This is a genomic window from Glycomyces sp. MUSA5-2 (assembly GCF_037034145.1).
GTDB lineage: Bacteria > Actinomycetota > Actinomycetes > Mycobacteriales > Micromonosporaceae > Glycomyces > Glycomyces artemisiae.
The window spans coordinates 170092-225799 of record NZ_JBAGKG010000001.1 but is presented as its reverse complement, the minus strand read 5'-3'; the positions used below and the strand labels follow the sequence as shown (position 1 = coordinate 225799).

Here is a 55708-nt window from a genome sequence, read left to right as displayed (position 1 = left end):
TCGGATTCGGCGGCTACGTCGCCGTCCCCGCCTACCTCGCCGCGTGGCGCCGCAAGACCCCGATGGTGATCTTCGAGTTCAACGACCCGCCCGGGGTCGCCAACAAGATGGCCCTGAAGTTCAGCGACAACCTCGCGCTGGGCTTCCCGCACCTCTCGCAGGCCTCGCCGATCCTCGCCGACGGCGAGTTCACCGGCGTGCCGCTGCGCCCGGCGATCAGCCATCTCGACCGCAACGCGCTGCGCGCCCAGGCCTGCCAGTACTTCGGGCTCGACCCGCGGCGGCCCGTGCTGTTCGTGTACGGCGGCTCTCAGGGCGCGGCCTCGATCAACAACGCTGTCTCGGGTGCGGCGCAGATGCTCTCGCACCGCGGCGTGCAGGTCCTGCACATCACCGGCGCCCGCCGCGACGAGCCCGTCCACATCCCCGAGGGCCTGCCCGTCCCGTACCGCACGCTCCCGTACCTCGACCGCATGGACCTCGGCTACGCCGCCGCGGACATGGTCCTCGCGCGCGGCGGCTCGATGACCGTCGCCGAGGTCTCGGCGCTCGGCATCCCGACGGTGTTCGTCCCCATGCCGTGGGGCAACAAGGAGCAGTACCGCAACGCCGGGCCGGTCGTCGCCGCGGGCGGCGCGATGTTCTGCGACGACGAGAACCTCAGCCCCGGCTGGATCGCCGAGAACCTCATCCCGGTCATCACCGACCGGAACCGCGTCCTCCAGATGTCGCAGGCCGCGGCGGCCTTCGGGTCCCGCACCGGCGACGAGGCGCTCCGCAACTACACGCTGAAGGTGGTCTCCCAGGCATGAGCGATCCCAACGACCTGACCAGCCCGATCGACGAGGGCGTCACCGCCGAGGACCTCGGGCATGTGCTCTTCATCGGGGTCGGCGGGGTCGGCATGAACGGCCTCACGCGCCTGTACGCCACCCGCGGCCTCCCCGTGTCCGGCTCCGAGCTGAAGGACTGGCCCTCGCTGCCGGAGCTGGAGCGCCTCGGCGTGACGATCCACCGCGAGCACGTCGCCTCCAACCTCGACGGCGTCGACACCGTCGTGCGCTCGACCGCGCACAACGACGAGCACCTCGAAGTCGCCGAGGCCCGCCGCCGCGGCATCCGCGTCTACCACCGCTCCGAGGCTCTCGCCGCCGCGATGACCGGGCGCCGCTCGATCGTCGTCACCGGCACCCACGGCAAGACCACGACCACCGCGATCATCACGCAGATGCTCGAACACGCCGGGCTCGCGCCCTCGTACGTCAACGGCGGCGAGAACATCGGCGCGTTCACCGGCGCCCACGGGTCCGGCGACCTGTTCGTCGCCGAGGCCGACGAGTCCGACCGCTCGTTCCTGCGCTACCGGCCCGAGGTCGGCATCGTCACCAACATCGACGTGGACCACCTGAACACCTACGGGGACATGGAGTCCCTGACCGAGGCGTTCGAGCGGTTCTGCCGCAACACGGACAAGGACGGCCTGCTCGTCCTGTGCGCCGACAACCCCGGCACGCTCGGGCTGGCGAAGAAGCTCCGCGCGGAGGGCCGCACCGTCGCGACCTACGGGTTCAGCGACGGCGCGGACGTGCAGCTCGGCGACGTCGAGTCCAGTGTGGACGGCGTGGACTACACGGTCCTCTACGAGCAGCAGGTCCTCGGCCGATTCCACCTGCCGATGCCCGGCCGCCACATCGCCCTCAACTCGACCGCCGCCATCGCCGTGGGCCTGTACCTCGGCCTCGAACCGGAGGACATCGCCGCCGGGATCGCCGCCTTCGGAGGGGTCAAGCGCCGCTTCGAGAAGCGCGGCGAGAAGGACGGCTACGCGGTCTTCGACGAGTACGCGTACCACCCCACCGCGATGACCGAGGCCGTGAAGACCCTCAAGGAGGTCGCCGGGGACGGCCGCCTCATCGTGGTCTTCCAGCCCTACCGCGCCTACCGCACCATCGCGATGCGCGAGGAGATCGCCGCCGCGCTCTCCCTCGCCGACAAGGTCGTCGTCATGGAGATCTTCGGCCCCGGCGAGGAGATCCCCGAAGGCGAAGGGGGACAAGCGCTCCTGGACGCCATCGCCCTCCACGCCGACGACAAGGTCTTCGTCCCCGAATGGGACGACGTCCCCGCCGCCGTGGCGGCCCTCGCCGCCGAAGGCGACGTGGTCGTCACCATGGGCGCCCCGCCCGTCTCCCTCATGCCCGACGACCTCCTCCGCTGACGACTCGACGACGGGGCGGTGCCGGACCGGCACCGCCCCGTCGTCGTGCTCCCGCTTGTAACCGAGAGGTCGCCTTCGGTGGGTACCATGTTGCCCCCGAACGCCATCCCACCCCCCGGCAGGTGACCGCACCATGTCCGTCAAGAGGCTCATCGCGGACGCGAAACGCTCCGGCCGCACCCGGCTCGACCTCTCCCGCAGGAACCTCACCGCAGTCCCCGAAGCCGTTCGGGGCCTGACGAACCTCACCGAACTCGACCTCTCCGTCAACGGCCTGACCCGCCTCCCCGACTGGATCGGGGAGCTCACCGCGCTCACCAGCCTCAACCTGTACGGCAACCGCCTCGCCGCCCTCCCCGAGTCCGTCGGCGGGCTCGACCGGCTCGCGTGGCTCAACGCCGGCGACAACCAGCTCACCGCGCTCCCCGCGTCCATCGGGCGCCTCGCCGCCCTCACCCGGCTCGATCTCGACCTCAACCGGATCACCGCGCTCCCGGGCTCCATCGGCCGCCTCACGCGCCTCGCACGGCTCGACCTGTTCCGCAACCGCCTCACCGACCTCCCCGTCGCCCTCGAACGGCTCCAGGCCCTCACATGGCTCGACGCGGGCGACAACCGGTTCGGGACCCTCCCCGCGCCCATCACCGCGCTCACCGGCCTCACCTGGCTCGAACTGTCCCGCATCGGCCTCACCGAACTGCCCGACGCGATCGGCCGCCTCGTCAACCTCATCCACCTGGGCCTGGGCGACAACCGGCTCACCACCCTGCCCCGCTCGATCGCCTCGCTCACCGCCCTCGACCGCCTCAACCTCAACGGCAACCAGTTCAAGGAGCTGCCCGAGCACATCGGCGCCCTCACCGAGCTCAGCCGCCTCGACGTCGAGGGCAACGGCCTGCGCGCCCTGCCCCGCTCCCTGTTCCGCCTCGACAAGCTCGCCGTGCTCCACCTCGACGGGAACCTCCTGCCCGCCGAGCAGCGCGGCGCCGCCGAGACCGGCCTGCCCGAACTGCGCAAGCTCATCGAGCGCACCGACGTCGAAGGCGCCGACTTCCGCGAGTCGAAGCTCGTCCTCGTCGGCGAAGGCGAGGTCGGCAAGAGCTCCCTCCTCGCCGCCATGCGCGGCGAGCCCTTCGACCCCGACCGCGGCTCCACCCACGGCATCGAGGTGAAGACCCTCGAACTCGCCGGGCCCGGCGCCGACCCCGCCGACGCGATCTCCTTGAACGCCTGGGACTTCGGCGGCCAGAAGGCCTACCGCCCCACGCACCAGCTGTTCTTCACCGCGCCCGCCGTCTACGTCGTCGTGTGGAAGGCCCGCCAAGGCCCCATGCAGGGCTTCGTCGACTACTGGATCGACCTGATCCGCCGCCGCACCAGCGACGCGAACGTGAAGATCCACATCGTCGCCACCCACGTCGACGCCGAGGGCCAGCACCCCAAGATCGACCAGGCCGGCATCAGGGAGCGCCACGGCGACCTCGTCGGCGGCTTCCACTTCATCGACTCCGCCACCGGCACCGGCATCCCCGCGCTCAAAGCGGCCCTGTGGGAGTCCGCCGCCGCGATGCCCCAGATCGAGCGCGAGGTCCCCGCCAGCTGGAGGAACCTGCGCCGCAACCTCATCGAAAGCGGCGAGTCCTACCTCGAATACGACGCCTACGAGCGGCGCGCCGACGCGTTCGGCCTCGACGCCGACGCCGCCCGCGCCCTCGCCCGCATCGCCACCCAGCTCGGCTACTGGATCCATTACCCCGAGATCCCCGGCCTCGACGACATCGTGGTCCTCAAGGGCGACTGGCTCTCCACCGCCGTCAGCCTCGTCCTCGACGACCCCGCCACCGCGGCCGCCAACGGCCTCGTCGCGCACCCGCGCCTCGGCGACCTGTGGGACGACCCCGCCCGCGGCCGCCGCTACCGCTACGACCCGAAGTTCCACCCGGCCCTGGTGCAGCTCATGGAGAAGTACGACATCTCCTACCGCATCGCCCGCGAACCGGGCCGCCCCGAGTCGAGCCTCATCGCGCAGCTCCTCGACGAGGCCCCGCCCCCGCTCGACGACGTGTGGCACGCGTTCGGCCCGCGCCTCGCCCGCGACGCGCAGCTGTGCGAGTTCCTCGACGCCAACGGCGCCAAGGCCGTCCCCGAGGGCCTCATGCACCAGCTCATCGTGCGCTGGCACCGCCGCTCCCTCGGCCGCGAGCGCTTCGAGGACTCCGTCCACTGGCACAGCGGCTTCGTCATCGAACCGGACCCGTTCTCGCGGGCCCTGGTCCGCCTTGAGGGCCAGCGCCTGCGCATCGAAGTGAAGGCCGTCTACCCCGAGCAGTTCCTCCACGAGTTCGTGCGGGACCTGGAGGCGTACGCGGGCGAGCTGTGGCCCGGCCTGCGGCTCAAGCGCCTCGTGCCGTGCGCGGGCGTGTGCATCGACCCCGAGGACTCGGAAGCGGGCCTGTTCGGCATGGAGCGGCTGCTGTCGCGGCGCCGCCTCGGCAAGAAGACCGCGGAGTGCCGCCGCTGCTGGCAGGACGTGCCGATCGACGCGCTCCTGCACCGCCGACCCGCCGACGACGAGCCTGACGAGGCCCCCGGCGCGCCGCAGGGGCTCGACGCGATCGAGCAGTGGACGCGGACCCAGGAAGAGCTGCGGAAGATCATCGGCCTGCTCTCCGACGAGGCGGTCCAGGGGCCGCGGTTCTACACGGTCGAGTTGCGGGACAAGGGGTCCTGGGCGAAGCGGCTGACGCACGTCGGCATCCGGGTGGTCCTGTGGTGCGAGCACTCGCAGCTGCCGCTGTACGTCCTCGACGGCGACCCGTCGAGCGGCGTGTTCGACATCGACGTGCCGCGCGAGTGGCTGCTGAAGTCGGCGCCGCTGATCCGCCGCACCCTGAAGGTCCTGTGGTCGACGGTGCTGCCGGGCGGGTCGGTGGCGCTGGACCTGCTCATGCCGTCGTTCGACCCGGCCGCGATCGAGAACCACCTGGAGCTCGCGGAGGAGTCGTTCAAGGTGATCGCCGAGGTCGGGGAGGACGCGCTGGCGGCCGAGCAGCCGTGGGCCGCGGGTTCGGGGAGCGCCCGTTCGGGCGCGGAGCTGCGGCGCCTGCACGCGTTCCTCAACAAGGCCGACCCGGGCTACGGGGGCCTCGAACGGGTCCAGGACCGGGGGCGGTTCCTGTGGGTGCACCGGCGGTTCGCGGGGGAGTACGAGCCGGGCGTGCCGACCTTCGACGCCACATGACGAAGGGGCGGGCGCTCAGCGCCCGCCCCTGCTTCAACGTCGTTCAGTCCCAGGGCATCCCGTTGCGCCAGTAGCCCATGAACGCGCCGGACTCCTTCGGCAGGCCCAGCTCCTTGCGGATGGTGAAGCGGAGGGTCTTGACGACGCCGGTCTCGGCGGCGATCCAGACGTACGCGCCCGCGGTGACGGGTTCCTGGGGGGCGTCCCAGATCATCTCTTCGCCGGTCTCCTCGAACTCGCCGCGGGCGCCGAAGTCCATGGCGCGGGCGGCGTCGGTGACGGCGGGGACGAGCTTGTCGCCCCAGACGGCGCCTTCGCGGGGCAGCCAGTGGACCTCGACCTCTTCGGGGGCGTCGAGTTCGAGGACGTCGGCGGCGGTGGGTATTTCGATGAAGACCTTGCCGCGGGCGGTGACCGGGAGGTCCTCCAGGATCGCGGCGATGGCGGGGGCGGCGGTCTCGTCGCCTGCAATAAGGAGGTCCGCACCGTCGGGGGCGTGGAAGTCGACGCCGCCGTGGGGGCCGTCGTAGCGGGCGTCGGGGCCGAGGAGCAGGAGCTCGTCGCCGACCTGGACGGTCTGGAGCCAGCGCAGGGCCGGGCCGCAGTGCTCGTTCGCGCCGGCCTCGTGGACGACCATGTCGACGTCGACTTCGCCGAGTTCGGGGCGGACGGCGCGCACGGTGTAGGTGCGCACTCCGCACTGCTCCTGCTCGGGGAGGGCGCGCAGTTCGGAGTACCAGCGCTCGGAGCGGGGCATCTTGTCGAAGCCGCATGCGGGGGCGGGGAAGATGAGCTTGAACCGCTGGTCGTTCCCGTTGTCCGCGAAGTGGGCAAGGGACTCGCCGGCGAACGTCACCCGAAGGAAGGAGGGGCTGAGGCGCCGCAGCGCCCGTACTTCCCCGGGGAAGATGTCGAACGCCCGGACGGTCTGCTCCGGTGCCGCTTCGGCCTGTGTCTGCGTCGCCACGCGCTGCCCCTCCTTGAGGTTTAGGATTGCCTAACCTTATCCGAAGGCGCGGCGTGCCGCCACCGTCAGGTGGCCCGCCCGTGCCATGATCGGTGCATGCGCGGCTCCGAAGATCCGGCCGGGCCCGGTCCCTGGCGACTGGTCCACGTGGTGCGCCGCGGCCTGCCCAACAAGAGATTGAGGTACACGGTCCTCGGCCTGCTGGCCCTGTTCCTGGCCTCACTGCTCGTGCTGTGGACCGTGCCGTGGTTCCAGGTGCAGCGCATCGAGGTCGAGGGCACCTCGGTGCTCGACCCGGCGGAGGTCCAGGCGCTCGGCCAAGGGGCCCTTGGCGATCCGCTGCTCGGCGCCGACCTGGACTCGCTCGCGTCGGCGGTCGCGGGGCTCGCGCCGGTGAAGTCGGTGGACGTCACCCGGTCGTGGCCGGACGCGCTGCGCGTGGACGTCACGGAACGCGAGCCGTATATGGCCGTTCCGTCGGGCGACGAGACTTTTCTCATGGTCGATTCCGAAGGTGTGGCATTCGACGAGACCGATTCGCCTTCCGGTTCTGTATGGATAGTCGAACTCGACGATCCGTCACCGGACGACCTCGCCACGGTGGAGACCCTGAAGGTCCTCGAATCGCTCCCCGCGAGCCTGGCCGACGAGGTCGAACACGTCGAATCGCCGTCCCCCGCGGGGGTGACGCTGTTCCTCGAAGGTGGACGGACGCTCACGTGGGGCGACGGTTCCGAGGGGGAGCAGAAGGCCGAGGTCGCCGATCGATTGCTCGCGGTCGGGTACGAACATGTCGATGTCAGCGCACCAGATGCCCCCACTGTGAGTTAGCGTTAAGGGGGAGCGGGTGTGCGTGCGTGCTTGGGCGCATCCCGTTTGTCGCACCCAGGGCCGCGCGAAGGGGAAGGAAGGCAGCCGCGATGACACCACCGCACAACTACCTCGCCGTCATCAAAGTCGTTGGAGTCGGAGGCGGCGGCGTCAATGCTGTCAACCGGATGATCGAGGCGGGCCTCAAGGGCGTCGAGTTCATCGCCATCAACACCGACGCCCAGGCGCTCCTGATGAGCGACGCCGACGTCAAGCTCGACGTCGGCCGCGAGCTGACCCGCGGCCTCGGCGCGGGCGCGAATCCCGAAGTGGGCGCGAAGGCCTGCGAGGACCACCGCGACGAGATCGAGGAAGTCCTCAAGGGAGCCGACATGGTCTTCGTGACCTGCGGCGAGGGCGGCGGCACCGGAACCGGTGGCGCACCGGTCATCGCGAACATCGCCCGCAAGCTCGGCGCGCTCACGATCGGCGTGGTCACCCGGCCGTTCGCCTTCGAGGGCAAGCGCCGCCAGACCCAGGCGGTCTCGGGGATAGAGGATCTGCGGAACGAGTGCGACACGCTGATCGTCATCCCGAACGACCGCCTGCTCCACCTCGGCGACCGCTCCATCTCCATGATGGACGCCTTCCGCCTCGCCGACCAGGTGCTGCTCTCCGGTGTCCAGGGCATCACCGACCTCATCACCACGCCCGGCCTCATCAACCTCGACTTCGCCGACGTCAAGAGCGTCATGTCCGGCGCCGGGTCGGCGCTCATGGGCATCGGCTCGGCGCGCGGCGAGAACCGCGCGGTCGAGGCGGCGCGCGCGGCGATCGAGTCGCCGCTGCTGGAGCAGTCCATGGAGGGCGCGCGCGGCGTGCTCCTGTCGATCGCGGGCGGCTCGGACCTCGGCCTGTTCGAGATCAACGACGCGGCCGAGCTCGTCTCGGACTGCGCGCACACCGACGCGAACATCATCTTCGGCGCCGTCATCGACGACGCCCTGGGCGAAGAGGCGCGCGTGACCGTGATCGCCGCGGGCTTCGACACCGACGACTCGGAGTTCGAACTGGCGCAGCCGCCGCGGATCTCGGCCCTGCCCGAGCAGAAGCCCGAGCCGGTCCGCGAGGCCCGGCCCGAGCCCGAGCGCGAGTCCGGCGCGGGCAAGGTCCTGTTCGACGACGTCGACGTCCCCTCCTTCCTCAAAGAGGGCTTCTAGCGGCGGCGCTCCGTCGAGTCCCTGAAGCGACTCGGCGGACCGCCGCCCGCCGCCCCGCACGCACCACCCACGAGGTCCGCCTTGAGCACTGAAGCCCGCCGAGTCCAGTTGCAGGACAGCCTGAACCGGACGCGCGAGGCCATCGCCGACGCCTGCGAGCGCGCGGGCCGCCCCCGCGACGCGGTCCGGCTCGTGGTCGTCACCAAGACCTTTCCCGCGCTCGACGCCGCCACGCTCGTGGAGCTGGGCCAGGCCGACCTGGGGGAGAACCGCGACCAGGAGGCCGCGCCGAAGGCCGCCGAGCTCGCCCGCCGCGGCCTGGAACCGGTGTGGCACTTCGTGGGGCAGCTCCAGCGAAACAAGGCCCGCTCGGTCGCCGCGTACGCCGACTGGGTGCATTCGGTCGACCGCGCGAGCCTCGCCGACGCCCTCGACAAGGCCGCCGCGGCGCACGGCCGCCGCCTCAGCGCACTCGTCCAGGTGAGCCTCGACGGGGACACCGCCCGCGGCGGCGTCGCCGCCGCGGACGTCGAGCCGCTCGCCGCGCACCTCGCCTCGCTCGACTCGATCGACCTCAAGGGAGTCATGGCCGTCGCCCCCATCGGCTGGGACCCCGCGAAAGCCTTTGCGCTGCTGGCGGAGTCCTCCGCGGCCGTGCGCCGCGTCGACCCGGCCGCGACCGAGGTCTCGGCGGGCATGAGCGGCGACTTCCGCGAGGCCGTCGCGGGCGGGGCCACAATGGTCAGACTGGGGAGAAACGTCCTCGGCGAACGTGAACCGATGGCGTAAGGTATACGGCAGTAAAGGGATCTTTGCCGCGGCCGTTCATTCACGTCCGCGGAAAAACACATCCGTGTAAGGAGTCGGCGCTAGGATGAGTCCGCGTACCTGACTCAACAGGGGCGGCCCGAGGAGGGAGCAGGATCGATGGGCGCGATGCGGAAGGCAGGCATCTGGCTCGGCCTCATCGAGGACGAGGAGGAGCGCGGCTACAACGGCTATGAGCAGAACGACGAGTTCGCCGAGGAGCCGGCCCCGGCCGCGGCGACCCGCGCGCGGGGGTCCCAGCGGACCACCGGCCGCGTCGGCCGCCCCGCCGAGGAGCGCCGCATCGAGGAGCGCCGTCTCGACGACCGCAGCCCCGTCCGCCAGCTCAACCGCGGCTCCGGCTCGGTCACCCCGCTGACGCGCGACAACCTCGCGCTCGCCGAGCCCTCCACGATCCGGCCCGTGCCGGCCGAGGAGGAGTCGCCCGCGAACTACCGGATCACCACGCTCCACCCGACGACGTACAACGAGGCGCGCACCATCGGCGAGCGCTACCGCGACGGCACGCCGGTCATCATGAACCTCTCGGAGATGGAGGAGGCCGACGCCAAGCGCCTGGTCGACTTCGCCGCCGGGTTGATCTTCGGCACCCGCGGCTCGTTCGAGCGGGTGACGAACCGTGTGTTCCTCCTCTCGCCGCCTCACGTTCAGGTGACGGCGGAGGACAAGGCGAAGATCGCCGAGGGCGGGTTCTTCAACCAGTCGTGACCGGGCGGATAGACTCCGTACCGTGAACCTGGCACTCCAGCTCGTCTACTTGGCGCTCTTCGCGTTCTACCTGTTCCTACTGGCTCGCCTGGTGTGCAGCGTGGTGGTCCAGTTCTCCCGCCGCTGGGAGCCCGGCCCCCGGGCCGCGGCCCTGCTGGAGACGGTCTACAGCGTGACCGACCCTCCCCTGAAGGGGTTGAGGAAGGTGATACCCCCTCTCAGGCTTGGTACTGTATCGATTGATCTGGCGTTCCTGGCGCTGCTCCTGATCGTGTGGATCCTGATGGACTTCGTGATCGCGGGATTCATCTCCTAGCAGTTCCGGGCGGGGGTGCACGGCACGGTTATCGTGTCGGGTGGCCTTGTGCGCCAGGCGAACAGCTGAGAAGGAGTTTCGAATGCCGCTGACCCCAGCCGACGTTCACAACGTCACGTTCAAGAAACCCATGCTCGGAAAGCGCGGATACGACGAGGACGAGGTCGACGGTTTCCTCGACGAGGTCGAGCGCGAACTCGCTCGCCTCAGCGATGAGAACGGCGAGCTTCGCGCCCAGCTCGACAGCCTCCGCGCCGGTGCTCCCCCCGGAGCCGCCGACCACGCCGAGATGGCCGCCGCACTCGACCGGGTGCAGCGGGAGAAGCACGCCATGGAGCAGCAGCTCCAGGAGCTCGACGGCGAGCTGCACGAGATGCACCAGCAGATGGTCGCCGCGCAGCAGCAGGCCCAGCAGCTCCAGCAGGAACTGGCCCAGCGCGGCCCCCAGCAGGAGGCGTCCGCCCCCGCCGGGGCCGGCGGCGAGCAGGAGGCCCTGCGCCTTCTCATGGTCGCCCAGCGCACCGCCGACGAGCACCTGGAGGACTCCCGCCGGGAGGCCGACACGCTCCTGAGCGAGGCCCAGCGCGAGTCGCAGACGATGGTCGCCGAGGCGCAGCGCGAGGCGCAGACGATGGTCGACCAGGCCAAGCGCGAGTCCACCACCATGGTCGCCCAGGCCCAGCGCGAGTCGAAGACCATGGTCACCGAGGCCCAGCGCGACGCCGACACGATGGTCACCGAGGCCCGCACGCAGGCCGAGGACCTCGTGGGCCAGGCCCGCGACCGGGCCGAGCGCATGGAGATGGAAGCCGAGGAGGAGCGCCAGAAGGTCATCGGCCAGCTGGAGGAGTCCCGCACGTCCCTGCTCCACAACATCGAGGAGCTCAAGACCTTCGAGCGCGAGTACCGCACCCGCCTCAAGCTCTACCTCGAAAGCCAGCTGCGCGACCTGAACGGCCAGCAGGGCCGCACCCAGGAGGAGGCCTTCGAGGAGGCCCAGCGCGAGACCGGCGGGAACGAGCGCACCGGCGCCCGCTCCGCGTTCGTCATGCAGGGCGGCCGCGGCTGACCCCACTCCCGCCTCCCCGGGAGCCGCGCGTGCCGAGGCAGGGTCGCTGCGCGACATTGGCACGCCTGCGGGCATAACCTGAACGGGGATCGCCTCGTTATCCATGGGTGAGCGGGTGAGGGCGCCGGTGTCCCGAGTACGGGACGCCCGGGCCGCCCTCACCGCCGCCACCACCATGCGTTAGCGATCCGCGGTCCCCTCGGGGCCCGCGGTAGGACCGCGCGAGGGCTCCGCCGCCCCGCGCAGGGGAGGACACGACGTGATCGTCAGCAGCCTGCTGATCCTCGTCATAGCCGCGGTCTTGCTGGTCACTGGCATGATCACCGGGAACGACCAGTTGCTGGTCTCGTCGATCACCGCGAGCCTCGCCGCGGGGATCGCGCTCTACGTCGGCATCCGCGGGAGGGGCGCCAAGCGCCCGCGCATCGCCTCCCAGCGGACCGCCCGGCCCGCCGCCGACGACGACACGCAGCAGTTCCGGCGCATCGGCGCCGACGACAGCCCCACCACGGAGCTGCCGCTCATCGAAGGCAAGGTCTTCGAGTCCACCGACTACGCCGTCGACCGCGACCCGGAGCTGCGCTTCGAGGAGCCGCCGCGGCAGGCGACCAGCCACCGGGCCCCCGAGTCCCTCGCGGACGAGCCCACCGAGCAGCGCATGTCCAGCATCGAGGCCGCGGGCCTCATGCGCCTGGACACCGAGGTCGCCGTGATCGACGGGCGGCCCCGCTTCCACCACTCCTCGTGCGCGCACCTCACCGGCCGCGACCACGAGCCGCTCCCCGTCTCCGAGGCCCTCGAACTCGGGTTCACGCCGTGCGCGATGTGCGAGCCCGCCTCGCGCCTCCTCATGGTCCCTGTCGCGGGGCGCTGAACGCTGACGCACAGTCCGGGGTCAAGTTCTCGAAGTAATTGACCTAGTTGCAGGTCTTGCGTATCCTGTGTGCTTAATTGCGCGGCAGGCTCCCGCCTCGGCGGGGCCTGGCGCGCATTGTCCTCGTTTCGGCGAGGTCGTCAGGAGTACGCGAACTCGGGAGCCGCGATGCCGAACGCCCGACGCAGGGCACTGCCGAGGCCCCGGCGTGTCCCGACGACACCGGAACCCGAGCCGACATACCCCTCCAGAGGCGCGTCATGAGTCCAGCCAAGAAGACCCAGAAGCAGGCCGCGAAGCAGACGGTCGCCAAGAGCGCCAAGAAGAGCGCGGTGAAGAAGGCGCCCGTGAAGAAGGCGGCCGCCAAGAAGGCGCCGGTGAAGCAGGCGGCGGTGAAGAAGACCGCCGCCGCGGGCCGTGCGACGCCCGCGAAGAAGACCGTCAAGAAATCGGTCAAGAAGGCCCCGGCGAAGCCCGCGGCCAAGGCCGCCGCGCCTCCCCCGGCGGCACCCGAGGCCGACCACGCGCCGCGCACCGAGAGCGAGCAGGCGGAGCTGCGCGCCGCGCTCAAGGAGCGGCTCGACGAGCTCGTCGCCGAGCAGCGCCGCTACTCCGACTCCATCGCCGTCGCCCAGCGCGAGCGCCTGAGCGACACCGCCGGGGACGACCAGATCGACTCCGGCTCCAAGACCGTCGAGCACGAGCACGAAGTGGCCGTGGCCGGTTCGCTCTCCGAGCGCATCCGCCAGGTCAGCCACGCCCTCGAACGCATCGACGAGGGCGGCTACGGCTTCTGTGAGAAGTGCGGCAAGCCCATCCCGGCGGCGCGTCTGGCCGCCTTCCCGTCCGCTACCCTCTGCGTCAGTTGCAAACAGCTTGAGGAGCGACGCTGAGCGAGGACACCCAGCCCGGGGCCGACGACGGCCCCGGCCCCGACGACACCACCCCCGACCACGCCGTTGCAGACCCTGAGCCCCAGGCGCCCGCCCGGCGCCGGCGGCCCGGCCTGACCCTGGCCGCGCTGCTCATCGCCGCGGTCGCCGTCGGCCTTGACCAGTGGACGAAGTACCTGGCCGAGGCCAACCTCGACCCGCAGGAACCCGTGCGCATCCTCGGCGGCCTGGTCTACCTGAGCCTCACCTGGAACTCCGGGGCCGCGTTCAGCCTCGGCACCGGCTACACGTGGATCTTCACGATCGTCGCCTCGGCGGTCGTCGTGTTCCTCGTCTTCCTGTCCCGGAAGATCGTGTACCCGGGCTGGGCGATCGCGATCGGCCTGGTCCTCGGCGGCGCCGCAGGGAACCTCGTCGACCGGTACTTCCGCGAGCCCGGGTTCGCGCACGGCCACGTCGTCGACTTCATCAGCGTCTTCAAGCCCTTCGCCGAGGCGTTCCCCATCTTCAACCTCGCCGACTCGGCGCTGTGCTGCGGCGTCGTCCTCATCGTGCTCCTCGAACTCACCGGCCACGGCTTCTCGCCCGAGGCCCGCAAGAAGCCCGCCCCCGACGGCGCGAAGGCGGACGCATGAGCGCCGACGGGCGCCAGACCCGGTCGCTGCCGGTCCCCGAGGGCTTCGAGGGCCAGCGGATCGACCAGGTCGTGTCCCGGCTCCTGGGGCTCTCGCGCACCGTCGCCGCCGAGCTCGTCACCGCCGGGGACGTCACCCTCGACGGCTCGCCGTGCGCCACCAAGTCCGAGCGCGTCTCCGCGGGCGCCTGGCTGGAGGTCGTCCTCCCGCCGCCGCCCGAGGACGTGCGCGCCCGCGTCGAAGAGCCCGTCGCCGGGCTCGACGTGGTCTTCGACGACGAGGACATCGTCGTCGTCGCCAAGCCCGTCGGCGTCGCCGCCCACCCCAGCCCCGGCTGGACCGGCCCCACCGTCACCGGCGGCCTCGCCGCCGCCGGGTACCGGCTCTCCTCCTACGGCGCCGACGAGCGCCAGGGCATCGTCCACCGCCTCGACGTGGGCACCTCCGGGCTCATGGTCGTCGCCAAGAGCGAGCGCGCCTACTCGGAACTCAAGCGCGCCTTCAAGGAGCGCCGCGTCTCCAAGCGCTACCGGGCCGTCGCCCAGGGCCACCCCGACCCGCTGTCGGGCACCATCGACGCGCCCATCGGGCGCCACCCGCGCCACGACTACAAGTGGGCCGTGGTCGCCGACGGCAAGCCCAGCGTCACCCACTACGACACGATCGAGGTCTTCCCCGGCGCGTCCCTCATGGACCTCGGCCTGGAGACCGGCCGCACCCACCAGATCCGCGTCCACTTCTCCGCGCTCGGCCACCCGCTCGCGGGCGACCTCACCTACGGCGCCGACCCCGTCCTCGCCGAGCGGCTCGGCCTGACCAGGCAGTGGCTCCACGCCTACCGCCTGGAGTTCGTCCACCCCGGAACCGGCCGCGCGGTCACCTTCACGAGTGATTACCCGGACGACCTGGAGACGGCGCTGGCGCGGTTGCGAGCGGACCAATAGGAAGCCACTAGACTGGTTCCAGGCGCCCGCCGCATCGCCGGGGCGGACGTAACGCACGCCTCACCCCCGGGCCGGAACGGCCCGCGATTCGCAACGGGCCTTGAGGAATCGTTGTGTTCTAATAGTCGCGGGTGGTAACGGCGCCCGGTCGGGGCGACGCGGGACCGCGAGCCGCCCTGCCCGCGGACCGGTCCACCGCAACGGTCGAGAGGAGGTCGCACGTGAACACGCCCGAGGCTTGGAGCAACGACCGCAGCAACGACGGCTCACGCTGGCAGAAACTGCTCGGTCGCGGCCGCGGCGGTCGCGCCGGCGGCGCCCAGCAGACCCCCACGCCCCCGCCCCGCGAGTCCTACCCGCCCTCGCCGCCCGTCGGCCCGCCGCCGGGCCAGGCGCACTACTCGGTGCCGACCGCGGGCCGCCGCCCGCCGGTGGCGACGCAGACCCCGCCGAGTGCCGCGCAGATGACCCAGCCGATCCGCCCCCAGCAGGGCCTGCCGCCGCAGCCGCGCCAGCCGCAGCCCGCGGCCGAGCCCAGCCCGGTCGCGCTCCAGCGGCTCCGCCGCGACCTCGGCCGCAGCCGCGTCATCGCGTTCATCAACCCTAAGGGCGGCGTCCACAAGACCACCGCCACGGTCCTGTCCGCCGCGGCCATGGGCACCGCCCGCGGCGGCGGCGTGATCGCCTGGGACGACAACGAACTGCGCGGGACCCTGGGCCTGCGCGCCGGGTCCGCCCGGCACGGGCGCACCATCCGCCACCTCGTGGAGCACCTCGACCAGGTCGAGGCCGCGGGCGTGCACCTGCCCGAGCACCTCGACGAGTTCCTGCGCCACTCCTCCGACGGCTCGTTCGACGTGCTCGCCGGGGACGAGGACCCGAAGCTCCAGCGCCGCCTCGACCCGACCACGGTCCTGCGCGTGCTCGACATCCTCACGCGCACCCACAACATCGTGTGCATCGACACCGGCAACAACGTCGAGTCCCCGAACTGGCGCACCGTCGTCTCCTCGGTGGACCGGCTCGTGGTCACCACGGTGCCCCGCGAGGACGCCGCGTTCTCCGCGGACTGGATGCTCGACCACCTCGAAGAGGGCGGCTACGGCAACCTCGTCAAGAACGCGGTGACGCTCCTGTCGATGCCCACCCCGAACCCGGGCCCGCTCCTGCACGACCTCCAGCGGCACTTCTCGCAGCGGACCCGCGCGTGCGCGGTCGTCCCCTACGACCCGTCCCTGGAACCGGGAGCGAAGATCGAGTTCTCGGCCCTGCGGCCGGAGACCCGCGCCGCCTGGTTCGAAGCGGCGGCGACGATCGTGGACGGTCTGTAACCGCTGCGTCCACCGAACACGCCACCGCCCCCCGAGCCCGCTGTGGCAGGATTCCAGGCGTGACCGACGAAGCGACCCCGGCATCCCCCAGCACCGATCCGCACGTCTACGGCGGCCCGCCCGCACGGTCGCCGCGCACGGTCGGCCGGGACCTGCTCGCCGCGGGCGTCCTCGCCGTGGTCCTCACCGCGCTCGGCTTCCCCGCCGCGATGCTCTGGCAGATCGTCACCCCGCGCGTCGAGTTCGTCGTCGTGGACGGCGGCTGGCTCCCCACCGAGACCTACCCGGACGGGTACATCGAAGGCGACCTCATGTTCGCCGGGATCGGCCTGGTCCTCGGGATCGTCGCCGCGATCGTCGCGTGGTCGGCGATGCGCGAGCGCCGCGGCCCGCTCCTGCTCCTGGGCCTGGTCATCGGCTCGATCGCCTGCCAGGTCGTGGCCTGGAAGATCGGGGCGAACGAGTGGCAGCAGTTCTGGGACGCCGTGGAGCGCGCCCCCGTCGGCGTCCACATGTTCCGGCCCCCGTCGGTCCTGTTCGTCGAGCTCGACCCGGCCGCCGCGTGGGACGCGCTGAAGGTCGGGCATCTCACAACCGCGCTCGACTCGCTCCAGCTCGGGGCGCTCGCCGTGATGGCCCTCGCCGCGACCTTCACTTACACGGTCTGCGCAGGTTGGTCACGCCGTCCCAGCCTTCGTACGGACGCTCCCGAATAGCGGTATGCCCTTTGACCTGGAATTGCGGGTGACTACGCTTGGAGCGTGCTCAGACGCATCGACCTTTCAGGAGAAATCGCCGGCTACCCGGTCCGCGCCCTGCGCGGGCTGATGCCGCGCGCCGAGCTCGACGTGAACGCGGCCCTGGCGCAGATCCAGCCGCTCCTCGACGACATCGCCCACCGCGGGACCGCCGCCGTGGTCGAGATCGTCGAGCGCTTCGACGGCGTGCATCTTGAGCACCTGCGCGTCCCCGAAGCCGCGATCAAGGCCGCCGTCGCCGAGCTCGACCCCGGGCTGCGCCGCGCCTACGAGACCTCCATCGACCGGGTCCGCACCGCGCACCGGGCCCAGCGCCTCCCCGACGTCACCACCGAGGTCGCCCCGGGCGGCACGGTCACCGAGCGGTACCTGCCGGTCGGCCGCGTCGGCCTGTACGCGCCCGGCGGCCTCGCCGTCCTCGCCTCGTCGGTGATCATGAACGCCGTCCCCGCGCAGATCGCGGGCGTCGAGTCGATCGCGCTGGCCTCCCCGGCCCAGAAGACCAACGGCGGCCTGCCCGACCAGGGCATCCTCGCCGTCGCCGGGCTCCTCGGCATCGACGAGGTCTACGCCGTCGGCGGGCCCGCCGCGATCGGCATGTTCACGTACGGCACCGACGAGTGCGACCCGGTGGACATGATCACCGGGCCCGGGAACATCTACGTCACCGCCGCGAAGCGCGCCGTGCGCGGCCTCGTCGGCATCGACGCCGAGGCCGGGACCACCGAGATCGCGGTCATCGCCGACGGCGGGGCCGACCCGGTCCACGTCGCGGTCGACCTGATCAGCCAGGCCGAGCACGACCCGGCCGCCGCCTCGGTGCTCATCACCGACTCCGCGGCCCTCGCCGACGCCGTCGACGCCGAGCTGGAGCGCCGCGCGCCCGAGACCCGGCACGCCCAGCGGATCATGACCGCGCTCGCGGGGGAGCAGTCGGGGACGATCCTCGTCGCCGACATCGACGAGGCCGTCGCCGTCGCCGACGCGTACGCCGCCGAGCACCTGGAGATCCAGACCGCGAACGCCCGCGAGGTGGCCCTGCGCATCCGCAACGCCGGGGCGATCTTCGTCGGCCCGTACTCGCCGGTGTCCCTCGGCGACTACTGCGCCGGGTCGAACCACGTGCTGCCGACCGGCGGGTGCGCCCGCCACTCGGCCGGGCTCAGCGTGCACACGTTCCTGCGCGCGGTCCACCTCATCGACTACTCCCGCGAGGCCCTTGAGGTCGTCGCGGACGACGTGGTCGCCTTCGCGGTCTCCGAGGACCTCCCGTCGCACGGCGAGGCCGTGTCCGCCAGATTCGAGGCGAAATGACAGAGATCGAGAACCTGCTCCGCGCGGACCTGCGCGGGCAGTCGCCGTACGGCGCACCGCAGCTCGACGTCCCGGTTCAGTTGAACACCAACGAGAACGCCTTCGCCATCCCCGAAGAGGTCGCCGCCGTGGTGGCCGAGTTCATCGGCCGGGAGCTGCGCGGCCTCAACCGCTACCCCGACCGCGACGCGGTCGCGCTGCGCACCGACCTGGCCGCGTACCTCGGCCACGGGCTCACCGCCGACCACGTGTGGGCCGCCAACGGCTCCAACGAGATCCTCCAGCAGCTGCTCCAGGCGTTCGGCGGGCCGGGCCGCACCGTGCTCGGCTTCATGCCGTCGTACTCGATGCACCCGCTGCTCGCCCGCGGCACCGGCACGGCGTTCATCGACGGCGGCCGCGAGGACGACTACACGCTCAGCCCCGCGTACGTGCGCGCCGCGATCGAGGAGCACGACCCGGACCTGGTCTTCCTCGTCTCGCCGAACAACCCGACCGGGACCGCCCTCGACGCCGAGGTCATCGACGCCGCCTACGAGGCCGCGCGCGGCCTCGTCGTCATCGACGAGGCCTACGCCGAGTTCGCCCGCGACCCCGGCTCGACGGCCCTCGGCCGCCTCGCGGGCCGCAAGCGCCTCGTCGTCACCCGAACCCTCTCGAAGGCGTTCGCGTTCGCCGGGGCCCGCGTCGGCTACCTCGCCGCCGATCCCGAACTCGTCGAGAAGCTCCTCCTGGTGCGCCTGCCGTACCACCTGTCGAGCATCACGCAGGCCGCCGCCCGCGGCGCCCTCGCCTGCACCGCGCAGCTCCAGGCCGAGGTCGACGAGCTGAAGCACCAGCGCGACCGGATCGTGAAGAGCCTGCGCGCCAAGGGACTCCCCGTCGCCGACTCCGACGCGAACTTCGTGCTCGTCGGCGGTTTCAAGGACGCCGCCGCCGTGTGGCGCGCGATCCTCGACCAGGGCGTCCTCATCCGCGACGTCGGCCTCCCCGGCCGCCTCCGCATCACGGCCGGGACCGAGGAGGAGACCACCGCGCTCCTCGACGCGTTCGACGCCGCTTTGACCGACCGCCCCGAATTGTTCGAGGAGAGCAAGTAAGTGAGCCGCACCGCGCACATCGTCCGCACCACCGGTGAGACCAGCGTCGACGTCTACGTCGACCTCGACGGCACCGACAAGGTCGTCGACATCGCCACCGGCGTCGGCTTCTACGACCACATGCTCCACCAGCTCGGCAAGCACGGCGGCTTCGACCTCAAGATCGCCGTCAAGGGCGACCTCCACATCGACGCGCACCACACCATGGAGGACACCGCGATCGCGCTCGGCCAGGCGTTCGCCGGGGCCCTCGGCGACAAGGCCGGGGTCGTGCGCTTCGCCGACGCCTCCGTGCCGCTCGACGAGGTGCTCGCGCGCGCCGTCGTGGACCTCTCGGGCCGCCCGTACATGGTCCACGAGGAGCCAATGGACATCGCACCGATGATCAACACGGACTACCCGACGTCGATGACCCGCCACATCCTCGAATCCTTCGCGTACCACGCCCGGATCTGCCTGCACGTCACCGTGCTCCGCGCCGCCAACCCCGGCCAGAAGCCCGACGCGCACCACGTCATCGAGGCCCAGTTCAAGGCCCTCGCGCGGGCCCTGAAGTACGCGACCCGCATCGACGGCACCGACATCCCCTCCACCAAGGGGGTCCTGTGAGCTGGGCCGGGCCGATCCTCCTCATGGCGCTCGCCGGCATCCTCGTCGGCGGCGCGGTGAGCCTGCGCCGCAACGGGAAGCTCCCCGCCGCGGTCGTCACCGGGATCCTCGCCGCCGCCGCGTTCGGCGGCGGCCTGTACCTCGTCTACGGGTAAGGGGGACAAGGTGACCAAGCCGAAAGTGGTCCTCTTCGACTACGGCTCAGGCAATCTGCGCTCCGCGTTCCGTGCCTTGGAACGCGCCGGCGGCGACGTGACACTCACGAGCGACCTCGACGCGGCCCGCCGCGCGGACGGGCTCGTCGTCCCCGGCGTCGGAGCCTACGCGGCCTGCATGGAAGGCGTCCTCAAGAGCGGCGTCGACACCGTGATCCGCGAACGGGTCGCCGCCGAGGCGCCCGTGCTCGGGATCTGCGTCGGCGAGCAGGTGCTCTTCGCGGAGGGCATCGAGCACGGCGTGGAGACCGCCGGGGTCGGCGTCCTCGAAGGCCGCGTGGAGCTGCTCGACGCGCCGCGCATCCCGCACATGGGCTGGAACACGGTGCGCGCCGACGCCGGGATGCGCCTGTTCGCCGGGATCGGCACCGAGGAGCGCTTCTACTTCGTGCACTCCTACGCCGCCAAGGCGAAACCCGCGGGCTCGCTGGTCGCGGTGTGCGAGCACGGCGAGCCGTTCATCGCCGCGGTCGAGCGCGGCGCCCTCGCCGCCACCCAGTTCCACCCCGAGAAGTCCGGCGACGCCGGGTACGCGCTGCTGTCCAACTGGATCAAGGATCTGACATGACCGAACTTCAACTGCTCCCGGCCGTCGACGTCACCGGCGGCAAGGCCGTCCAGCTCGTCCAGGGCGTCGCGGGCTCGGGCAAGCAGTACGGCGACCCGCTGGAAGCGGCCCTCGAATGGCAGCGCCAGGGCGCCGAGTGGCTCCACCTCGTGGACCTCGACGCGGCCTTCGGGCGCGGCTCGAACCACGAGCTGCTCGCCCAGGTGGCCGCGAAGGTCGACATGCAGGTGGAGCTGTCCGGCGGCATCCGCGACGACGAGACCCTCAAGCGCGCCTTGGCCTCCGGGGTCCGCCGCGTCAACATCGGCACCGCCGCGCTCGAAGACCCCGAGTGGTGCGACCGCATCTGCGGCGAGTACGGCGACCGGGTCGCGATCGGCCTCGACGTCAAGGGCGGGCGCCTCGCCGCGCGCGGCTGGACCCGCGAGGGCGGCGAGCTGTTCGAGACCCTGGAGCGGCTGGAGCGCGCCGGGTGCGCGCGGTACGTGGTGACCGACGTGAACTCCGACGGGATGCTCTCGGGCCCGAACCTGGACCTGCTCCGCAGCGTCTGCGAGGCCACCGACAAGCCCGTGATCGCCTCCGGCGGGGTGTCCTCTCTGGACGACCTGCGGGCGCTGGCCGGGCTCGTGGACGCGGGCGTCGAGGGCGCGATCGTGGGAACGGCGCTGTACGAGCGTAACTTCACGGTCGCTGAAGCGTTGAACCTCCTGAAGGGTATGTAGCTCAAGGGGAGGCGCGCATGGCACTGGTCGAACGGGTTCCGGAGACCGGGCCGTGGGCGCAGCTCTACGGGTATTCGCGCGCCGTGGCCGTGGGCCCGCTCGTGGTCACGAGCGCGTGCACCGCCGACGTCGAGGCGCGGCCGCACCTGGAGGGCGATCCCGCCGGGCAGGCCCGCGAGGCGTTCAGGACCGCGCTCGACGCGATGGTCCACGCGGGCGCCGGGGTCTCCGACGTCGTGCGCTCCCGCCTCTACGTGACCGACCCGGCCCACGCCGACCCGGTGGGCCGGGTCCACGGCGAGTTCTTCGGCGTCGTCCTCCCCACGGCCACCGTCGTGATCGTGACGGGCCTGTTCCACCCCGGCCAGCTCGTGGCCGTCGAGCTGGAGGCGTTCCGCGCCTGGCGCGACATCGACTAGCCGTGAAGCGACTTCATGTTGCAGCGGGTGTCGGACCCTGCGCGTAGGGTTGAAAACAAGGGGACCCCCGGACGCCCGATTTGCGGAGACGCTCCCAGTTGATGTTGGATCATTTGGGGAGTTATGCCACCTGTCGGCTTAACGACCGTTCAGTAGTATTGGCCGTGAGTCCGACCGAAGGCTCGCCGTAGTCTCGCCAAAAGTGAGGTGTCACCGTGGACGCTGAAGAGATCGCCGAAGGCCGCGAGCGCTGGGCCAAGCGCTATGCCTCCGCCGCCAAACGCGACGCCGACTTCACGACCCTGTCGGGTCTCGAAGTCGAGCCCGTCTACGGACCGCCCGAAGGGGTCGACGACCCGCGGATGGGCCGCATCGGCTGGCCCGGCGAGTTCCCGTACACGCGCGGGCTCTACCCGACCGGCTACCGCGGCCGCCAGTGGACCATCCGGCAGTTCTCCGGCTTCGGCAACGCAGAGCAGACCAACGCCCGCTACAAGATGCTCCTCGGCGCGGGCGGCGGCGGCCTGTCCGTCGCGTTCGACATGCCCACGCTCATGGGCCGCGACTCCGACGAGCCCGCCTCCCTCGGGGAGGTCGGCCACTGCGGCGTCGCCATCGACTCCACCGCCGACATGGACCGCCTCTTCGACGGCATCGGCCTCGGCGGCGTCACCACCTCGATGACCATCTCCGGGCCCGCGGTCCCGATCTTCTGCATGTACCTCGCCGCGGCCGAGCGCCAGGGCGTCGACCTCTCGACCCTCGACGGGACGCTCCAGACCGACATCCACAAGGAGTACATCGCGCAGAAGGAGTGGCTGTTCCCGCCCGAGCCGCACCTGCGCCTCATCGGCGACCTCATGGCCTACTGCGCCGAGCACATCCCGCGCTACAAGCCGCTCTCGGTCTCCGGCTACCACATCCGCGAGGCCGGATCGACTGCGGCGCAAGAACTCGCGTTCACCCTCGCCGACGGGTTCTCCTATGTGGAACTCGGGCTATCGCGGGGCCTCGACGTGGACGTGTTCGCGCCGGGACTGTCGTTCTTCTTCGACGCGCACATCGACTTCTTCGAGGAGGTCGCGAAGTTCCGCGCGGCCCGCCGCATCTGGGCCAAGTGGCTGCGCGACGTCTACGGCGCCGAGACCGAACGCGCGCAATGGCTCCGGTTCCACACCCAGACCGCCGGGGTCTCGCTGACCGCGCAGCAGCCGTACAACAACGTGGTGCGCACCGCCGTCGAGGCGCTCGCGGCCGTCATGGGCGGCACGAACTCCTTGCACACCAACGCGCTCGACGAGACGCTCGCGCTCCCCACCGACCAGGCCGCGGAGATCGCGCTGCGCACCCAGGCGGTCCTGCGCGACGAGACCGGCGTGACGAACGTGGCCGACCCGCTCGGCGGCTCCTGGTACGTCGAGGCGCTCACCGACAAGATCGAGGCCGAGGCCGAGGACCTGTTCCTCCAGATCCTCGCCCTCGGCGGCGAGACCGGCGACAACGCGGCCGACGTGGCCCGCGAAGCGGCCGGGCGCCACGAGATCGGCCCGGTCACCTCCGGCATCCTCCGCGGCATCGAGGACGGGTGGTTCAATGCCCAGATCGCCGAATCGGCCTTCACGTACCAGCAGCAGCTCGAAGACGGCACGAAGCACATCGTGGGCGTCACCGAGCTGACGAACACCGTCACCGCCGACCTGGAGATCCTCCGCGTCTCCGGCGAGGTCGAGCAGGGCCAGAACGCGCTCCTCGCGGAGCGCCGCGCAGGCCGCGACAACGCCGCGGTCGAGCGGGCGCTCGCCGACATCGTCACGGCCGCAAGGGGGACCGCGAACCTCATCGAGCCGATCCTCCAGGCGGCCCGCGTGGAGGCCACGCTCGGGGAGATCTGCGGGGCACTGCGCGACGAATGGGGCGAATACCGGGAAAACGCTGCCATTTAACGCCTAACGCAATATTCATCCGGCGGCATTGATCTTGCGTGCGAAACGGTGTAACAATGGGGTGTCAAGTACCCATACGGGGCAACATGCTTCAAACCGATGTCCATTGGGGGCAGGAGGGCGATCGCATGGGAGACAACAACACCGAAAGCAAGCGGCGCGGCTCGGACGAGTACGGCCATCTGGCGCCGCTGTTCCGGGAGATGGCCGGCCTCGACGCGGACGACCCGCGGCGGGCCGAGGTCAGGGAGCGGCTCGTCACCGGGCACCTCCCGCTCGCGGAGCACATCGCCCAGCGGTTCTCGGGCAAGGGGATCGCGAAGGACGATCTGGTGCAGGTCGCGTCCGTGGGCCTGATCCACGCGGTCGACCGCTTCGACCCCTATCAGGGGTCGGACTTCCTTTCCTACGCGGTACCGACCGTGATGGGCGAGGTCAGAAGGCATTTCCGCGACACGAGCTGGCCCATGCGGGTCCCGCGGCGGCTCCAGGAGCTGCGGATCGCGGTGAACCGCGCGGGCGCGGAGCTGTCGCAGCGGCTGGGCCGGCCGCCGACCGACGCGGAACTGGCCGACCACCTCGGCATCACCGAGGCGGAGGTCCAGGAGGGCTACGAGGCCAGGCAGGCGTACCGGGCGGTCTCGCTCGACGAGGCGCCGTTCGCCGACGAGGACGCGCCGCGCATCGGCGACGCCATCGGCGGCGAGGACGCCGCGCTCGGCCTGGTCGAGGACCACGAGTCGCTGGTGCCGCTCATCCAGGAGCTCCCGGAGCGGGAGCAGAGGATCCTGGCGCTGCGGTACTTCGGCGACATGACGCAGACGCAGATCGCCGAGGAGGTGGGGATCTCGCAGATGCACGTCTCGCGGCTCCTGCACCGCACGCTCGGCGAGCTCCGCGAGGGCCTGGAGCAGACCACCGAGACCGAATAGCTCTGAGAGAACGGGGGCGGCGGAGCGATCCGCCGCCCCCGCGCTCACACCTCCCGGTGCGCCAAGGTGTCGCGGATGTGGTCGACGAGCCCGATCCCGGGGCCGACGACGAGGTTCGCGGGCGTCGAGTCCGGCGCGTGCGGGTGCGGCCGGGTCGGCGCGAACTCCTTGGCCGCGAGCATCTTGAACCCGATGTGCCGCCGCTCCTCGGCGTCGCAGGCCGCGGCGAGGCGGGGGAGGAGGTGCGCCTCCTCCTCGATGATGTGGGCCCGGACCCCGGTGATGAGCCGCTCCAGGAGCGGCTCGAAGTCGAAGTCCGCGGGGCCGCGCTCGTCGAGGGCCTTCATGACCATCTCGGCCTCGCCGTAGACGGCCAGCTCGTGCTCGACGATCTCGTCGCCGTCGTCGAGGCGCTTGCGGATCACCGGGTGCGCGAACTGCTCCTGGACCACGGCGTGGCGCACCAGGTTCGCGATGACGTGGTCGACGAGGGCCTTGCGCCCCACCGGTTCCGACGCGGTCGCTTCGAGTTCGGCGAAGGCCGCCTCGAACGCGCGGTGGTCGTCCTCGACGACGCGGATGAGATCGGTGTCCTGCTCGGTCTGGGGCATCGCTGCCTCCTAGGGTGTCGGGGCGATTCGTTGCGGGGCACGGTGTTCCGGGGCGCTGCGGGGGCGGGAGGGCCGCCCGGCGGCGGCCCTCCGCGACCGGGTTCAGGAGCGGATCGACTCCACGAGTTCGCCGGTGACGGACTCGGGCATCCCGTGGGACAGGTCGGCGAGCGCGATGATGCCCACCAGCCGCCCCTGGTCGATCACGGGGATGCGGTGGATCTGGTGCTCCTTCATCTTCGCGATGGTGATGTCGATGTCCTCGTTCGCGTCGGCGAGGATCAGGTGGCCCTGCGGGAGCCGGTCGACGGTGTACGTCATGGCGTCCTCCCCGGCGGCCATGACGTTCACGACCAGGTCGCGGTCGGTGACCATGCCCTTGATCTTCTCGTCCTCGGCGCCGCAGATCGGCAGCGCGCCGACGTTCAGCTCCATCATGAGGCGCGCCGCGTCTGCCGCGGTCTGGTCGCTCTTGACGCAGGTGCACCCGGTGTGCATGAGTTCGCGTGCGGTTGCCATGTGGCCCATCTCCTTCTTCGGGACCGCCCGAGTAGTGAATGTTCCTCGATTTTCTCCGGTTACCCGCCGCCCCGGGCCATAAGCGCCGAATCAGGCGAGGAGCCGCTGCGCGGCGTGCGTGATCGCGGCGGCGTCGATCCCCGCCGAGGCGAGCTGCTCGGCGGGCCCGGCCGACCCGGGCATGCCGTGGACGGCGAGCTTCTTGAACCGCACGTCCGGGATGCGCCCGGCGACGGCGTCGAGGACGGCGTCCCCGAGGCCCCCGACCGGCCGGTGGTCTTCCACGGTGAGGATCCGCCCGGTGTCGGCGGCGGCCTGCCGGACCGCGGCCGCGTCCAGGGGCTTCACCGAGTACGCGTCGATGACCCGGACCGGGACGCCGTCCTTGAGGAGCCGCTCGGCCGCGCTGAGCGCCTCGGGCACGGTGACCCCTGCGGCGACGATCGCGAGCCGGTCGTGCGGCGACGACAGGAGCGTCTTGGACCCGCCCACCGGGAACGTCTCGTCGGGCCGGTAGATCACCGGCGTCTCGCCGCGGGTGGTCCGCAGGTAGCTGATGCCCGGCACGTCGGCCATCGTCGCCGTCAGGTGCGCGGCCTGGTTCGCGTCGCACGGGTACAGGACCACGCTGCGCCACAGCGCCCGCATCATCGCGAGGTCTTCGAGCCCCATCTGGCTCGGGCCGTCGCGGCCGATCGACACGCCCGCGTGCGAGCCGACGATCCGCAGGTCGGTGCCACTGATCGCGGCCATCCGCAGGAAGTCGTGCGCGCGGGTCAGGAACGCCGCGAACGTCGCCGCGTACGGCACCCAGCCCTGCGTGCGCAGGCCCACCGCCGTGCCGATCATCTGCTGCTCGGCGATGTAGCACTCCACGAACCGGTTCGGGAACGCCTCCGCGAACGCGGCCGTGCGCGTGGAGTCGGCGACCTCCCCGTCGACCACGACCACGTCGGGATCGGCTTCGCCGACGGCCTTGAGCGCCTCGCCGAAGCCGTCGCGGGTCGCGGCCATCGTCCCGACCGGGTACGACGGCAGATTCAGCGGCGACCGCTCGCCGCGCTGTCGCGGCTCGGTGGACCTCGGCGGGCTCACCTCGACGTGCGCGGAGCGCACCCCGCCGAGCTCGACCACGGCCTTCTCGGACTCCTGGAGCGGCTTGCCGTGCAGGCCCTCCTTGTCCTCGGCCGCGGCCACGCCCTTGCCCTTGCGGGTGCGCGCGATGATCGCGGTCGGGCGCGAGTGCTCCTCCTCGGCGGCGGCGAGCGCCTGGTCGATCGCGGCCGGGTCGTGGCCGTCGATCTCGACCGTGTGCCACCCGAAGCAGCCGATCCGGGTCGCGTACGCCGTCGTGTCCCACTCGTACCTGGTGGGCCCGCGCTGCCCGAGCCGGTTGACGTCGACGATCGCGCACAGGTTCCCCAGACCCAGGTCCGCCGCGGCCGCGAACGCCTCCCACATGGAGCCCTCGGCCAGTTCGCCGTCCCCGCACAGCACCCACACGCGCGCGGGCGAGCCGCCCAGGCGCGCGCCGAGCGCCATCCCGACGCCGATCGGCAGGCCCTGCCCGAGCGACCCGGTGGCGACGTCGACCCACGGCAGGCGCGGCGTCGGGTGCCCCTCCAGGTCCGAGCCGAGCCGCCGGTACGTCATGAGGTGCTCCTCGTCGATCGCGCCGACCGCGCGGAGCATCGCGTACAGCAGCGGCGACGCGTGGCCCTTGGAGAACACGAGCCGGTCGTTCCCGGCCCGGTGCGGGTGCGCGAAGTCGTAGTGCAGGTGGCCCTCCAGCAGGCCCGCCATGAGGTCGGCCGCCGACATCGAGGACGTCGGGTGCCCCGACCCCGCCTGCGCCGAGACCCGCACCGCGTCCACCCGCAGCTGCTGGGCCAGCTCCTCCAGTCCGGAGATCCGTTCGTCGATGACGCCCATCCTGTCCCCTCCGATCACTGAGTCCTCTGCGGCTACCCGCAGCCCCGGCCGCAAAACCGCGTGTCGCCGCCGCGGCGGCGGGTACCCGGAACGCACCCGAAAGGAGAGGAGCACGCCATGAACTCGCGACCGATGTCGACCACCGGCCACCACTGGTGGGAGGCCGAACGGCGGCGCACGACCGCCGTGCAGGAGGGCCTGAACGCCGTCTCGTGGGTCCTCCTGCTCATGGGCGTCGCCGGGTTCATCCCGGCGCTCACCACCGATTTCTCCAGGATCGCGTTCGCCGGGGACTCGCAGACCGAGCTGTTCGGCGTCTTCGCGATCTCCATCCTCGCGAACCTGCTCTACCTCGCGGCCGGCGTCGTCGGCCTCATCATGTCCTGGATGGCCGATTACGCGCGCCGGTTCCTCCTCGGCGGCGGCGTCCTGTTCGCCGTCCTGGGGCTCATCGGCCTCTTCGCCTCCGAGATCGGCGGCTTCCTGCCGTGGAACGGCGCCTCCGCGCTGCTCCAACTGGGCCTGGGCGTCCTCATGATCGTCCTCGGCCTGGTCCTGCACCGCCGCCTCCCGCGCGAGAGCGAGGCCCGCACCGACGGCGACTTCGGCGAGACGAACCGCGGTGCCGCCCGCTGAACGGGGGTTTCCGGCCCCGCCGGGCCGGGAACCCCGTCCTCATCGGAACGGCCGCGAACCTCGGAGGTGACAGGCCATGCCGCAGCAGCACTGGACGAAGAAGGAAGAGCGCCAGTACCGGAAGATCCGCGACAGCGCGGAGGACCGGGGCGAGAGCGAGGACCGCGCCGAGGAGATCGCCGCGCGCACGGTCAACAAGCAGCGCGCCCGCGAAGGCAAGACGAAGACCGCGAGCCGCACCTCGACCGAGGACATGTCCTCGTCCAAGCGCGGCGGCCAGCGCTCGCACTCCGGGCCCAAGGGCCGCACCAAGGACCAGCTCTACGAAGAGGCCCGCAAGAAGGGCGTCAAGGGCCGTTCGAAGATGAACAAGGCCCAGCTCAAGCGGGCCGTGGACCGCAAGGGGTGACGACATGGACGTCCGCGACCACTGGGACGCGCACGACCGGTCCGTCGGGCAGCTCGTCGGCGACCTGGCCGTGGACGTGACGCACCTGGCGCACCTCGAAGCGCAGCTCGCGGCCCGCGAGGTCGCCGAGAAGGCCAAGCGCGGCGCGCGCGGCGGCGGCATGTTCGCCGCGGCGGGCGTGCTCGCGTTCTACGCGGGGGCCGCGCTCCTCCTGGCCGCGGGCATCGCGCTCGCGCTGGTGTGGCCCGCGTGGCTCGCGGCGCTGGTGATCGGCGTCGTGCTGCTCGCGGCGGCCGGGGTCGCCGCGCTGGCGGGCCGCTCGGCCCTGAAGCAGGCGATGCCGCCGATCCCCCAGGACACCATGGAACGCGCCCGGCAGGACGCCCGGGCCTTGCAGGGAAGGATGCACCGATGACCCGTCCGAACACGCACCCCGCGGACATGCCTCCCGGGGCGGGGCTCGCGCCGCCGCCGTCGACGGGCATGCCGTACCAGCCCGACGTCGAGGTCGTGCGCCGCGACGACGCGGAAGAGCACGAGCACCGGCACGACTGGTCCGAGGCCGACGAGGGCAGCGCCGAGGCCGCGGCGAAGTCCGCGCCCGAAGCCACCGTGGAGGAGCTGATGCGCGAGGCCGACCACGCCCGCGACCGCATCGACGAGGCCGTCCACGAGCTGCGCGAGCGCCTGGGCCTGTCGCCCGACGCCGCGCACGCGCACGGCCCGTTCGCGCCGGTGCGCCGCCACCCGTTCACGGTGGCCGTCGCCGCCGCGGGGGCCGTCACGGCCACCGTGGTCACAGTCGCCGTCACGCGCGGGCACCGCCGCGCCGAGACCCGCTCGGCGCGCGAGAGCGCCCGCCTCGCGGCGGCGAGCGCGACGATCGCCGCGAAGTACGGCGGCAACGCCGTGAAGCTCGCGGCGGGGGACGCCGCGAAGGCCGCCCGGCGCGGCCGCAAGTCGGGCCGCAAGGGCCTCGACCGCACCGTGGCGGCGGTCGGGTCCGCGGCGGACCGCCTCCGCCCCAAGCGCCGGTCGAAGTTCCGCCGCCTCATCAGCCGCTGAGGCGCGGACCGGACACGCACCGGCGGACCCGCGGGTCCGCCGGTGCTCCGCGCCCAGGGCGGGACCTGTGTCACAGCGGGCCCGCGCCTCGGCTCCCGAACCGGGCGGCATGTCCGCTTTCGGGGCCGGAACGCCTGACCGCCACTGGTACCGAACGTGCGAATGCGTTAGGTTGTCTGGGACCCACCCGCGTGCAGGCGCCGTTCGGCGCGCGCCGGGGCGGGTCGCACGCGCGTGGGGGACTCCCTGCATGTGAACGGTCACTTCTGAACGAGCCCAAGGAGGCTGCACAATGACTGGCAGCGACAACGGTGCCGTTGCTATCGGGATCGACTTCGGCACGCTCTCGGGCCGCGTCGTCGTCGCGTCCGTAGCCGACGGGCGCGAACTCGCCAGCGCCGAGCACGTCTACGAGCACGGCGCCATCGAGGAGGCCCTCCCCGGCTCCGGCGTCCGCCTGCCGCGCAGCTGGGCGCTCCAGTCGCCGAAGGACTGGGTCGACGTGCTCAAGAACGCCGTCCCGGCCGCGGTCGCGGCCGCGGGCGTGAGCGCCGACCAGGTGATCGGCATCGCCACGGACTTCACGGCGTGCACGATCCTGCCGACGACCGCCGACGGGACGCCGCTGTGCGAGCTCGACGAGTACCGCGACCGCCCGCACGCGTGGCCGAAGCTGTGGAAGCACCACGCCGCGCAGGGCCAGGCCGACCGCATCAACGCGGTGGCGGCCGAGCGCGGCGAGTCGTGGCTGCCGCGGTACGGCGGGAAGATCTCCTCGGAGTGGGCCTACGCGAAGGGCCTCCAGCTCCTTGAGGAGGACCCGGAGCTGTACGCGCGCGCCGACCGCTGGATCGAGGCCGCGGACTGGATCATCTGGCAGCTGTGCGGCGAGGAGACCCGCAACTCCTGCACCGCCGGGTACAAGGGGATCGTGCAGGACGGGGAGCGCCCCTCCCGCGAGTACCTCGCGGCCCTGAACCCCGAATTCGCGGACTTCAACGCGAAGATGGAGCACCCGCTGTCGGCCCTGGGCGACAAGGCCGGCGAGCTCACCGCGGAGGCCGCTGAGTGGACGGGCCTGAACGCGGGCACCGTGATCGCCGTCGGCAACGTCGACGCGCACGTCACCGCCGCTTCGGCGAAGGCCGTCGGGCCGGGCCAGATGGTCGCCATCATGGGCACGAGCACCTGCCACGTCGTCAACGGCGAGGAGCTGAAGGAGGCCCAGGGGATGTGCGGCGTCGTGCGCGACGGCATCACCAAGGGCCTGTGGGGCTACGAGGCCGGCCAGTCCGGTGTCGGCGACATCTTCGCGTGGTTCACCAAGAACGGCGTGCCGGCCGCGTACACCGAGGCCGCCGCCGAGCGCGGGATCTCGATCCACGAGTACCTGACCGAGCTCGCCGCCGAGCAGCCGGTGGGCGCGCACGGCCTGGTGGCGCTCGACTGGCATTCGGGGAACCGCTCGGTCCTGGTCGACCACGCCCTGCACGGCGCGATCCTGGGCCTGGGGCTCCAGACCAGGCCCGAGGAGATCTACCGGGCGCTCGTGGAGGCCACCGCCTTCGGGACCCGCATGATCGTGGAGACGCTCGTCAAGGCCGGCGTGCCGATCGACGAGTTCGTGGCCGCGGGCGGGCTGCTGAAGAACAAGTGGCTCATGCAGACCTACGCGGACGTGCTGCGCATGCCGATCACGGTCCTCACCTCGGAGCAGGGCCCGGCGCTGGGCTCGGCGATCCACGCGGCCGTGGCCGCGGGCGCCTACCCGGACATCCACGCCGCGTCGGCGGCGATGGGCAAGGTCGAGCGCAACGCCTACGTCCCGGACGAGGCCCGCGCCGACGCCTACGACCGCCTGTACGCGGTCTACGAGGAGCTGCACGACCACTTCGGCCGCGGCGGCTCGCGCGCGCTGCACACGCTGAACGAGATCGCCACGGAGGCAAGCAAATGACGTACCAGTCGACGCCTGAGGTCCAGGAGATGAAGGAGCGCGTGTGCGCGCTCCACGCCGAGCTGCTGCGCTGGGGCCTGGTGACGTGGACGAGCGGGAACGTCTCGGGCCGCGTCCCGGGCACCGACGTCATCGTCATCAAGCCGTCGGGCGTCTCCTACGACGACCTGACCCCTGACCTGATGGTCGTGACCGACCTCGACGGGAAGATCCTCGAAGGCGACCTGTCGCCGTCCTCGGACGCGGAGTCCCACAACGAGGTCTACCGGCGGATGCCCGAGACGGGCGGCGTGGTGCACACGCACAGCCCGTACGCGACCGCGTGGGCCGCGCGCGCCGAGCCGATCCCGTGCGTGCTCACGGCGATGGCCGACGAGTTCGGCGGGGAGATCCCGCTGGGCCCGTTCGCGCTCATCGGCTCCGACGCGATCGGCAAGGGCATCGTGGAGACCCTGCGCGGCCACCGCTCCCCGGCGGTCATCATGCAGAACCACGGCGTGTTCACCATCGGCAAGGACCCGAAGTCGGCCGTGAAGGCCGCCGTGATGACCGAGGACGTCGCCCGCACCGTGCACATCTCGCGCCAGCTCGGCGAGCCGGTGCCGATCCCGCAGGCGGACATCGACTCGCTCTACGACCGCTACCAGAACGTCTACGGCCAGGCCCCGAAGGAGCAGTAGGAAGCAATGGGAACAAAAGAACTGTGGTTCGTCACCGGCAGCCAGCACCTGTACGGGCCGGAGGCGATCGAGCAGGTCGCGCAGAACTCCGCGGACATCGTGGCGGGCCTCGACGGCGCCGACTCGATCCCCGTGAAGGTGGTCGCGAAGCCGGTCCTGACCACGCCTGAGGAGATCCGGCGGGTCCTCCTCGAAGCGAACTCGTCGGACGAGTGCATCGGCGTCATCGCCTGGATGCACACGTTCTCGCCCTCGAAGATGTGGATCGCGGGGCTCGGCGCCCTCCAGAAGCCGCTGCTGCACCTGCACACGCAGCACAACCGCGACCTGCCGTGGGCCGACATCGACATGGACTTCATGAACCTGAACCAGGCCGCCCACGGCGACCGCGAGTTCGGGTACATGCTCACCCGCCTGCGCCACCGCCGCAAGACCGTCGTGGGCCACTGGGGCGACCCGCAGGTCCAGGAGCGCGTCGGCAACTGGGCCCGCGCCGCCCTGGGCTGGAACGAGGTCCAGAACCTCAAGCTGGTGCGCTTCGGCGACAACATGCGGTACGTAGGCGTCACCGAAGGCGACAAGACCGAGGCGCAGATCCGCCTCGGCGTCGAGGTGAACACCTACGGCGTCAACGAGCTCGCCGAGCGCGTCGCGTCGATCGAGGACAAGGCCGTCGACGAGCTGGCCGCGGTCTACGAGGCGGACTACGACGTCGTCCCCGAGCTGCGCGCGGGCGGCGCCCGGCACGAGTCGCTGCGCGACGCGGCCCGCATCGAGCTGGGCCTGCGCTCGGTCCTCGAAGAGCACGGCGCGAAGGCGTTCACGGACACGTTCGAGGACCTCGGCGCGCTCAAGCAGCTTCCGGGCATCGCGGTGCAGCGCCTCATGGCCGACGGCTACGGCTTCGGCGGCGAGGGCGACTGGAAGACCGCGGTCCTGGTGCGGCTCATGAAGGTCATGGCCGCGGGCCTGCCCGGCGGCACCTCCTTCATGGAGGACTACACGTACAACCTCGGCGCGGAGTCCCCGCAGATCCTCGGCGCGCACATGCTCGAAGTGTGCCCGACGATCGCCTCGGAGAAGCCGACCGCGGAGATCCACCCGCTCGGCATCGGCGGCAAGGAGGACCCGGTCCGCCTGGTCTTCACCGCCCCGCCCGGCCCGGCCCTCATGGTCGGCCTCCTCGATCTCGGCACCCGGCTGCGCCTGGTCGCCAACGAGGTCGACGCGGTCGAGCCCGACGAGGACCTCCCGAACCTGCCGGTCGCGCGCGCCGTGTGGGTGCCCCGCCCCGACCTCCAGACCTCCGCCGAGGCCTGGCTGACGGCGGGCGGCCCGCACCACACGTCGTTCACGCAGGCGTTCGGCCGCGAGGTCATGGAGGACTTCGCGGAGATCGCCGGGGTCGAACTGGTGACCATCGACGGCGACACCAACGCCCGCGAGTTCAAGCAGGAGCTGCGCTGGAACCAGGTGTACCACCACCTTGAGGGCGGTATCTAGCCCTTGAACAGGGATAACACGCGCTGAGGGCGGGCCTGCGGGCCCGCCCTCCCGCGTTTCCGGCGAACCACTTGTTGTACAGGCACTGTACAGGTACAGTACAGATATGACCGCTGGATCCGGGGCGGCGGCACGGCCGCCCAAGAAGAGCACGATCGTCGCCGAGTCCCTGCGCACGGCGATCCTCTCGGGCCGCTACCGCGACGGCCAGCTCCTCCCCGGCGAGCAGGACCTCGCCCAGCGCTACGACGTCAGCCGCGGCACCATCCGCAAGGTCCTCGCGCAGCTCGCCGAGGAGTCCCTCATCAACACCCGCACCGGCGTCGGGTCGTTCGTCTCCTTCGGCGGCAAGGCCCTCGACCAGGCTCTCGGCTGGGGCCGCGCCCTCGCGGGCGCCGAGCTCACCACCACCGTGCTGCGCGCCGAGATCGTCGCCGACCCCGACCTGGCCGTGGGCGTCGGCGCCGCCTCCTCCCGCTTCCTCGCCCTCGACCGCGTGCGCGCCCTCCCCGACGGCACCCCCGTCTCCCTGGAGCGCAGCCGCGTCCCCGCCACGGGCGTCCTCGCCGACGTCCCCCGCGACGGCCTCGTCGACGACTCCCTCACCGAGACGCTCCGCCGGGCCGGGCTCACGCCCGCCTCCGGCGAGCAGTGGGTCTCCGTCGCCGCCCTCGACCTCGACGACGCCGCGCTCCTCCAGCGCGCCGCCGGGACCCTCTTCCTCCACTCCACGCGCCTGGTGCGCGACGCCCGCGGCGAGTTCGTCGAGAAGGTCGTCTCCTGGCTCGACCCCGACCACTTCCGCGTCCACATCAGCTTCGGGGACCGCGCATGAACGCCCCCGACCGCGCCCTCGGCGCCTTCGCGGGCCTCGCCCTCGGGGACGCCCTCGGCATGCCCACCCAGTCGATGTCCGCGCGCGAGATCGCCGAGGACTACGGCGACCTCGACGGCCTCGCCGCCGCGGGCCCGCGCCAGCGGATCGCCGCCGGGATGCCCGCCGGGTCCGTCACCGACGACACCGAGCAGGCCGTGCTCCTCGCCGAGCTCCTCATCGAGCACGACGGCGCCCTGCCCGCCGACGAGTTCGCCCGCCGCCTCCTCGCCTGGGAGCGCGGCATGATCGACAAGGGCTCCCTCGACCTGCTGGGGCCCTCCACGAAGGCCGCGCTCCAGCGCCTCCAGGACGGCGAGGACCCGTCCGTCACCGGCCGCGGCGGCGCCACCAACGGCGCGGCCATGCGCGTCACCCCCGTCGGCATCGCCGTCCCGCACGTGCCGCGCACGCCCTTCCTCGACGCCGTCCAGGACTCGGCGCGCATCACCCACAACTCCAGCCTCGGCCTCGCCGCCGCCGCGGCCGTCGCCGCCGCCGTCTCCGCGGGGATCGACGGCGCCGACGCCGCCGAAGCGGTCGCGACCGGCGCCGACTACGCCGACTACGCCGAGCGCCGCGCCCACTGGACCGCCGGAGGCCGCATCGGCCCCCGCGTCCGCTGGGCCGCGAACCTGCTGCGCGACAACGACCCCGGCGACCACCACCGGCTCCTCGTGGACCTCGTCGGCACCTCCGTCGCCGCCCAGGAGTCCGTCGTCGCCGCGCTCGCGCTCGCCGCCGCCGCGGCCGACCCGTGGGACGCCCTGCGCACCGCCGCCCGCGCGGGCGGCGACACCGACACCGTCGCGGCCATGGCCGGCGCCGTCCTCGGCGCCGTCCACGGCGCCGCCGCCTGGCCCGCCGACGCCCTCGCGGACGTCCAGGCCCGCAACGGACTCGACCTCACCTCCCTCTGCGCGGGCCTCCTGGCCCTGCGCGAACGCCACCGGAACTGAACGCCCGCACGACTTTCCACTCAACGAAGACTGGAGCGAGACCAATGGCCATCACCACCGACGACGTCGCCCCCGGCGGCACCCTCACCGCGATCGAGCAGCGCGGCATCGAACCCGTGCCGGAGAAGGACCGCAACGGCAACGCGTTCCAGCTGTTCTGGGTCTGGTTCGCCGCCAACATCTCCGTCCTCGGCCTGCCCCTCGGGGCGACCCTCGTCGCCCTCGGCCTCAACATCTGGCAGGCCGTCATCGTGGCGCTCATCGGCGCCTTCGGGTCGTTCGCGCTCGTCGGCATCGTCTCGGTCGCCGGGCGCCGCGGCGGCGCGCCGTCGATGACGCTCTCGCGCGCCGTGTTCGGCGTCCGCGGCAACGCGGGCCCCACGTTCGTGTCGCTCCTGTCGCGCCTGGGCTGGGAAACCGTGAACACCACGACCGCCGCGTTCGTGCTGCTCTCCCTGTTCTCGATCTTCGCGGGCGAGGAGATCGCCGCGAAGGACGCGCCGGTGCTCACGCTCGTCGCGATCGCCGTGTTCGTCGTCTGCACGCTCCTGGTCTCCGGCCTCGGCCACACCGCGATCCTCGTCATCCAGCGGTGGGCCACCTGGATCTTCGGCGCCCTCAACCTCGTCGTCGCCGCGTTCCTCATCGCCACCGTCGACTGGGACGCCGTCACCGCGACCCCCGCCGGGTCCTGGTCCGCGGTCCTCCTCGGCATCGGCACCATCGCCGCGGGCACCGGCATCGGCTGGGCCAACGCAGGCGCCGACATGGCCCGCTACCAGAAGACCTCCGTCAAGGCCGCCCACCTCATCGCCTCCAGCGCCGCGGGCGCGGGCATCCCGCTGCTGCTGCTCATCGCGCTCGGCTCGCTCCTGACGGCCGGCAGCCCCGACCTCGCCACCGCGCCCGACCCGGTCGCCGCGATCCGCGAGATGCTCCCCGCGGGCATGGCCGTCCCGTACCTCATCGCCGCGTTCGGCGGGCTGCTGCTCTCCAACCACCTGTCGGTGTACTCGGCGGGCCTGACCACGCTGACGCTCGGCGTGCGGGTCAAGCGCGTGTACGCGGTGACCCTCGACGTGGTCGTCACGTTCCTCGGCTCGATCTACTTCATGCTCATCGCCGGGGACTTCTACGGGCCGTTCATCGCGTTCATCTCGCTGCTCGCCATCCCGATCACCGCGTGGCTCGGCGTGTTCCTCGTCGACATGCTCAAGCGGCGCACCTACGACCCCGCCGCCCTGATGGACGTGCGGCGCACCTCCGGGTACTGGTACCGCGGCGGCGTCGAATGGCGCGCCGTCGGGGCGTGGCTCATCGCGATCGTCCTCGGCTACGTCCTGCGCGGCGCCGGCCAGGACGGCATCGCCTGGATCGCCACCTTCGCCGCGGCCGCCGTGCTGTACTTCGCGCTGGGCGGCGCGAAGCCCGCCGCCCGGAAGGAGCCCACCGCATGAGCGGGCGCGTCGTCTACACCGGGAACGTCATCGTCGACATCGGCCTCGCGGTCCCGGCGCTCCCCGAGCCCGGCGGCGACGTCCTCGCCTCCGCCTCCTCGATCACCGCGGGCGGCGGCTTCAACGCGATGACCGCCGCGGCCCGCGACGGCGCCCCGGTGCTGTACGCGGGGCAGTACGGGACCGGGCCGTTCGGCGCGATCGTGCGCGACGCCCTGCGCGCCTTCGAAGTCGCGGGGCCGGGCCTGCGCGACATGGACAGCGGCTACTCCGTGGTCCTCGTCGACGCGTCCGCCGAGCGCACCTTCGTGACGTACGTGGGCGCCGAAGGCCAACTGCGCCTTGAGGACCTGCGGCGGGTCGCGGTGACGGGGGAGGACGTGGTCGTGGTCTCGGGCTACGGCCTGGCCCACCCGGTCAACGCCGAGGCCCTCACCGCCTGGCTCCCGGCCCTCCCTGAGGAGACCCGGGTCGTCCTCGACCCGGCGCCGCTCGTGGCCGACCTCCCGCCGGGCGTCCTCGGCGCCGCCCTGGCCCGCACGGACGTGTTGAGCGCCAACGCCAGAGAGACACGCCTCCTGACCCCGGGCCTCGCCGACGCGCCCCTGTCCGAGCGCGCCGCGGCCCTGCGCCCGCGCCTGCGCGAGGGCGGCACGGTCCTCGCCCGCGACAACAGCGCGGGCGCCTGGATCGCCGACGCCGAAGACACCCGCCTCGTCCCGGGCTTCCCGGTGACCGCGGTCGACACCACCGGCGCGGGCGACGCCCACACCGGCGTCCTCGCCGCCGCCCTCCTCCGCGGCGATCCGATCGACGCCGCGGTCCGCCGCGCCAACGCCGCCGCCGCCCTGGCGGTCACGAGACGAGGCCCCGCAACGGCCCCCGAAGCCGCCGAGACCGACCGCCTCCTGCGCTAGAACATCGTCTCGGGCCGCTTGCCGTGCAGCGCCCGGTAGGCCGCTCTGATCTCCTCGGCCACCTCCTCTCCGGCGTGCAGGCGCACGAGGAGCGGCACCAGCCAGTGCAGCCCGGCCGCGTCGAACTCCTCCGCGAACATCGGGTTCAGGCCGGTCCGCGACTCGTCGAGCACGTTCCCCAGCGGGACGATCCCGCCCGCGTTGACGATGTGGGGGCCGAGCGAGAACGACATGAGCGAGTCCGCCCCCGCCGGGTGCACACCCACTTCGACCGGGTGCGGCCAGGGGCCGGACCCGGTCCGGGCCACCACGATGAACTGCCGCCTGGGGGCGGGCCGCTTCCTCTTCGCCATCGGACGATCATGACCGACGGGTCCGACATGTCGCACCCGTCTGGGATGCTCGGGGCATGACCTTCCAACTGACGATCGACTGCGCCGACCCGCGGCGGATGGTGGCGTTCTGGGCCCCCGCCCTCGACTATGTGCCCGAGCCGCCGCCCGACGGGCACGCCACCTGGCGCGCCTACTGGGAGTCGCTCGGCGTGCCCCCGGAGGAGCTGCCGCCCGGCGCCGGGGAGCTCCCCGAATCGATCATCGACCCCGCGGGGCGCGGGCCGCGCATCTGGTTCCAGAAGGTCCCGGAGCCGAAGGAGATCAAGAACCGGTTCCACCTCGACCTCAAGCCCGGCGGCGGCCGCGGCGTCCCCCGGGACGTGCGCATCCAGCGGGTCGACGCCGTGGTGGAGCAAGTGGTCGCCGCGGGCGCGGTCGTGCTGCGCGTCAACGACGACCCCGACTCCGGGCATTACGCCGTCGCGCTCCAGGACCCCGAGGGCAACGAGTTCGACGTCGTCTGAGGCTTACGCGCCTTGGAGCAGGGCCTTCACCCGCTCGGGGGCGAGGATCGCGTCCCAGGCGATCTCCGCCGCGCCGGTGAGCGGCCCTGCGTCGCCGACCGTGCCCGCGAGGATCTGCGGCGGCTCGTCGCGGCGGAACGCCATGAGGCCCGCCGCGCAATGGGATTCGATCGTGTCGCGGCGCAGGCGGATCAGGTCGACGCCGAGGCCCGAGAGGCTGATCGCCTGCGGGTCGAGGGCGTTCGCCAAGGCGCCCAAGCCCGTTCCGAGGGCCGCGGCGTTCGCGTCGACCGCCGCGGACGCCTCCGCGTCGCCGTCCTCGGCCCGGCGCAGGATCTCGCGGGCCAGGTCGCGGCCCTCGCCGTAGCCGGGGCGGGCGCCGAAATGGCGGACGAGGGCGTTCGCGCCGACGTCGAGGCTCCAGCAGCCGCGCGCGCCGCACATGCACTCCAGCGGGGACCCGGTGAGCGGCATGTGCCCGAACTCGCCCGCGATGTTGTGCGCGCCGCGCTGGGCGTCGCCGCCGAGGAGCAGCGTGCCGCCGATGTCGAAGTCGATGTGGAAGTGCATCGCGGTCCCCATGCCGCGCAGCGCGCCCCGCCGCGCCTCGGCGAGCCCGGCCAGTCGCGCGTCGTTGTCGATCACCGTGACCGGCCAGTCCGGGCCGATGAGGTCGGCCAGGTCCACCTCGTCCCAGCCGAGGTGGGAGATGTGGAGGCGGTGCCCGTCGCGGATCGGGCCCGAGGTCGCGAAGCCGACGACCGCGAGCCGGTCCGTGGCGTGCCGCGCGATGGCGGCGCGGAGGTCGGCGAACACGCGCGGGGTCCGGTCGTGCTCGCCCCCTTCGAGTTCGGTGATCGCGCCGCCCAGCGCGACCGAGGCGAGCGTCCAGGTGTCCTCGCGGAAGTCCACCGCGAACGCCAGGGGGCCTTCGGGATGCGGCACCAGCAGGGTCGTCGGCCGCCCGCGCCCGGCCGCCTCGGCCGGGACCTCGTGCAGGAGCCGGGCCCGCTCCAGCTCGCCGACGAGCGCGGCGGCGGTGTTGCGGCCGATGCCCAGCACCCGCGCGGCCTCGGCCCGCGTGATCGGCGCGGCCGCGTCGTGGACGGCGCGCAGCAGCCGGACCTGGTTGCGGGTCCGCAGATCGGCGCTCGTCATCGTCTCCGGCATAGGGGGAGTATGCCAGCCGACAATTTTGTGTCTGACGCGAACTTAAACCTTGACGGCCCGTCCCCCGCCCTGTTATGTTCTCACCAAGAACAAAACCTCGATCCGGAACCGGGACCCCCATGTCTGACCAGCTCGCGCTCCGCCGCGCCCGCCTCGGCCTCCACGGCGCCTTCGCCACCTCGGGCCTCGTCATGGGCGCCTGGGCCGCGTCCCTCCCCGGCGTCGACGCCCGCCTCGACCTCGGCGAAGCGCGGCTCGGCACCGTGCTCCTCCTCATCCAGCTCGTCGGCCTCGCCTCGATGGCCCTCGCCGGGCGCATCGCCGACCGCATCACCTCCCGCCGCCTCCTCCTGTGGACCGGCCCCGCCACGCAGCTGGTCCTCATCGCCCCCGCGCTCGCCCCGAACTACGCGACCCTCCTCGCCGCGGCCGCCCTCTACGGCGTCGGCGTCGGCTTCATCGAGGTCGGCATCAACGCCCACTCCGTCGAGCTCGAACAGCGCTTCGGACGCCCGATCATCTCCGCGTTCCACGGCCTGTGGAGCCTCGGCAGCGCCGCCGCCGGGGCCCTCACCTCCCTCGGCCTCGTCCTCGGCTTCGGCAACCAGGCCATCCTCATCGCCGTCGCCCTCGCCGCCACCGCCCTCATGGCGGCCACCACCCGTCCGCTGCTGCCGCCACCGGGTCGAGACGCCGGCGGCAGCAGCGGCGCCCCCGCCGCGCCCGCGGCGAAGATCGGCGCGGTCCTCCTCGGCGCCCTGTTCCTCCTCGGCCTCGGCGGCCACCTCGTCGAGTCCGGCGCCATCGACTGGGCGAACCTCCACGCCGCCAACGTCCTCCACGCCGACGACGCCCTCGCGCCCCTGTCCTACACCGTGTTCGCCGCCGCCATGACCGTCTTCCGCCTCCTCGGCGACCCCGTGCGCGCCCGCCTCGGCCCCGGCCGCACCCTCCTGTGGGCCGGCGCCCTCGCCGCCGCCGGGTACGCGATGGTCCTCGCCTCCGGCGCCGCCGGCGGCCTCCCGCTCGCCTGGGCCGGCTGGGTCCTCGCCGGGACCGGCATCGCCGTCATGGTCCCGGTCCTGTTCAGCGCCATCGGACAAGCCGGGGGCACGCCCTCGAACGTCGCCCTCATCTCCATGTCCGGCTCCGCGGGCCTCCTCGTCGGCCCCGCCGCCATCGGCTTCCTCTCCGAAGGCACCAGCCTCACCGTCGGGCTCCTCGTCCCCGCCGCCCTCGCCGCGTTCATCGCCGTCGGCGGCCCGGCGACGATGCGCCGCCTCGCGCGGCGCACGCCACACCCCGCGCAGGTCGCGCCCCCGACCGGCGCTCACGTATAGTTGCCAGCGCAGAAGGGGAGTAGCTCCCAACGCTGCGGTCGACACACTGGCGCCCCCGGGCGCCCGGCCGCACGGCCTCGATCCGAGGCGAGCGAGACCTTCGACCAAGGCCGTACGGCCGGGTCGAGGTCCTGCCTACCCTCCTCCCGGCTCTGACACTGGGAGGATCACCCTCAATGGAAGCTCTGCTCATCGCCGCGGGCGTCGCGTTCGGCGCCATCTTCGTCGGCGAGCTCGGCGACAAGAGCCAGCTCATGGCCCTGACGTTCGCCACCAGGTACCGGCTCCGCACCGTCATCCTCGGACTCGTCATCGCCATCGGCGCGCTCATCGGCCTCTCCGTGGGCGTCGGCGCCGCCGTCGGCAACCTCCTCCCCACCGACTGGATCCGCCTCGCCGCCGCCGTCATGTTCATCGGCTTCGGCCTCTGGGGCCTGCGCGGCGGCCAAGAGGTCGACGACGAGGACGGGCCCGTCAAGGAGCGCCGCTCCGGCCTCCTCACCGTCGTCACCGCGATGTTCCTCGCCGAGTTCGGCGACAAGACCATGATCATCGGCATGGGCCTGGGCTCCAGCTACAACGGCTGGGGCGTGTGGATCGGCGGCACCCTCGGGATGCTCGCCGCCGACCTCCTCGCCGTGTTCGCGGGCGCCTGGGTCGCCAAGCGCATCCCCGAGAAGGTCGTCCGCTACGTCTCCTCCGGACTGTTCCTCGTCATCGGCGTGCTCCTGGGCATCGAAGCCGCGACGGCGCTCGCAGGCTGACGCGGGCTAAGCTGGCGGTCATGCCGAAAACGGACGAGAACGAGGACACCGCCGTCATCTACACCGACGGCGCCTGCTCAGGCAACCCCGGCCCCGGCGGCTGGGGCGTCTACCTCAAATGGGGCGACCACGAGAAGGAGCTGTACGGCTCCGAGAAGGCCACCACCAACAACCGCATGGAGCTCATGGCCGCCATCCAGGCCCTGGAGGCCCTCAAGCGCCCCCTGCCCGTCGTGCTCTACACCGACTCGTCCTACGTCCGCAACGGCATCCTGACCTGGATGAACGGCTGGAAGCGCAACGGCTGGGTCAACGCCAAGAAGGAACCGGTGAAGAACGCCGACCTGTGGCGGCGCCTCGACGAGGCCGCCGCCCGCCACGAGGTCGACTGGCGCTGGGTCAAGGGCCACTCCGGCGACTCCGGCAACGAGCGCGCCGACAAGCTCGCCGTCCAGGGCCGCGACGAGGCCGCCGGGCGCCGCTGAAGCGCGGTCCACGCGCCGCTGAGGCATTGTTGAGGCACAAGCTGAGGCAGAGCTGCGGCACCGCCGAGGCGCGGCCCCGGACGCCGCGCGGCCCACACCATCCCCGGCCCTGACCGCCGGTCCCCGATGAGAATGGAACAATCACCGTCATGAGCGACCAGGTACCGTCACGATTCTCCGGAGGCGTCGACCTCAGCACCCTCGCCGCCGCCGCGCAGGCGCAGCAGCAGGCCGCCGCCAACGGCGCCCCCGCGGGCGCCGTCCTCGACGTCACCGACGCCACGGTCCAGGCCGAGGTCCTCGAACGCTCCCTCGACGCGCTCGTCGTCGTCGCGTTCTGGGCCGACCAGGTCCCCGAGAGCGTCCAGGTGCGCGACCTGCTCCAGCGCCTCGCGGGCGAAGCCGCCGGCGCCTGGGTCTACGCCCGCGCCGACGTCCTGGAGAACCAGCAGCTCGCCGCCGCCCTCCAGCTCCAGGCCCTCCCCGCGGTCGTCGCCCTCGCGCAGGGCCGCCCGCTCGACCTGCTCCAGGGCCCGCAGACCGAGCAGGGCCTGCGCCAGTGGATCGGCCGCGTCACCCAGGCCGCCGGACTCGACGTCCCGCAGCCGGTGGACCCCGAGCTCGCCCGCGCCGAAGCCCTCCTCACCGAAGGCGACCTCGACGGCGCCGAAGCGGTCTACGACAAGTACCTCAAGAACCACCCGGCGTCCGACGAGGCCGAGGCCGGGATCGCGCAGGTGCGGATGATCCGCCGCGTCGGGGCCCTCCCCGACAACGCCGTCGCCCTCGCCGACGCCGACCCCGCGAACATCGACCTCGCGCTGGCCGCCGCCGACCTCCAGCTGCTCTCCGGGCAGGCCGAGGCCGCCTACGAGCGCCTGATCGGCCTGGTGGCCAAGAACTTCGGCGACGACCGCGAGCGCGTGCGCAAGCGCCTCGTCGAGCTGTTCACCGTCGCCGGGTCCGACGACCCGGCCGTCGCCAAGGCCCGCCGCAAACTCAGCGCCGTCCTCTTCTAGACGACGGGACCCGAACGGCCCCAAGCAATCCCGGACCTCCGCGGCGACCGCTCGCCGCGGAGGTCCGGCCGTTCGGAGGAGGTAGATCACCTGGTGCCGCAGCGTTCCCTGTGCCAAGCTAGCGGAACAAGCAATGGTGGGAGGTGAGCGGTGGCGACTCGGACGAGACGGGTGGCCGTCCTCGACGCGCCCTCCAACCTCGGCCTCCGCCCGCCCACCCCGCACACCGTCCCCGGCTGCGCGAAAGCCCCTGGGGCCCTCCGCGACCACCGCCTCGTCTCGCGCCTCAACGCCGTCGACGCCGGATGCCTCACCCCGCCCCGCTTCGACGCCTCCCCGTGGCGCCCCGGCGACGGCGTCGGCCAGGCCAAGGCCATCGCCGAGTACACCCGCCGCCTCGCCGACCGCGTCGAGCGCCTCTGGCAGGAGCGCCGCTTCCCCCTCGTCCTCGGCGGCGACTGCTCGATCCTCCTCGGCCCCGCGCTCGCCGCCCGCCGACGCACCGAACGCGACCGCAAGCCCCGCGGCCTCGTCTTCATCGACGCGCACTCCGACTTCCGCCACCCCGGCAACTCCCAGTACGTCGGCGCCGCCGCCGCCGAGGAGCTCGCCCTCGCCACCGGCCGCGGCCAGCCCGACCTCACCGACATCGGCGGCCTGCGCCCCTACGTCGACACCGACCACCTCGTCATGCTCGGCCTGCGCTCCGACGATCCGCACCGCGTCGAGCTCGAAGCCACCGGCATCTCCCTGCGCACCGTCCCGGCCCTGCGCGCCGGCGGCGTCGGCCGCAGCGCCGAATGGGCCCTCGACGCGGTCGGCGACGTCGCCACGTTCTGGCTCCACGTTGACGCCGACGTCATCGACCCCTCCGTCATGCCCGCCGTCGACGGCCCCGCGCCCGGCGGCATCTCCCTCGGCGAACTCGGCCAGATCATCACCACCTGCGCCGCCGACGACCGCTGCGCCGGCATGGACCTCACCGTCTTCGACCCCGACTACGACCCCGACGGTGAATACGCGAAAGCCCTCGCCGACCTCCTCGTCGAGACGCTCCAGTAGCCCTGCGGAGTGCCTCCAGTAGAGCCGCCGATCTCGCGGAACCGCTGAACGGCGGCTTCGATTCCGGTAGAGCTGTGTGGAGCAACCGGAGGAGGAGCGCCCATGGCAGGCACCGCGACGCCCCGCAGACGCTGGACCCTCATCGCGGCCGGAATCGTCGCCCTGGCCGCGCTCGCCGTCCTCGCGGTCGTCCTCATCGCCCGCGCCTCCGCGCCCGAGCCCGTCTACGTGGCCGTCGCCGGGAACCTCGGCGGCACCGACTCCACCGAGATCGAGTCCGACCTCCTCCCCGGCGTGCGGCTCGCCGCCGACCGCCTCAACCGGGCGGGCGGCATCGACGGCCGCACCGTCGAGATCCTCGCCTACGACGACGGCGGCGACCCGCTCAAGGCCAAGGTGAACGCCGAGGCCATCGCCGCCGACGACCGCGCCATCGCCGTCATCGGCCACACCACCACCGACCCGTCGATCGCCGCGTCCCCGGTCTACGCCGACGCGGGCATCCCCGCGATCAGCCCGTCCGCCACCGGCGACGACCTGACAGCCAACCGGCCCTGGTACTTCCAGGGCATCTTCGACAACACCCAGCAGGGCGCGTTCCTCGCCGCGTACGTCGACGCCGTGCTGGCGCTCGACCGCGCCACTGTCGTGTGGGGCGACGACCGGTACGGCACCGACGTCCACGAGGGCTTCACCAGCGCGTTCGGCGGCACCGAGCAGGAGATCGCCGTCGACCTCGCCGGGGACACCGACGCCGCGGTCGACGCCGCCGTCGCCTCGATCGCCGCCGACGCGAACCGCGGCGCGATCGTCCTCGGCCTGCGCCCCGACCTCGCCGGGCGGATCATCCCCGGGCTGCGCGCCGCAGGCGTCACCGAGCCGATCATCGGCGGCGACAAGCTCTCGTCCGAGGCGTTCACCGCCGAGGTCCACGAAGCGCTCGTCGCGGGCGGCGCCGACGAGGCCGCGCTGGCCGCGCCGATCTACGCGACCGCGCCGGTCCTCACCGACTCCCTGACCGGCGAGGCCCTGAAGTTCCTGCTCGCGTTCGTGCGCGAGCACGGCTACGTCCCGGACTGGCCCGCCCTCACCGGCAGCGACGCGCTCGCGCTCATCGCCGACGGCCTCGAAGGCGCGAGCCTCGACCCGGCCGACCGCGCCGCGGACCGGGAGCTGCTGCGCGACGCGTGGGCCGCGACCGACTCGCCCGAGACCGCCGCCGAGGGCCTGAGCGGGCCCCTGTACTTCGACGACCGGACGCTGGTGCGGCCGGTCCGCATGGGCGTCTTCAGCGGGAACCGGCCCGTCTCGGCGCCCGTGCAGCTCGTCCCGTACACGCCGGCCTCGGGCCAGGACGCGGGCGCCGAGCTCGCCGACGGCGCCGCCGTCGAGTTCGAGGAGGAGGTCCTCGTGCCCTCCCAGATCGTCTCGACGGGCGTGAACATCAACGAGATCCGCGACCTGAACACGCAGGCGGGGACGTTCTCCGCGGATATGTTCATCTGGTTCAACTACACCGGCGGCGACGACGTGCTGAACGTGTGGTTCCCCAACGCCGTCGACAAGAGCCTGACCCTCGGCGATCCCTTGGAGTCCAAGCAGGTCGGCGACACGAAGTACCGCCTGTTCCACGTCGAGGGGACCTTCAAGGCCGACCTGGAGTTCCGGCGGTTCCCCTTCGACGTGCAGCACCTGCCGATCGTGCTCCAGAACCGCACGCTGCCCGACAGCAGCGTCGTGTACGTGCTCGACGCGGCCGTGCGCGCCCAGACCCAGGCCGAGCGCCTTGAGAGCGCGGGCGATTCCACTTCGACGATCGACAGCATCCCGAACTGGCGGGTCGACCAGGCCCTGTTCACCGCCGAGACCGTCGGCACCACCGCGAACATGGGCGACCCGAGCGCCGACGCCGCGGGCGGGCTCTACTACAGCCAGTTCGTGACCGACCTCCAGGTGCGGCGCGACGTGGGCGGCTTCCTCGTCAAGAACCTGCTCCCGCTCGGGCTGCTCGTGATGGCGACGTACGTGTCCCTGTTCCTCGGCTACGACGCCGTGACCTCGCGCGTGTCGATGGCGATCACCGGCATCCTCTCCAGCGCCGTCATGCTCAACTCCGTCACGAGCGTCCTTCCCGCGATCTCCTACACCGTCGCCATCGAATGGCTCTACTACCTGTTCATCCTCATCTGCGTCGCCCTCCTCGTCATCGACCTCGTCGGCTCCTCCTGGGCCGCCAAGGGCCGCAAACGCCGCCTCCGATGGCTCACCATCGGCTCCCGCATCGCCTACCCAACCGTCGTGGTCGCCGCCGCGATCACCTACTGGGCGGTCTTCGGCTGACCGGTGCTGCCGTTGCGAAGCCGCCACTTCCGCAGGCTGACGCTCTGTAGAGTGCGGCCGAGCAGCGCCGCTGCTTCGGACTGGGTGCAGCTCAGTACGATCCGGTCCTCCTCCGGCGTCCACCGCTTCCGGGCGACGCCGTAGCGGCCCGCCTTCGCCGGATCGGGTGTCCACGCGGCGACCTGGATCGCCGCCTCCCGCTTGCGGTCGATGCCGATCGCCTCCGGCGGGTTCCATACCCAGGCCGCCAGTTTGGCGGCGGCGCCGTTGAGCACCATGATGTTCGCGACGCCGTCGCGCCGGTTCGGGCGGGCGGTGCGGGTGACGCCGCAGACCTCCTGCACGACATCGCAGAAGAACGCGGCGAGCGGCTCGCTCGCCGTCACCAGGCTCACAAACGGCTCGCCCTTGCCGGTGAAGCCGACCGACCCGTCACCGTCGAGCAGACCGCGCACATAGTCGGCAGCTGCGATCGGCGGAGGCGGCGGCGCGACGGTCCGCGACTTCCGGCCGGGAGGCACACCGGTGGCCGCGAGCGCTCTTCGGACCTCTTGGTCGAAGAACGACAGCGCGACGGACTCGTACCTTTCGCTGAAGTTCGTGTCGCGCGTGCGCCTGCGGATCGAGGAATAACAGGGCAGCACCGAAGCGAGCCGCGGCAGGACAGACTCATCGCGCGCCGACAGTTCAAGCACGACTTTGCCCTTCCCGTCGAGGCTGCCCTGGTGCGAGCCGTCCGTCTGGAGCAGTCCGATGAGGTACGCGATCTCTGGCTTCGTTAGGTCGAACATGGAGCAACCGTATGGACGCCGACCGACAACTCAGGCCTCGTAAATCCGTCGTAAGAGATGGGGATCTCACGGACGAGTCTGAGGTGACCCGCAAGGGCGCCATCCGGGCCGGGCTGGGGGACATGGGGATCATCCCCGGGTCGATGGGCGCGTCGAGCTTCATCGTGCGGGGCCTCGGGAACGCGGACGCGTACGAGTCCGCCTCCCACGGCGCGGGCCGGAAGATGAGCCGCAACGCCGCGCGCAAGCGCTTCACCGCGGAGGACCTCATCGCCCAGACCGAGGGCGTCGAGTGCCGCAAGGACTCAGGCGTCATCGACGAGATCCCGGGCGCCTACAAGGACATCGACGAGGTCATCGCCGCCCAGACGGACCTGGTCGAGGTCACGGCCCGCCTCCGGCAGGTCGTCTGCGTCAAGGGCTGACGCCGGTCAAGGGCCGGACGCGCGATGCGCGTCCGGCCCTTCAGTCTTCGCCTCCCGCGCCGAGGGCGCTCGCGTACGGCTCGTGGGCGGCGAGGGCCTTGTCGAGGGCTCCTGAGTCGGTCCAGAGGTAGTGCCATTCGTTGTCGCGGGGGTCGGTGGTGATGCGGCGGAGGGTTCGGCGGGCGAGGTCGCGGAGGTATGCGGCGTCGAAGGGGTGGGCGGTGAGGAGGTCGGTGATGCGGTCGGCGGGGGAGGGGGCGCCGAGGCGGATTGCAGTGAGGACCGCGGCGGCGACCGCGGCTTGGGCCTCGGGGTTCTCGATGTAGTCGAGGACGACGAGGACTTCGAGCATGGCGGCTTCGAGGCGCTCGGTGTTCGCGTCGGTGTCGTCGCCGAGGGCGCCGATGCAGTCCCATGCGCCGTCGTTGTCGAACGGTCCGTAATCCCAGGCGCCCATGCGCTGCTCCTTCAGGGGTCGATGGTGGTCCGAAGTGTAGACGGGGCCACCGACAGCGCCGCCGAAAACGGGTGTCGCCGGGCGTGCGCGGGTGCGTATGCTCCCCGCGTGGATTTCGAGGGTTTCGAAGGACTGGACCACCGCGAGGCGGCGGGGCGGCTGCTCGCCGCGGGCTGGAACGTCTGCGGCGCAGGCGATTGGGCCTACGTGTGGCGCTCGCCGGACGGGCGGCTCGTGGCCCGCGTGTGCGCGTTCGAGCCGGGGTACGGGGTGTTCACCGAGCTGTGCGGGCTGCTCGCGGGGCACCCGATGCTGCCGCGGATCGACTTCGACGCGGAGTTGGCGGGTGGTGGCCGGATCACCGTCATGGAGGCGCTCAGGCCTGCCAGTGCGGAGGAGCGTGAAGCCGTGCTGTCCCGGTGGGATGCACAGGAACCGGGCGATCCGGTCGCCGCGGTGCGGGCCGAGGCCGAGCGGCTCGATGCGGCGGCGGCCCGGGTGGTGCCGTTCTGGGGCGGGCTGGACCGGAACCCGGGGAACGTGATGAAGCGGGCTGACGGGGGACTGGTGCTCGTGGACCTGTTCTACGCGAACGGGATCGAGATCTACAGGGCTTTGGTGGAGGAGCCTGCGGTCGTCGCCGCCGCGTTCCCTGCGGATCAGCGGGAGTTCATGTGCGACATCGCGGTCGTCGCTCGCGAGTCGACGCCGGAGGAGATCGCCGCCCTGCGCGCCGGGGCGGCCTCGATCAGCTGAGCCGCCTCATGCGGTGGTCGGCTCCTCCGCGCGGCGCTTTTGCGTCGCGCTCCAAGCGAATTGGAGTGCCGCGGCTACAGCCGCCACGACGATCAGCCCCGGAACGAAGATCTCGATGCCGATGAACCCGGGCGGGTTGAAGTCGGGGTCGGGGCTGAAGAACAGCCAGTGGCTCCCGGCCGCGACCGCTCCGAGCAGGGCCGCGAGGAACCCGTACGCGATCCGGCGCTCGGCCCGCCGCCACGCCGCGAGCGCGAGCAGGGCCGCGGCGGCGCCGTGGACCAGGACGAGCCATCCGGTCGGGTCGGCGGGCGCGACGGCGGAGCTGATGTAGATCGTGAGGAAGAACAGGGCCATCGCCATGACCGCGAGCCCGCCCGCTTCGGCGAGGAACGAGCCCGCGCCCGAGCGCGACCGCCTCCAGACCGCGAGCAGCAGCCAGCACGGCGGCATCGCCATGAGCACGAAGAAGATCGGGCCGACGAAGTACTCCGTCCAGACCCAAGTCGAGCCGGTCCACATGTAGCCGAACCAGTCGTAGAACGAGACGACCCACAGGATCGGCGCGGCGATCAGGGCCGTCAGCTTGAGGAGGCGGCCCCGGGCGAGGAGCGCGGTGGCGATCGCAGCCCAGAGCGCGGCGAAGTCGAGGATGAGGCCGAGGGCCGCGTCCATCGGCGCGACCCAGCCGTTGTAGATCGAGGCCGCGACGAGCACGAGGACGAGCGGCCCTGTGGCCCAGGCGATGCGGTGCCCGAGGGCTCCACGCGGAGTGTGCGTTTCGGTGGTCATGGGGCCAGTGTCCGCGCGGTCCGCAAGGGCCCGGCCGCCGAATCGGACACTCATTGTCGGTTCCCCACAACGGGTCTCGGCGAAGTGTCCGGTTCGGCCCCCAGATTTTCTAGGATTCCTCCAGTCGCTCCGCGCTCTCGCCGGTCGCGATGAGCGGCATGAGGACGTGGTCGAGGAACTCCTCGATGACGTCGTCGGTGGCGGGCTCGGCGCGCGTCAGGAAGTAGTGCGTCAGCAGCCCCGGGGCGAGGTTGACGACGCGCGGGTGCAGCGCCTCGGGCTTGACGGTGCCGCGAGCGACGCCGTCCTCGTAGATCTTCGCGAAGATCCTTATGCGCGGCGTCTCGATGCGGGTGCGGAGGTCCTCGGTGACTTCGTCGGGGGTGCTCTTGAGCTCGCCGATCCAGCCGCGGATGGCCTCGCCGAACGGCGAGGCCTGCTGGCCCGCGATGTGGCGCATGACCTTGCGCATGTCGCCGCGCAGGTCGCCGCTGGGCTCGAACGAGGGCTCGACCTCGGTGGCCTTGTACCTGGCGGCGGCCTGGATGAGGCGGGCGCGGTCGGGCCAGCGCTTGTACAGGGACGCCTTGCCCGCTTTGGCGCGGGCGGCGACGGCCTCCATGCGCACGTTGGCGTAGCCGACTTCGGCGAGCTCGGCGAGCGCGGCGTCGAAGATGGCGTGCTCCAGGTCGTCGCCGCGCCGGCGGCCCGGTGTGGACTCGGTCACCACGATCCTTTCAATAGTGAACGATGCGTTCACTAAATGCTAGCTTAAAATAAGAGACGCTCCGTTCACTAACCTTGCGTCCCCCGGAAACCACCACGTACCAGGCCGCCGGGCCTTCACCGCGCCCGAAGAGCCTCTTCCCGAAACACCATAGGAGGCAGTCCTTTGACCGCCGTATCCGACGCTCCGCCGAAGGCGCCGATGACGCACCGCGAGGTCCTCCGGGCCCTCTCCGGCCTGCTCATGGTGCTGTTCGCCGCGATGGTCTCCTCGACCGTCGTCTCCGTGGCGCTCCCGCAGATCGTGGGCGACCTGGGCGGCACCCAGTCCCAGTACACCTGGGTCGTGACCGCCACGCTGCTCGCGTCGACCGCCTCGACCCCCGTGTGGGGCAAGCTCGCCGACCTGTTCGACAAGAAGCGCCTGCTCCAGATCGCGATCGTGATCTTCGCGGCCGCCTCGCTCGCGTGCGGGCTCGTGCAGAACACCGAGCAGCTCATCGCGCTGCGCGCCGTGCAGGGCCTCGGCATGGGCGCCCTCCAGGTCCTCGTGCAGGTCATCATCGGCGCGATGGTCAGCCCGAAGGAACGCGGCCGCTACAACGGCTACCTCGGCGGCGTCATGGCCGTCTCGACCGTGGGCGGCCCGCTCCTGGGCGGGGCGATCACGGACGCGAGCTGGCTCGGCTGGCAGTGGTGCTTCTTCCTCGCCGTGCCGATCACGGTGATCGCCTTCGCGATGCTCTCGCGCACGCTGCACCTGGACGAGACGAAGAAGACCGACACGAAGGTCGACTACCTCGGCGCGGTCCTCATCGCCGCCGGCGTCTCCCTGCTGCTCCTGTGGGTCACGTTCGTCGGCGACGACTTCGACTGGATCTCCTGGCAGACGCTCGCGATGGCGGGCGGCGCGGTCGCGATCCTCTTCGCGGCCGCGGTCGTGGAGACCCGCGTGAGCCAGCCGGTGGTCCCGCTGCACGTCCTCAAGCGCCGCGACCCGGCCCTCGCCACGATCGCGAGCCTCGCGGTCGGCATGGCGATGTTCGGCGGCTCGGTGTTCCTCGGCCAGTACTTCCAGATCTCGCGCGGCTTCTCGCCGACCGAGGCGGGCCTGCTGACGATCCCGATGATGTTCGGCGTGCTCGTCGCCTCGGCGGTCGCGGGCCGCATGGTCTCGAAGTCCGGCAGCGTGAAGCCGTACATCATCACCGGGACGCTGGTCCTGACGGCCGGATTCGCGATGCTCGCGACCATCGACCACGAGACGTCCCTGGTCTTCATGGGCTTCGGGATGTTCGCTGTCGGCGTCGGCGTGGGCATGTCGATGCAGAACCTGGTCCTGGTCGTCCAGAACTCGGTGCCGCTGCGCGAGCTCGGCGCGGCCTCGGGCGCGATCACGTTCTTCCGCTCCCTGGGCGGCACGATCGGGGTCTCGGTCCTGGGCGCGGTCCTCGCGAACCAGGTCGCCGACAAGATCCGCGAGGGCCTGGCCGCCATCGGCATCGACGCCGCGGCCGCGGGCGGCTCCAGCTCCAGCCTCGACATGGACGCGATGCCCGAGCCGATCGCCCAGATCGTGCGCGCCGCCTATGGCGACGCCACGGGCCACCTGTTCCTCATCTCCGCGTGCATCGCGGCGGCGGGCTTCATTGCCGCGCTGTTCCTGACGCCGGTCCGCCTGCGCGAGACCGTCGACCTGGTCGAGGAGATTGTGGTGGGCGAGGAGACCGTCCTCGGCGCCAAGTGAGCCGCGCCAGGTAAGACCCCCGAGAAGACCACCGGGCCCGAGCACGCACCCGCTCGGGCCCGGTTCGCCGTCTTCCCGCCGGGATTTCGCCCCTGTTCCGCCTCGTCCGGAATGCCGGATCCACGAAGGATGGAGGTCATACCGAGCGGACACCCCGCCCGGCCATCCCTCGAAGGAGATCCGCATGACCGAACGACCGCTGCTCTCGCGGCGCCGCCTGCTCCAAGCCGCCGTCATCGCCCCCGCCGCGGCGATCCCCGTGCTCGCCGTCGCCGGCCCGGCGAACGCGGCCTACCGGGGCCTGGTCACCCGCGACGAGGTGATGGACCGGGCCCGCAACTGGTTCACCCGCAACATCCAGTACAACGGCGCCAGCCGGGCCAGCGACATCGAAGGCAGCCACACGTACCGGCAGGACTGCTCGGGCTTCGTCTCCATGGCCTGGCACACCTCCACCCCGGGCCACAGCACCAGGAGCATCCCCGACATCGCGGCCAAGATCGAGTGGAGCGAGCTCAAGCCCGGCGACGTCCTCAACTCCTACGACAACCACTGCATGCTCTACCACATGCGCGGCGACGACGGGAACATCTGGATCTACGACCTCGCGGACACCGCGAGCGACATGCGGCACAAGCAGGTGTCCCCCGCCTCGCTGCGGTCCCAGAACTACATCCCGCGGCGGTACCGGAACATCCGCGACAACTGACCGACCACCGGCGGCGGGGCTCCGGCCCCGCCGCCGCTGTGCGGAACGGGTTCAGGCGGGGCGGGGGCCGCAGATGAGGGCGACGATCTGGTCGGCGGCGGCTTCGGTGTCGTAGTCGGGGTCGGCGAGGCGTTCGGCGACGACGGCGTCGATGGCGCCGCCGGTGATGATCGCGAGGGTGCGGAGGTCGGCGTCGGTGCGGGGGCCGAGGGCGGGCTCGGCGGCGCGGAGGAGGTCGGCGAGGGGGCGCCAGCGGGCGGCGGTGTCGTGGGGAGTGTCGCCGTGGGTCATGGCCTCGATGATCATGCGCGTGTGGCGGGGGTGCTCGCGCAGGTGGCCGATCATCGAGCGGACGTAGGCGGCGGGGGCCTGGTCGGGACCGGCCGCCTCGACTGCGGTGCCGACGTTCTCAACCAGTGCGCCGAGCACGTGCTCGTAGGCGGCCTGGACCACTGCCGCTTTCGACGGGAAGTGGTACAGCACAGCGGCTTTCGTGATCCCGGCGCGTTCGGCGATGGCCGCGAGCGACGCCCCGGCGTACCCGCGGTCGGCGACCAGTTCCACCGTGACTTCCATGAGCTGGCTGCGGCGGGCGCGCTCGGTGAGCGTCAGCTCGCGGTCCTCCGGGCGTTTCGGGCGGGTTGTCATGACACTGGATTCTACCGTATGGTCAAATTACTTACCAATCGGTTAGGAGAGTCATGGACGACGAGACGCCCGAGTCGGGACCCCAGGTCAAGCCCAAACGCAGGCGCCGCCGCTGGCTCATCGCCGGAGGGGTGGCTGTGGTGGTCGTGCTCGCGGGGGCGTTCGCGCTGCGGACCCCGTCTCCGGTGGGGCACTGGCGCAGTGCCGAGGGGTACGACGCGTTCGTGGAGGCTTATGACGCGGCCTTCGCCGACATGCCCGAACCGGATGAGACCTTGGACGTGCGCACCGACTTCGGCGTCGTGCGCTTCTACCGGTTCGCCGGGACCGGCGACGCCGCCGAGCCGCTCGTGCTGCTGCCCGGCCGGGCCTCGGCCTCGCCGGTGTGGGCCGGGAACCTGCCCTCGCTGCTGGCGATCGGCGACGTCTACACCGTCGACCTCCTCGGCGAACCCGGCATGAGCGTCCAGGACCGGCCCATCGAGGACGACGCGGACCAGGCCGAGTGGCTGGACCAGGCCCTCGGCGGCCTCCCGGAGGACCACTTCAACCTCGTAGGCGTCTCGATCGGCGGCTGGACCGCCGCGAACCTCGCTGTGCGCCAACCGGAACGCGTCGCCTCGGTGACCCTGGTCGACGCGGTCTTCGTCTTCGACGGCATGCCGGTCGGCACGATGATCCGCTCCATCCCGGCCTCGGTGCCGTGGTTCCCCAAGTCCTGGCGCGACGGCTTCAACTCCTACACCGCGGGCGGCGCTGAGGTCGAGGACGTGCCGGTCGCCGACATGATCGAGGCCGGCATGCAGCACTACCAGCTGCGCCTGCCCGCGCCCACGCAGATCACGGAGGATCAGCTCAACGCCTTGGAGATGCCGGTCCTCGCGATCATCGCGGGCCGCTCGGTCATGCACGACCCGGCGACGGCGCGTGAGACCGCCGAGCGCGCTCTGCCGGACGGGTCCGTGGTCTTCTACGAGGACGCGACGCACGCGGTCAACGGCGAGCATCCGGACGAGATCGCCGCGGACATTGCGGAGCTGCTTGGGACTTGAGCGGGCTCAGATCCGGTACGGCGGGAGCAGTGCCAGCACGCGGGCGAAGTCGGCCTTGCGGCCGGGCCCGGTCCGCACGGGCAAATGGGCGCCGTCGGGGAGGACCCGGATGATGTCGCGGCCGTGGGCATAGAGGCGCTCCCCAGCGGGCGCGCCGTACACGCGATGCTTGAACCCGAAGACGTCGATCATCCGCAGCTCACCGGTCGCCGGATCGAACACGCAGTAGGGCTTGACGAACTGGAGCACGCCGAGAGTGATGAACAGGGCCCCGGCGAACAGGAACCCGATGGCCCCCGGATTCCCCAGGCCGAACACGAGCGTGACGCCGCCGCCCATCACCAGCAGCCCGCCGAACACGACCACCGAAGGTGCGACCGGCTTGTACCGGACCTTGACTTGGTGGTCGT

Annotated in this window: 58 protein-coding genes and 1 pseudogene (2 of these 59 running past the window's edge); 47 read left to right on the top strand and 12 right to left on the bottom strand. The window is 71.8% G+C overall.

The features are described 5' to 3' along the window. The 3 genes from WA640_RS01125 to WA640_RS01115 all read left to right on the top strand — a co-directional run. Positions 1–812, top strand: the 3' portion of a protein-coding gene (locus tag WA640_RS01125) for a UDP-N-acetylglucosamine--N-acetylmuramyl-(pentapeptide) pyrophosphoryl-undecaprenol N-acetylglucosamine transferase (protein WP_106362231.1). Its footprint begins 301 nt before the window's first position; 812 of the gene's 1113 nt are visible here — the last part of the coding sequence; its start codon lies off the left edge, out of view; its stop codon occupies positions 810–812. Continuing rightward, on the top strand, positions 809–2218 hold the full coding sequence (gene murC, locus WA640_RS01120; RefSeq protein WP_335985696.1) for a UDP-N-acetylmuramate--L-alanine ligase: 1410 nt from the start codon (positions 809–811) through the stop codon (positions 2216–2218). Before WA640_RS01125 ends, murC begins: the two co-directional genes overlap by 4 nt. A 133-nt stretch (positions 2219–2351) precedes the next feature. Next, a complete protein-coding gene (locus tag WA640_RS01115; protein ID WP_335985695.1) occupies positions 2352–5459 on the top strand; it encodes a COR domain-containing protein in 3108 nt (1035 codons plus the stop codon). Between the two features lie 43 nt (positions 5460–5502). Here the strand turns inward: WA640_RS01115 and WA640_RS01110 are convergent, their stop codons facing one another. Further along, the gene (locus WA640_RS01110) at positions 5503–6426 is read right to left on the bottom strand and encodes a siderophore-interacting protein (RefSeq protein WP_335985694.1); all 924 of its coding nucleotides are present in this window, start codon (positions 6424–6426) and stop codon (positions 5503–5505) included. A gap of 96 nt (positions 6427–6522) precedes the next feature. Here WA640_RS01110 and WA640_RS01105 point away from each other — a divergent pair, with 96 nt between their 5' ends. The 21 genes from WA640_RS01105 (at position 6523) to WA640_RS01005 (ending at position 24637) form a co-directional block, all read left to right on the top strand. Further along, positions 6523–7257 (top strand): cell division protein FtsQ/DivIB, encoded by a 735-nt coding sequence (locus WA640_RS01105; RefSeq protein ID WP_335985693.1) that lies wholly within the window; start codon positions 6523–6525, stop codon positions 7255–7257. A gap of 89 nt (positions 7258–7346) precedes the next feature. Then, the gene (gene ftsZ, locus WA640_RS01100; RefSeq protein ID WP_106362236.1) at positions 7347–8456 is read left to right on the top strand and encodes a cell division protein FtsZ; all 1110 of its coding nucleotides are present in this window, start codon (positions 7347–7349) and stop codon (positions 8454–8456) included. 81 nt (positions 8457–8537) lie between these two features. Next, positions 8538–9245, top strand: a complete 708-nt coding sequence (locus tag WA640_RS01095) for a YggS family pyridoxal phosphate-dependent enzyme (protein WP_106362237.1) — start codon at positions 8538–8540, stop codon at positions 9243–9245. Between the two features lie 138 nt (positions 9246–9383). Continuing rightward, entirely contained in the window at positions 9384–9992 is a 609-nt protein-coding gene (locus tag WA640_RS01090; RefSeq protein ID WP_106362238.1) for a cell division protein SepF, read from the top strand. 22 nt (positions 9993–10014) lie between these two features. Beyond that, complete coding sequence (locus WA640_RS01085; protein WP_091043670.1) at positions 10015–10308, top strand: YggT family protein; 294 nt, start codon at positions 10015–10017, stop codon at positions 10306–10308. Positions 10309–10390: 82 nt separating this feature from the next. After that, entirely contained in the window at positions 10391–11377 is a 987-nt protein-coding gene (locus WA640_RS01080) for a DivIVA domain-containing protein (protein ID WP_106362239.1), read from the top strand. A 259-nt stretch (positions 11378–11636) separates the two neighbouring features. After that, positions 11637–12251, top strand: a complete 615-nt coding sequence (locus WA640_RS01075; protein WP_106362240.1) for a hypothetical protein — start codon at positions 11637–11639, stop codon at positions 12249–12251. Between the two features lie 392 nt (positions 12252–12643). Further along, positions 12644–13144: a TraR/DksA family transcriptional regulator gene (locus WA640_RS01070; protein WP_442904673.1), complete on the top strand. Its 501-nt coding sequence runs from the start codon at positions 12644–12646 to the stop codon at positions 13142–13144. 113 nt (positions 13145–13257) lie between these two features. After that, positions 13258–13779, top strand: a complete 522-nt coding sequence (gene lspA, locus WA640_RS01065; protein ID WP_442904672.1) for a signal peptidase II — start codon at positions 13258–13260, stop codon at positions 13777–13779. Next, on the top strand, positions 13776–14723 hold the full coding sequence (locus tag WA640_RS01060) for an RluA family pseudouridine synthase (protein WP_106362243.1): 948 nt from the start codon (positions 13776–13778) through the stop codon (positions 14721–14723). Before lspA ends, WA640_RS01060 begins: the two co-directional genes overlap by 4 nt. Positions 14724–14944: 221 nt before the next feature. Further along, positions 14945–16054, top strand: coding sequence for a MinD/ParA family ATP-binding protein (locus WA640_RS01055; protein WP_335985689.1), 1110 nt, complete (start codon positions 14945–14947; stop codon positions 16052–16054). Between the two features lie 59 nt (positions 16055–16113). Further along, positions 16114–16770 carry a DUF2567 domain-containing protein gene (locus WA640_RS01050; RefSeq protein WP_335985688.1) on the top strand — a complete coding sequence of 219 codons (657 nt, stop codon included), beginning with the start codon at positions 16114–16116 and terminating at the stop codon, positions 16768–16770. Between the two features lie 45 nt (positions 16771–16815). Continuing rightward, the gene (gene hisD / locus WA640_RS01045) at positions 16816–18126 is read left to right on the top strand and encodes a histidinol dehydrogenase (protein WP_335985687.1); all 1311 of its coding nucleotides are present in this window, start codon (positions 16816–16818) and stop codon (positions 18124–18126) included. Beyond that, on the top strand, positions 18123–19226 hold the full coding sequence (locus WA640_RS01040) for a histidinol-phosphate transaminase (RefSeq protein WP_335985686.1): 1104 nt from the start codon (positions 18123–18125) through the stop codon (positions 19224–19226). Before hisD ends, WA640_RS01040 begins: the two co-directional genes overlap by 4 nt. Next, positions 19227–19835: an imidazoleglycerol-phosphate dehydratase HisB gene (hisB, locus tag WA640_RS01035; RefSeq protein WP_106362247.1), complete on the top strand. Its 609-nt coding sequence runs from the start codon at positions 19227–19229 to the stop codon at positions 19833–19835. It abuts the gene before it with no gap. Further along, positions 19832–19990, top strand: a complete 159-nt coding sequence (locus WA640_RS01030; protein ID WP_181245630.1) for a hypothetical protein — start codon at positions 19832–19834, stop codon at positions 19988–19990. The genes hisB and WA640_RS01030 overlap by 4 nt, the downstream gene beginning before the upstream one ends. A 10-nt stretch (positions 19991–20000) precedes the next feature. Continuing rightward, positions 20001–20618: an imidazole glycerol phosphate synthase subunit HisH gene (hisH, locus tag WA640_RS01025; RefSeq protein WP_335985684.1), complete on the top strand. Its 618-nt coding sequence runs from the start codon at positions 20001–20003 to the stop codon at positions 20616–20618. Then, positions 20615–21343, top strand: coding sequence for a bifunctional 1-(5-phosphoribosyl)-5-((5-phosphoribosylamino)methylideneamino)imidazole-4-carboxamide isomerase/phosphoribosylanthranilate isomerase PriA (gene priA, locus WA640_RS01020; RefSeq protein WP_106362249.1), 729 nt, complete (start codon positions 20615–20617; stop codon positions 21341–21343). The genes hisH and priA overlap by 4 nt, the downstream gene beginning before the upstream one ends. A 17-nt stretch (positions 21344–21360) precedes the next feature. Continuing rightward, a complete protein-coding gene (locus tag WA640_RS01015; protein WP_106362250.1) occupies positions 21361–21762 on the top strand; it encodes a Rid family hydrolase in 402 nt (133 codons plus the stop codon). 215 nt (positions 21763–21977) lie between these two features. Continuing rightward, positions 21978–23705, top strand: coding sequence for an acyl-CoA mutase large subunit family protein (locus WA640_RS01010; protein WP_106362251.1), 1728 nt, complete (start codon positions 21978–21980; stop codon positions 23703–23705). A gap of 128 nt (positions 23706–23833) precedes the next feature. Next, positions 23834–24637, top strand: a complete 804-nt coding sequence (locus WA640_RS01005) for an RNA polymerase sigma factor SigF (protein WP_335985681.1) — start codon at positions 23834–23836, stop codon at positions 24635–24637. A 44-nt stretch (positions 24638–24681) separates the two neighbouring features. Here WA640_RS01005 and WA640_RS01000 read toward each other — a convergent pair whose 3' ends face one another. The 3 genes from WA640_RS01000 to WA640_RS00990 form a co-directional block, all read right to left on the bottom strand. Continuing rightward, positions 24682–25248: a hemerythrin domain-containing protein gene (locus tag WA640_RS01000; protein ID WP_335985680.1), complete on the bottom strand. Its 567-nt coding sequence runs from the start codon at positions 25246–25248 to the stop codon at positions 24682–24684. A gap of 102 nt (positions 25249–25350) precedes the next feature. Then, complete coding sequence (locus WA640_RS00995) at positions 25351–25767, bottom strand: CBS domain-containing protein (protein ID WP_335985679.1); 417 nt, start codon at positions 25765–25767, stop codon at positions 25351–25353. 90 nt (positions 25768–25857) lie between these two features. Next, positions 25858–27699 carry a transketolase gene (locus WA640_RS00990; protein WP_335985678.1) on the bottom strand — a complete coding sequence of 614 codons (1842 nt, stop codon included), beginning with the start codon at positions 27697–27699 and terminating at the stop codon, positions 25858–25860. A 117-nt stretch (positions 27700–27816) separates the two neighbouring features. On the opposite strand from WA640_RS00990, the gene WA640_RS00985 reads away from it, so the two are divergent. The 11 genes from WA640_RS00985 to WA640_RS00935 all read left to right on the top strand — a co-directional run bounded on the left by WA640_RS00985 (position 27817) and on the right by WA640_RS00935 (position 38156). Then, the gene (locus WA640_RS00985; protein WP_335985677.1) at positions 27817–28335 is read left to right on the top strand and encodes a DUF4383 domain-containing protein; all 519 of its coding nucleotides are present in this window, start codon (positions 27817–27819) and stop codon (positions 28333–28335) included. 76 nt (positions 28336–28411) lie between these two features. After that, complete coding sequence (locus WA640_RS00980; RefSeq protein ID WP_335985676.1) at positions 28412–28744, top strand: plasmid stabilization protein; 333 nt, start codon at positions 28412–28414, stop codon at positions 28742–28744. A gap of 4 nt (positions 28745–28748) precedes the next feature. After that, positions 28749–29159 carry a phage holin family protein gene (locus WA640_RS00975; protein ID WP_335985675.1) on the top strand — a complete coding sequence of 137 codons (411 nt, stop codon included), beginning with the start codon at positions 28749–28751 and terminating at the stop codon, positions 29157–29159. Beyond that, entirely contained in the window at positions 29156–29809 is a 654-nt protein-coding gene (locus WA640_RS00970; protein ID WP_335985674.1) for a hypothetical protein, read from the top strand. The genes WA640_RS00975 and WA640_RS00970 overlap by 4 nt, the downstream gene beginning before the upstream one ends. 292 nt (positions 29810–30101) lie before the next feature. Further along, complete coding sequence (gene araB, locus WA640_RS00965) at positions 30102–31766, top strand: ribulokinase (protein WP_335985673.1); 1665 nt, start codon at positions 30102–30104, stop codon at positions 31764–31766. Continuing rightward, positions 31763–32446, top strand: a complete 684-nt coding sequence (locus tag WA640_RS00960; RefSeq protein WP_335985672.1) for an L-ribulose-5-phosphate 4-epimerase — start codon at positions 31763–31765, stop codon at positions 32444–32446. The genes araB and WA640_RS00960 overlap by 4 nt, the downstream gene beginning before the upstream one ends. A 6-nt stretch (positions 32447–32452) precedes the next feature. After that, on the top strand, positions 32453–33949 hold the full coding sequence (gene araA / locus WA640_RS00955; RefSeq protein ID WP_335985671.1) for an L-arabinose isomerase: 1497 nt from the start codon (positions 32453–32455) through the stop codon (positions 33947–33949). Between the two features lie 106 nt (positions 33950–34055). Beyond that, positions 34056–34784 carry a GntR family transcriptional regulator gene (locus WA640_RS00950; protein ID WP_335985670.1) on the top strand — a complete coding sequence of 243 codons (729 nt, stop codon included), beginning with the start codon at positions 34056–34058 and terminating at the stop codon, positions 34782–34784. After that, entirely contained in the window at positions 34781–35782 is a 1002-nt protein-coding gene (locus tag WA640_RS00945) for an ADP-ribosylglycohydrolase family protein (RefSeq protein WP_335985669.1), read from the top strand. The genes WA640_RS00950 and WA640_RS00945 overlap by 4 nt, the downstream gene beginning before the upstream one ends. 44 nt (positions 35783–35826) lie before the next feature. Then, complete coding sequence (locus WA640_RS00940; RefSeq protein WP_335985668.1) at positions 35827–37239, top strand: purine-cytosine permease family protein; 1413 nt, start codon at positions 35827–35829, stop codon at positions 37237–37239. Further along, positions 37236–38156 (top strand): PfkB family carbohydrate kinase, encoded by a 921-nt coding sequence (locus WA640_RS00935; RefSeq protein ID WP_335985667.1) that lies wholly within the window; start codon positions 37236–37238, stop codon positions 38154–38156. Before WA640_RS00940 ends, WA640_RS00935 begins: the two co-directional genes overlap by 4 nt. Here the strand turns inward: WA640_RS00935 and WA640_RS00930 are convergent. Beyond that, positions 38153–38509: a hypothetical protein gene (locus tag WA640_RS00930; RefSeq protein ID WP_335985666.1), complete on the bottom strand. Its 357-nt coding sequence runs from the start codon at positions 38507–38509 to the stop codon at positions 38153–38155. The genes WA640_RS00935 and WA640_RS00930 overlap by 4 nt on opposite strands. 56 nt (positions 38510–38565) lie before the next feature. On the opposite strand from WA640_RS00930, the gene WA640_RS00925 reads away from it, so the two are divergent. Next, positions 38566–39015: a VOC family protein gene (locus WA640_RS00925; RefSeq protein WP_335985664.1), complete on the top strand. Its 450-nt coding sequence runs from the start codon at positions 38566–38568 to the stop codon at positions 39013–39015. Positions 39016–39018: 3 nt separating this feature from the next. Here the strand turns inward: WA640_RS00925 and WA640_RS00920 are convergent, their stop codons facing one another. After that, on the bottom strand, positions 39019–40185 hold the full coding sequence (locus tag WA640_RS00920; protein WP_335985663.1) for an ROK family transcriptional regulator: 1167 nt from the start codon (positions 40183–40185) through the stop codon (positions 39019–39021). Positions 40186–40304: 119 nt separating this feature from the next. On the opposite strand from WA640_RS00920, the gene WA640_RS00915 reads away from it, so the two are divergent. The 6 genes from WA640_RS00915 to WA640_RS00890 all read left to right on the top strand — a co-directional run bounded on the left by WA640_RS00915 (position 40305) and on the right by WA640_RS00890 (position 47195). Next, on the top strand, positions 40305–41525 hold the full coding sequence (locus WA640_RS00915) for an MFS transporter (RefSeq protein WP_335985662.1): 1221 nt from the start codon (positions 40305–40307) through the stop codon (positions 41523–41525). Between the two features lie 176 nt (positions 41526–41701). Then, on the top strand, positions 41702–42289 hold the full coding sequence (locus tag WA640_RS00910) for a TMEM165/GDT1 family protein (RefSeq protein ID WP_335985661.1): 588 nt from the start codon (positions 41702–41704) through the stop codon (positions 42287–42289). A gap of 20 nt (positions 42290–42309) precedes the next feature. Continuing rightward, entirely contained in the window at positions 42310–42774 is a 465-nt protein-coding gene (gene rnhA, locus WA640_RS00905) for a ribonuclease HI (protein ID WP_335985660.1), read from the top strand. A gap of 149 nt (positions 42775–42923) precedes the next feature. After that, positions 42924–43793 carry a co-chaperone YbbN gene (locus WA640_RS00900; protein WP_335985659.1) on the top strand — a complete coding sequence of 290 codons (870 nt, stop codon included), beginning with the start codon at positions 42924–42926 and terminating at the stop codon, positions 43791–43793. A 150-nt stretch (positions 43794–43943) separates the two neighbouring features. Next, a complete protein-coding gene (locus WA640_RS00895) occupies positions 43944–44855 on the top strand; it encodes an arginase family protein (RefSeq protein ID WP_335985658.1) in 912 nt (303 codons plus the stop codon). Between the two features lie 102 nt (positions 44856–44957). Next, complete coding sequence (locus WA640_RS00890) at positions 44958–47195, top strand: ABC transporter substrate-binding protein (protein ID WP_335985657.1); 2238 nt, start codon at positions 44958–44960, stop codon at positions 47193–47195. Here WA640_RS00890 and WA640_RS00885 read toward each other — a convergent pair. Next, complete coding sequence (locus WA640_RS00885) at positions 47174–47986, bottom strand: hypothetical protein (protein ID WP_335985656.1); 813 nt, start codon at positions 47984–47986, stop codon at positions 47174–47176. The two genes, WA640_RS00890 and WA640_RS00885, sit on opposite strands and share 22 nt — an antisense overlap. A gap of 83 nt (positions 47987–48069) precedes the next feature. Here WA640_RS00885 and WA640_RS00880 point away from each other — a divergent pair. Next, positions 48070–48411 (top strand): annotated as a pseudogene (locus tag WA640_RS00880) (RtcB family protein); the annotation flags it as partial. A 40-nt stretch (positions 48412–48451) separates the two neighbouring features. Here the strand turns inward: WA640_RS00880 and WA640_RS00875 are convergent. Continuing rightward, positions 48452–48868: a DUF4259 domain-containing protein gene (locus WA640_RS00875; protein WP_335985654.1), complete on the bottom strand. Its 417-nt coding sequence runs from the start codon at positions 48866–48868 to the stop codon at positions 48452–48454. A 108-nt stretch (positions 48869–48976) separates the two neighbouring features. Between WA640_RS00875 and WA640_RS00870 the strand changes: the two genes are divergently transcribed. Beyond that, the gene (locus WA640_RS00870) at positions 48977–49624 is read left to right on the top strand and encodes a hypothetical protein (protein ID WP_335985653.1); all 648 of its coding nucleotides are present in this window, start codon (positions 48977–48979) and stop codon (positions 49622–49624) included. A 6-nt stretch (positions 49625–49630) separates the two neighbouring features. Here the strand turns inward: WA640_RS00870 and WA640_RS00865 are convergent, their stop codons facing one another. Together WA640_RS00865 and WA640_RS00860 are read right to left on the bottom strand one after the other, a co-directional pair. Further along, complete coding sequence (locus WA640_RS00865) at positions 49631–50416, bottom strand: hypothetical protein (protein WP_335985652.1); 786 nt, start codon at positions 50414–50416, stop codon at positions 49631–49633. A gap of 109 nt (positions 50417–50525) precedes the next feature. Continuing rightward, the gene (locus tag WA640_RS00860; RefSeq protein ID WP_335985651.1) at positions 50526–51143 is read right to left on the bottom strand and encodes a TetR/AcrR family transcriptional regulator; all 618 of its coding nucleotides are present in this window, start codon (positions 51141–51143) and stop codon (positions 50526–50528) included. 201 nt (positions 51144–51344) lie between these two features. Here WA640_RS00860 and WA640_RS00855 point away from each other — a divergent pair, with 201 nt between their 5' ends. Together WA640_RS00855 and WA640_RS00850 are read left to right on the top strand one after the other, a co-directional pair. Continuing rightward, complete coding sequence (locus tag WA640_RS00855; RefSeq protein WP_442904671.1) at positions 51345–52889, top strand: MDR family MFS transporter; 1545 nt, start codon at positions 51345–51347, stop codon at positions 52887–52889. A gap of 184 nt (positions 52890–53073) precedes the next feature. After that, a complete protein-coding gene (locus tag WA640_RS00850) occupies positions 53074–53598 on the top strand; it encodes a hypothetical protein (RefSeq protein WP_335985648.1) in 525 nt (174 codons plus the stop codon). Between the two features lie 51 nt (positions 53599–53649). Here WA640_RS00850 and WA640_RS00845 read toward each other — a convergent pair whose 3' ends face one another. Further along, positions 53650–54246, bottom strand: coding sequence for a TetR/AcrR family transcriptional regulator (locus tag WA640_RS00845; RefSeq protein WP_335985647.1), 597 nt, complete (start codon positions 54244–54246; stop codon positions 53650–53652). 53 nt (positions 54247–54299) lie between these two features. Here WA640_RS00845 and WA640_RS00840 point away from each other — a divergent pair, with 53 nt between their 5' ends. After that, entirely contained in the window at positions 54300–55298 is a 999-nt protein-coding gene (locus WA640_RS00840; protein ID WP_335985646.1) for an alpha/beta fold hydrolase, read from the top strand. 6 nt (positions 55299–55304) lie between these two features. Here WA640_RS00840 and WA640_RS00835 read toward each other — a convergent pair whose 3' ends face one another. Then, on the bottom strand, positions 55305–55708 hold the 3' portion of the coding sequence (locus WA640_RS00835) for a hypothetical protein (RefSeq protein ID WP_335985644.1). 19 nt of this gene lie beyond the right edge of the window; the window shows 404 of its 423 coding nt (coding positions 20–423); the start codon falls outside the window, past its right edge; it ends in the stop codon at positions 55305–55307.

What these genes read in the sequence shown, in the direction of transcription:
- murC (WP_335985696.1), top strand. Translation starts at nt 809, where the DNA reads ATGAGCGATCCCAACGACCTGACCAGCCCGATCGACGAGGGCGTCACC.
- WA640_RS01115 (WP_335985695.1), top strand. Translation starts at nt 2,352, where the DNA reads ATGTCCGTCAAGAGGCTCATCGCGGACGCGAAACGCTCCGGCCGCACC.
- WA640_RS01105 (WP_335985693.1), top strand. Translation starts at nt 6,523, where the DNA reads ATGCGCGGCTCCGAAGATCCGGCCGGGCCCGGTCCCTGGCGACTGGTC.
- ftsZ (WP_106362236.1), top strand. Translation starts at nt 7,347, where the DNA reads ATGACACCACCGCACAACTACCTCGCCGTCATCAAAGTCGTTGGAGTC.
- WA640_RS01090 (WP_106362238.1), top strand. Translation starts at nt 9,384, where the DNA reads ATGGGCGCGATGCGGAAGGCAGGCATCTGGCTCGGCCTCATCGAGGAC.
- WA640_RS01080 (WP_106362239.1), top strand. Translation starts at nt 10,391, where the DNA reads ATGCCGCTGACCCCAGCCGACGTTCACAACGTCACGTTCAAGAAACCC.
- WA640_RS01060 (WP_106362243.1), top strand. Translation starts at nt 13,776, where the DNA reads ATGAGCGCCGACGGGCGCCAGACCCGGTCGCTGCCGGTCCCCGAGGGC.
- WA640_RS01040 (WP_335985686.1), top strand. Translation starts at nt 18,123, where the DNA reads ATGACAGAGATCGAGAACCTGCTCCGCGCGGACCTGCGCGGGCAGTCG.
- priA (WP_106362249.1), top strand. Translation starts at nt 20,615, where the DNA reads ATGACCGAACTTCAACTGCTCCCGGCCGTCGACGTCACCGGCGGCAAG.
- WA640_RS01015 (WP_106362250.1), top strand. Translation starts at nt 21,361, where the DNA reads ATGGCACTGGTCGAACGGGTTCCGGAGACCGGGCCGTGGGCGCAGCTC.
- WA640_RS01005 (WP_335985681.1), top strand. Translation starts at nt 23,834, where the DNA reads ATGGGAGACAACAACACCGAAAGCAAGCGGCGCGGCTCGGACGAGTAC.
- WA640_RS01000 (WP_335985680.1), bottom strand. Translation starts at nt 25,248, where the DNA reads ATGCCCCAGACCGAGCAGGACACCGATCTCATCCGCGTCGTCGAGGAC.
- WA640_RS00995 (WP_335985679.1), bottom strand. Translation starts at nt 25,767, where the DNA reads ATGGCAACCGCACGCGAACTCATGCACACCGGGTGCACCTGCGTCAAG.
- WA640_RS00990 (WP_335985678.1), bottom strand. Translation starts at nt 27,699, where the DNA reads ATGGGCGTCATCGACGAACGGATCTCCGGACTGGAGGAGCTGGCCCAG.
- WA640_RS00985 (WP_335985677.1), top strand. Translation starts at nt 27,817, where the DNA reads ATGAACTCGCGACCGATGTCGACCACCGGCCACCACTGGTGGGAGGCC.
- WA640_RS00980 (WP_335985676.1), top strand. Translation starts at nt 28,412, where the DNA reads ATGCCGCAGCAGCACTGGACGAAGAAGGAAGAGCGCCAGTACCGGAAG.
- WA640_RS00975 (WP_335985675.1), top strand. Translation starts at nt 28,749, where the DNA reads ATGGACGTCCGCGACCACTGGGACGCGCACGACCGGTCCGTCGGGCAG.
- WA640_RS00970 (WP_335985674.1), top strand. Translation starts at nt 29,156, where the DNA reads ATGACCCGTCCGAACACGCACCCCGCGGACATGCCTCCCGGGGCGGGG.
- araB (WP_335985673.1), top strand. Translation starts at nt 30,102, where the DNA reads ATGACTGGCAGCGACAACGGTGCCGTTGCTATCGGGATCGACTTCGGC.
- WA640_RS00960 (WP_335985672.1), top strand. Translation starts at nt 31,763, where the DNA reads ATGACGTACCAGTCGACGCCTGAGGTCCAGGAGATGAAGGAGCGCGTG.
- araA (WP_335985671.1), top strand. Translation starts at nt 32,453, where the DNA reads ATGGGAACAAAAGAACTGTGGTTCGTCACCGGCAGCCAGCACCTGTAC.
- WA640_RS00950 (WP_335985670.1), top strand. Translation starts at nt 34,056, where the DNA reads ATGACCGCTGGATCCGGGGCGGCGGCACGGCCGCCCAAGAAGAGCACG.
- WA640_RS00945 (WP_335985669.1), top strand. Translation starts at nt 34,781, where the DNA reads ATGAACGCCCCCGACCGCGCCCTCGGCGCCTTCGCGGGCCTCGCCCTC.
- WA640_RS00940 (WP_335985668.1), top strand. Translation starts at nt 35,827, where the DNA reads ATGGCCATCACCACCGACGACGTCGCCCCCGGCGGCACCCTCACCGCG.
- WA640_RS00935 (WP_335985667.1), top strand. Translation starts at nt 37,236, where the DNA reads ATGAGCGGGCGCGTCGTCTACACCGGGAACGTCATCGTCGACATCGGC.
- WA640_RS00930 (WP_335985666.1), bottom strand. Translation starts at nt 38,509, where the DNA reads ATGGCGAAGAGGAAGCGGCCCGCCCCCAGGCGGCAGTTCATCGTGGTG.
- WA640_RS00925 (WP_335985664.1), top strand. Translation starts at nt 38,566, where the DNA reads ATGACCTTCCAACTGACGATCGACTGCGCCGACCCGCGGCGGATGGTG.
- WA640_RS00920 (WP_335985663.1), bottom strand. Translation starts at nt 40,185, where the DNA reads ATGCCGGAGACGATGACGAGCGCCGATCTGCGGACCCGCAACCAGGTC.
- WA640_RS00915 (WP_335985662.1), top strand. Translation starts at nt 40,305, where the DNA reads ATGTCTGACCAGCTCGCGCTCCGCCGCGCCCGCCTCGGCCTCCACGGC.
- WA640_RS00910 (WP_335985661.1), top strand. Translation starts at nt 41,702, where the DNA reads ATGGAAGCTCTGCTCATCGCCGCGGGCGTCGCGTTCGGCGCCATCTTC.
- rnhA (WP_335985660.1), top strand. Translation starts at nt 42,310, where the DNA reads ATGCCGAAAACGGACGAGAACGAGGACACCGCCGTCATCTACACCGAC.
- WA640_RS00900 (WP_335985659.1), top strand. Translation starts at nt 42,924, where the DNA reads ATGAGCGACCAGGTACCGTCACGATTCTCCGGAGGCGTCGACCTCAGC.
- WA640_RS00890 (WP_335985657.1), top strand. Translation starts at nt 44,958, where the DNA reads ATGGCAGGCACCGCGACGCCCCGCAGACGCTGGACCCTCATCGCGGCC.
- WA640_RS00885 (WP_335985656.1), bottom strand. Translation starts at nt 47,986, where the DNA reads ATGTTCGACCTAACGAAGCCAGAGATCGCGTACCTCATCGGACTGCTC.
- WA640_RS00875 (WP_335985654.1), bottom strand. Translation starts at nt 48,868, where the DNA reads ATGGGCGCCTGGGATTACGGACCGTTCGACAACGACGGCGCATGGGAC.
- WA640_RS00865 (WP_335985652.1), bottom strand. Translation starts at nt 50,416, where the DNA reads ATGACCACCGAAACGCACACTCCGCGTGGAGCCCTCGGGCACCGCATC.
- WA640_RS00855 (WP_442904671.1), top strand. Translation starts at nt 51,345, where the DNA reads ATGACGCACCGCGAGGTCCTCCGGGCCCTCTCCGGCCTGCTCATGGTG.
- WA640_RS00850 (WP_335985648.1), top strand. Translation starts at nt 53,074, where the DNA reads ATGACCGAACGACCGCTGCTCTCGCGGCGCCGCCTGCTCCAAGCCGCC.
- WA640_RS00845 (WP_335985647.1), bottom strand. Translation starts at nt 54,246, where the DNA reads ATGACAACCCGCCCGAAACGCCCGGAGGACCGCGAGCTGACGCTCACC.
- WA640_RS00840 (WP_335985646.1), top strand. Translation starts at nt 54,300, where the DNA reads ATGGACGACGAGACGCCCGAGTCGGGACCCCAGGTCAAGCCCAAACGC.